A 57,671-nucleotide genomic window follows, 5' to 3' on the forward strand; every position below is an offset into this window, starting at 1 on the left:
TAACAACGCCAAATTTAGGCTTAATCCTCCATCGGATGCTTCATCCAAACATTGGGTTCACGGTATATTCCGCAATCATTCGCTTTGTCGACATCAATGGTGGTTAGTGCACCGGGTACCACATATTGCCCGGAATGAGGGAAAATCATGCGGGTCCATTTCGCCCACTGAGCCAGAGTCCCTTTCACCGTTAACGTGCAATTGGCGATATGGATGGCTTTTGCGCCCAATTTTTGATGTACACGTAACCATGGATCATAATAGAAACCATCGTGACTCAACCAACTGGCGTAACTTTGAATTGATTGGATTGGGTATTTTGACTTATAGATAGGACGGACCGGAACGACTAACGATGTTAAACCACGTCGTTTTGCTAACGCTTTTATTTCTAATAATAATTTAGAACTTAAACCTTTGCCCTGAACACTCGGGTCCACCAGCGCAGCAATTGGGATTAAAGTATTGGCAGGCGCGCCACGGCGGTGTAACGCTAAGCCTTGTGCCACGACGTCCGCGATGCTTTCAGGTAAACTCGTGATACCGCCACTCCATTTCACAGGAACGGCAAAGACAACGCCAATCACTTTCTCGCCAGAAAGCAACATCAGCGTCCAGTCACTCAACTCAGTGTAGAGGTGGTGCCAATTTTCAGTGTCGCTGTGTTGTAAAAATTCAGGCCACGAGTGATTGTCTAGACTCGCGACGTCATCCACTAAATCGGGTCTATCACTTAACGTACATACTTCATATTCCATACCGTAGCATTCCACATTATTGACGATGTACCACATCACACACCGTCAAATTATCATGCGTAAGTAACTGATGAAATTGGTTTTTTAAAATTTTGCGACATTACTTGAAAACTTATCAATAAGATCTAGATATAAAAAAAGCAGCGAATTCGCTGCCTTTTTCTATATTTTGAATCGATGTATCACTTGGTTTGAACTGCCTCGCCATTCTAAGTTCAAATCTTTCTTTTCTTGCTCAAATTTCCCATCCACCATCACGTCGATCAATTCAACGACCGCTCGCTGCTCAACACTCAATTCCGCCAATGTATAACCGCTCCAAAGCCAAATATCCTTTCCAGGACATTCACTACGTACGCGCTGCACTAACTTAAGTACCGATGGCACATTCGCAGGGTGCAGAGGATCACCACCGGAAAGCGATAAGCCTTTTCGCTTGATACGGGTATCATTCAAATCTGCGATGATTTGATCTTCCAGCGCTTGCGTGAACTCGTGACCGCTATCTAGGCGCAACGTTGATTGGTTATAGCACCCTTTGCATTGATGAACACAGCCAGAAACGAACAGAGTACATCGTGTGCCAGGGCCATTAATAACGTCGATTGGGTAGTATTGATGATAGTTCATAGTCATTCAGCAAAAAAAACAGCTCGCCAAAACGAGCTGATATCAATTTAAATAGTAAGCAGTGCTTCTTTCTTATAGATGCTTAACGCGGCGTTTAACTTCTTCTTGTTTACCAAAGTTAAACGGACGTGCATCTGGGCTACCAAGATAACCACATACGCGACGCGTTACCGACACTTTGCTTGAATCGTGGTTACCACAACTCGGACAAGTAAAGCCTTTACTGGTACATTCAAATTCACCGGTATAGCCACACTCGTAACACTCATCAATTGGGGTGTTCGTTCCGTAGTAAGGCACACGGCTGTAACTGTAATCCCACACGTTTTCCAATGCTTCGATGTTGCGTTGCATGTTCGGGAACTCGCCGTAACAAATGAATCCGCCCGTCGAGATATGCGGGTAAGGCATTTCAAAATCGATCTTGTCGTAAGGATTCACTGTCTTTTCAACATCCAAATGGAAGCTGTTCGTGTAGTAACCTTTGTGTGTTACACCTTCAACCACACCGAATTCTTTCGTGTCGATACGGCAGAATCGGCTGCACAAGTTCTCACTTGGCGTACCGTATAGGCTAAATGCATAACCGGTTTCTTCGGTCCATTGCTCCACGTTTTTCTTAAGATAGCTAACCAAGTCTAGTGCTTTTTGACGCAACTCTTCACTATCATAAACATGCTGTTCAGTACCGAACAATGCATTGATCGTTTCATGGATACCAATGTAACCCAGAGAAATCGAAGCACGACCGTTTTTGAAGATATCGGCAATCGAATCGTCAGCTTTCAAACGAACGCCACAAGCACCTTCCATATAAAGGATTGGCGCAACACGTGCTTTTACGTTTTCTAAACGAGAAATACGAGTCTCAAGTGCACGACGAGCGATATCCAGCTTTTCATCAAGCAATTGGTAGAACGCTTTTTCATCACCATTTGAACGCAACGCGATGCGAGGTAAGTTCAAGCTCACCACACCTAGGTTGTTACGGCCTTCGTGAATCAGTTCACCGTTTTCTTCGTATGGGTTTAAGAAACTACGGCAACCCATTGGGGTTTTAAATGATCCAGTCACTTCTACGATCTTGTCGTAGTTAAGAATATCTGGGTACATGCGTTTTGACGCACACTCAAGCGCAAGTTGCTTGATGTCGTAGCTTGGATCTTCCGCTTTGTGGTTTAGGCCATCTTTAATGGCAAACACTAGCTTAGGGAATACCGCTGTTTTACGGTTCTTACCCAAACCCGCAATGCGGTTTTTAAGAATCGATTGTTGAATTAAACGCGATTCCCAACTGGTACCCAAACCAAAACCGAAAGTAACAAATGGCGTTTGGCCATTCGCGGTATGCAGGGTGTTGACTTCATACTCTAATGATTGGAATGCGTCATAACACTCTTTCTCTGTGCGTGAGATAGCAAAAGCTTCTGGCGTGTGAATATCCCACTCTTTTGCAGTAAGAAGGTGTTTTTCGTAACTTGCCATCACATAAGGTGCCAGCACTTCATCAATACGGTTGATGGTCGTGCCACCGTAAATGTGGCTGGCTACTTGCGCAATGATTTGAGCGGTCACTGCCGTCGCGGTAGAAATTGACTTTGGTGTATCAATCTCAGCATTACCCATTTTAAAGCCATGTGTTAGCATGCCCTTTAAATCGATAAGCATACAGTTGAACATTGGGAAAAATGGTGCGTAGTCGAGATCGTGGTAGTGAATGTCGCCTTCTTCGTGAGCTTGAACGATATCACGCGGCAAAATGTGTGTTTTTGCGTAGTGCTTAGCCACAATACCAGCCAGTAAATCACGTTGAGTTGGGATTACTTTGCCGTCTTTGTTCGCATTCTCGTTAATAAGATCAACGTTACTTTCTTCGATCAAACCTTCGATTTCACGTGTGAGGGTGCTTTGCTTTTCACGAGCAATATCACGATCGTGGCGATACTCGATATAAGAACGAGCCAAAGACTTAAATGGTCCTTGCATTAATTCGTTCTCAACTAGGGTCTGGATTTCAGTGATATGAACTTCATCGTGATCTTTAAGCTGCAGTTCAACCGCTAATGCTACATTTAAAGCATGGATGGCGATTTCGTTATCAACCTGATCAGCTGCAGCTTCTACGGCAGCTTGGATACGATCTCGGCTAAACGGCGCTCTAGAGCCGTCACGCTTGATTACGATTGGTTTCACTTTATCTCCTTACCCAATATACTCACAGAGTTATCCACAAATACACTATATAGGGCTAATTATTATTCGACTGACACTACATGTTGTGGCGTATTAGACTCAAACCACGACTTAAAAGTATTGATTTAGATCAATAAAACTGAGGTGAAGAACAAGAACAAATCGATCTTAACGATAGAGATCTCAGATGCAAAGAAAACAGTGAAAATTGCATTTTTTCGGTAATTAAACTTGATTTTTTGCGAAGACTTATCTGACAACGGTTTGGCTAAACTCAATAAGGAGATTGTGATGAAATGCGCCTTAAAAGGTCTCATTTTTCTATATGTAGTGGTTTTGTATACGCCAACAACACTAGCACAACAAGAGAACAAAATTTCGACATGGAACATGGAATGGTTGGATCTCAAGGGAAATAGACAATTCAAACCATCATTGCGATCAAATGCTGATTTTTACAAAATGTCTGAATATTTCGCTAAAATTGAGGCGCCGATACTCGCCTTTCAAGAAGTCGCGAGTGCAGCCGCCATCCAAAGCGTCGTTGGAGGGGAATACGAGATATTTTTGTCCGATAGAAGCCTACCGTCTCATCACGCATTACAGTTCTCTGATATCAATCAATATACGGGTTTTGCCGTTAAGAAAGGATTGAAGGTCACTGACCCGAGTGATTTTTCTTTATTGCAGACTAAGAACAAACTGCGTTTCGCCAGCTACATCATTCTCGAAGACTGGCAAAATGAACCGGTTCACCTGTTAAGTATTCATTTAAAAGCTCGCTGCAGTGGCCAATACCGTTCAAACAACGCATGCAAAACGTTAAAGCAACAAGCCCACGGATTAAATGCGTGGATTAAGGCGCGCGAGGAACAAGGCGAAGCCTATATCATCGCCGGTGACTTTAATCATAACCTCGCCTACCCCAACGATTGGCTATGGCATGACTTATCCTCACAATCACATGCCGTACTTTCCACTCGCAAGGTCAGTGCTGATTGCGTGGTACGCAACCGGAATAATGCCAAGAAAACCCATCAATTTCGTTCATTGATTGATCATATCGTTGTCAGTCAGCATTTTGTTATCGATGAAGCCACGCAAGATGTCTTTACCTCAAGCGATGTCTTAAACTATCAGCTCAGTGATCACTGCCCGTTATCCATAACCATCGGCTCAATGACACCTTGAAACCGCGTGGGCTAACGGCTCACCATTCTACGACCTAATAAGACGATAAACGGATGGTGAGTTAACATTGATAAACGTTTCATCGGCCGCGAATCAACCGTTTTGCCCCCAATGCGCCAATGACCATCGTGGTTATGAATACAGGCATCGCAAGCGAACCGTAAAACAGACTCGTCACGGCAGGGCCTGGGCATAATCCCCCTATCCCCCAGCCAAGTCCAAATATAGCCGCTCCGATAATAAGTCTGCGGTCGATCACTTGCTTAACCGGTAAGCAGTAAGGCTCGTTATTCAAAGCATGCGTTCTTGGCTTTATAAGAAAGAAGTAACTCGGCAAAAACACCAACAGTGCGCCACCCATAACAAACGCTAAACTCGGATCCCAATCTCCTGCGACATCGAGAAACGCGATAATCTTAGCGGGGTCAATCATGCCTGATATCGCCATTCCAAGACCAAATACGAGACCGCTGATTAACGCAGCCAATAATGAGAGATGCTGATTCATATCACCCTCGCTAAAGAATATGCAGACGAATAAAAACCGTGATACCTGCAATAGCCATAAATATCACCGTTGCGACGATTGAACGTTTTGATAAACGACCAATACCACAGATGCCATGGCCACTTGTGCAACCATTACCGAGATAAGCCCCCAGCCCAACCAACAATCCTGCGATCGCGTAAACCCAGAGATTCGTCGAATTTATTGTGAGGCTGTCTGCGGGGTTATCAATGCCTAAGTAGGCAATCGCGACCAACCCACCGATCATCATTCCGACCAAAAAGACTACTCGCCAGAGGGTTTCTCCGGATTTTGGCATCACGACACCATTAATAATGCCGCTGATCCCCGCTATCTTTCCTGTAAACAGCAGTAATAAAACCGCCGCTACGCCAAGTAGCATGCCGCCAAACAATGATGACCAAGGTATCAACTGATCCATATTCTCTCCTTATGGCGATAACGAACGCGCATGCGATTGAGGGTGCCAGTCAACACCACTGCAACTCCAAGTTGGACGGGTATAAAGCCATGAAACCCAAATTATGGTCCCGTTAATTGTGGCATTGGCCACATTAGGCACATTAGGCACATTAGGCTCGAACATTGACCTCGTTAGTGACAAAGCATAGACCTGCAACTTATATTAAGTCAAATCTAATTTAGACAATGCTAATGTAAAGTATCCTAAGTCAGCATAGAGAAACAAAAAATAGCAGCGGATTAACGCGTACCTGACCCTACTTTTTTTTAGACAATATCAAATCGTAGGTGTCATTAATGATTTGGTCGCCATTCGTATCCGCGCTAATATCTGGTGAAAGGCCTTTATTATCTATTGGACCATACTGATACCAAACTCGCTTCTGACTCGGTACAAAAACATGATAGTCATCGTCGCCCAATGAATGTGTGACGACTTCTCCATAGTCTAATGAACCACGAGTGCGGGCACCGACGACGGTTACCATATCATTCGTTTTCGCCGCAATAACAAATTCCTCTGCCGCATTGGCGACAGCATTGTCGGTAAGAATATAGATAGATTTTAAATCGGGTAACGCGTTATCTGGATGAGCGATGGGCCAACGATATTCCACCCAAGTATTTGGGTATGCCTCCATTTTCGCGACTAAATTAGAGTACATGCTTTCAAGCTCGGGCTTATTGTCATATTGAAATCGCTGGAGTAAGCGTTTGTAGTAGGAACGATTCGCTTTAGAAGCCAACACATGCCATCGAGATTGATAATTGTTAGTTTCAATTAAACGGAATAATTCCATCATCACGATAAAGCTTTGCCCTTGATTACCTCTTATATCCACAATCAGACCTTCCATCTTTTTCAGAGGTTCGGCATGACGTTGAATCAATGATAAAAGCGTCGAACGGTTCGAAAGTTCAAAATTGGGAATCGCGAGATAGGCTACCGTCTCAGACAGCCATCGAATATTGGGTTGAGAAGCGGAAATAGACAACCGACCGTTGTCCATATTCGGATCTTTCACTTGCGTAATGGTTAGGTGAGGATCTTTGAAAATGGTTAACCAATCTGAAAGGAGTGAATAGCAATCGGATGTTGGTTCGTACTCAATCCTCTCCGATATCTTCCTTTCTTCCGCCGTAATCCACGCACGACCATGATCAGCATAACCCGCATAATTGGTTTCAATCACACGACTCAGTTGTTTAAAGTGCTGGTGGCAGGAAAGCGGCTTTGCTTGAAGGTTATCCGATAGCAACCCGACCGTTGTAAGTAACGTGACACCCAATAACTTGCTGCACATGGATCCATCCATATTCAAATATTCATCTTTAAAACGGCATGGCAGCAAGCATACTGAATCAATTGCATAATTGTGCGTTATGCAACCAGATTTGCAATCCACTCTACATATATTGAATCATTCGAAACCTTGAATATTGACGTGAAAACACCCAAGCCTTATTAACTCACCCATCAATAAGGCTGAAAGTGGTCTTCTCTTGAACTCTCGCAAGTTTAAGCAAAGGCTACTGCCCTTGCTTAACAAAAATAAGCGCATCAGAATCAAAACCTAATTCTTTAACTTGTTGGCGGAATTGTTTTTTTAAACTTTCAGGGACAACCGGGGTGCGAGACAAAAACCACAAATAATCGTAGTTTGGACCGCTAACGAAAGCGTACTGATAACCTTCTTTATCCAACTCGAATATGACATAAGAGCCGTAAAAAGGACCGAAAAATGAGACTTGCAAATAGCCCTGGTCCTGCTGATTAACGAAAAAAGCTTTACCGTTCGCTTCAACCCATTCATTTTCTTCAGGGTCAAAACCTTTATTCGTCACACTTATGCCACCTTCAGGGAATTTGGCATACTCGGCATACACCTGCTCTAACCCTGCCTCGAAGGAATGATCGAGCCGGGCGATTTCATACCACTTGCCTAAATAGCGATTGATATCGAAATCATCAACTGGCTTAACCGTCTCTGGCATCCCTAAGCAGCCTGAAAGTAAGACTGGACTCAGTAGAATGCCAACCCACCGACAAACGCCTCTAAATCGTAAAAGCTGATGAAACCTTGAGAAGCGGTTTTCAATCGCGCCCCTTTTTTTAAAACAAACGACATCCTTTAAACAAACCAAGCGAAATAACTCCTTTATTACACTGAGCTTTCTATTCCTAGACAATCTGGTGATAGCTCATGGTTCGATATAGACAGGTACTATTAAGCGATAACTAAAACAAAGCTACTATTCGCTGCCGAATATGCGCTCTAAAACAATGAAATGTGAAAAATTGAACAATTTCAGCACAGCGAATCGCGATAATGGGCAATCATCAGCGGCCATATAGAATCGGTTTGGAGGCACAATGCCAATCAGAATAAGCGAGTCGTCGCGAATTTTTGCGAGAAAAATCGCTAAGGTTTCTAATAACAAAAAAAAGAGACCTAGGTCTCTTTTCTCTTTTCATCGAAATGTCGAGTCATGAACGCACGATCACGCCATTTCCTCTTGCTTGACTGGCAAAACCTGCTTTACATACAGACCAGGCGCTTTTTCTATAATAGGAAATTGTTCGTTTCCTTGAGTATACGGTTCAATTTTTTCTTCTGGATTAAAACCCAGTAGCCATTGATGCCAATGATTCCACCATGACCCTTCATGGTGATGCGCATTCTCCAACCACTCATCTGCGCTTTCATCAAGGTTGTCATTCGTCCAGAAGCCATATTTGTTTTTTGCCGGATGATTGACGATACCCGCAATATGACCAGACTCTCCAAGAACGAAGGTTTTATTGCCGCCCACCGCCAACGCGCCACGATAAGTCCCTTGCCACAGGGCAATATGATCTTCCTTCGCGGAGATGAAGTAACTCGGCACTTTGATCTTATCTAAATCAATCCAAACCCCGCCGATCTTCACACCTTTTTCTTCAACCAGTTTATTTTCTAGGTAGAGCTCTCGAAGCATAAAGTTATGCGTAGGTGCAGCAATGTTAGTGCTATCACTGTTCCAATAGAGCAAATCGAAATCGACTGGGCTGACGCCTTTCAAATAATTATCAACGTAGTAATTCCAGTAAAGGCTGTTTTCACGCAATAGACTGAATGTGACACTTAACGAGCGTCCATCCATATAGCCTTTAGCGTTGTTTTGCATCTCTATCGCATTGATCACAGGTTCGTTGATATACGCACCAACTTCACCGGGCTGCGAGAAATCAAGAATGGTCGTGAAGAAGCTCGCACTCTTAATGCGTTTCTTCATTCGCTTAGCCGCGTAATAAGCAATGGTTGACGCAAGCACGGTTCCACCAATGCAATAACCTGCGGCATTAATCTGATGTTGCCCTGTAATGTCTTCAATCGCCGTCACCGCTTTGGCCACGCCGTCTGTCACATAGTCACCAAACTCAACCGCGCGTTGGCTCTCGCTTGGATTGCGCCAAGAGATCATAAAGACACAATGGCCTTGCTCTAGCAACCAGCGAACCATCGAGTTTTTCTCGCGCAAGTCGAGAATGTAGTATTTATTAACAAACGGCGGAACAATCAAAAGCGGCGTCGCGTTCACTCGCTCGGTCAATGGTTTATATTGAATCAGTTCAAAAAGATCATTTCGATAAACAATATCGCCCTGCGTATTCGCGACATCATGACCAATACGGAATGCATTATTGTTTGTCATTCTTATTTTAAGAATGTCGGCACTTGATTCCATGTCACTCTTGAACTGGTCTAACCCTGCGAGTAAATTCTCACCGTTTTTCTCAATGGTCAGTTTAAATAGCTCAGGGTTAGTCGCAATGTAATTGCTCGGTGAAAGAGCATTGAGCGCTTGTCTGGAGAAGAAAGTTAGGCGTTCTTTCGCCTTTTCATCAAGACCTTCAACACTTTCAATGGTTTCTAGATAGGTCTTACTAAAGAGCAGATACGATTGCTTAATGAAATTGAAGACAATTTCATCACGCCACGCGTCCCCACTAAATCGCTTATCGCCTTTTTCCGCTTCGATAACCGCCTGCGGACTATCCGTTAAGGCGACGTTTTGCCAAATTTCTAATTGCTGCATCCACCACTTAGTTTGAATTTCTAACATTGCAGTAGGTTGATTCGCCGCACTTTCAAATAACTTCGTTGTATCTTCTAAATTGAGTTCTTGCATCGCTTTATTCAGCGGTGTATTGACAGACGCCCTGTTGAGTTCGAGATCTTCCCACCATTTTTGATTGGATTCTTGGAGCTTTACAAGGTAGTCCGAAAAGAAGTGTTGAAACATATTGCAACTCCTATGAACGGAAAAAAGCCGCCTAAAATAAGGCGGCAAGTAGGCAGTGCTTAAGCTGGTGTCACTGTCTTTAAGTTTTCCGATGTAAGTTGCTCAACATCATCTTTAAATTCTTGTGCAATTGATTGGAGCTTGTTGCTATCGTTTGTCATTTGCTGAGAGAGCTTTGAAAGAACATTCAGCTGTTGGCTATTAAATACCGTCAGTGATGTGACATCTTTTACATCACCGACCGCTTTCATTTGCGTAAGACCCATCTCGCTATAAGTACGGATAGCATTTAGCTGCAGTTCGGTAAGCACTTCAACATTCTTGGTGACAAGCTTATTGAACTTCACATACGGTTCTAGAGTTTTTTCTGTTTGATCGCTAAAGCTCTTAAAAAAATCTGTATACATGACTAACACTCCGGATTGATTAAAATTAATTCCATTTGATTGATTTTACGATGACAGCGGTACCCATACCTCCGCCAACACATAAAGACGCAACGCCATACTGGCCGCCACTTCGATTTAACTCATGAACCAGTGACACGAGAATACGATTACCAGAAGCCCCAAGCGGGTGGCCAAGGGCGATAGCTCCCCCATTTGGGTTCGCTTTATCAAGGATGCTGTTAACAGGCACATTGTGATCTTCTGCTAAGCGATGAATGACACCGAGCGCCTGCGCCGCAAACGCTTCATTCAATTCGTAGCAATCAATATCACTCACGGTTAACTGCGCTTTGCTCAATGCTTTCGTTACCGCCGGTACTGGGCCTAGCCCCATAATCTTCGGGTCAATGCCTGCTTGGGCATGACTCACAATTTCAGCAATCGGCGTTAAGTTGTATTTTTTAACGGCGGTTTCACTTGCGACAATAATCGCGCTTGCACCGTCATTGAGACCGGAAGCATTGCCGGCTGTTACCGAGCCTTCTCTATCAAACGCTGGTCGTAACTTTTCTAGGCTCTCTAGCGTTGCCGTTGCCTTAGGGTATTCATCAGTATCAAATTGCCAGGTTTCTCGGCGCGTTTTCACTTCGACTGGCGTTATCTCTGCCGTAAAACGACCGCCTTCAATCGCCGAAACGGCTTTCATTTGACTGCCCAGAGCATATTGATCTTGTTGCTCGCGCGTGATACCAACTTCCTTGGCAACATTCTCCGCTGTCACACCCATATGGTATTGATTAAAGACATCGGTCAAACCATCATTAATCAGCAAATCCGTGAGTGCCATGTTGCCCATTTTGTGGCCATCACGAACTTGACTCGGCACTGCAAAAGGAATTTGAGACATCACTTCCACACCCGCCGCGACGATAATATCGCCATCGCCCGAACGAATATGACTCACGGCATCCATCACCGTTTTCATACCGCTGCCGCAGACCATATTGAGCGTATAAGCGGGCGTCGTTTCAGGGATACCGGCAAACAAAGCCGCCTGGCGACCAACACTCATACCTTGTCCTGCGCCAATCACATTACCAACGATAACTTCGTCAACCCACTGACCGTCTACCTTGCTGTCTTCCAATACCGCTTTAATCGCTACAGCTGCAAGATTTCCAGCTGTCACATTTTTGAGTGCGCCGCCAAATGAACCAATAGCAGTACGCTTGGCCGCGACAATAAATACTTTTTCCATTGCTCTACCCTCGTTACTGCATGTGCAGGCCGCCGTTGACCGACAGTGTTTCGCCGGTGATATAAGCACCCGCATCGCTAACAAGGAAACCCACGGCTTGCGCAATTTCTTCAGGTTCAGCTAAACGGTTCATCGGGATTTGATTCTTGATGAATTCGAGCGCCTCTGGCTTCATCATTTCCACCATCGGGGTCAATGTGTATCCAGGAGCAACCACATTAACCGTCACGCCACTGCGAGCTCCTTCTGCCGCTAATGCTTTGCTAAAACCAATCATGCCCGCTTTAGCCGCACTGTAGTTTGTTTGGCCAAATTGACCTTTAATGCCATTCACTGATGAGATATTAATGACACGCCCGCCTCCTTTCTCGCACATCGCAGCGAACAGAGGTTGGGTGATGTTGAAAACACTGTTGAGGTTGGTATCAATCACTTCTTTCCATGCGTCAGCCGTCATTTTTTTAAACACGCCATCACGTGTTATGCCGGCATTGTTGATCACGACATCGATCGTCCCTTCTTCAACCAAAAGTTGGGCTAAACGTTCTGAACATTCAGCCGTATTGGTTACATCGAGTTCGAATAAGCGCACTTGCTCGTCGGTAAAGTGTTTTTCACTAAACCACTTTTGTGCACATTCCAACTTTCCAGTGTAATAGGTAGCGATCACACGGTAACCATCTGCAACCAGTTGAGAGGAAATAGCAGACCCAATTCCGCCTTTAGATCCTGTGATCAAAGCGATTTTTTTCATCAATAGACTCCATTCTTAGCAGCAAGGTAAATAGCAAAAACTATTTATTAAAATTTGACCAATCATTTAGCCAAATGGGTAAGTCGTTAATTCAGTCAATATCTATGTATCAACTTGTTCTATAAGTTAAAGTTAATCTGGAATTATGACACTTCAAATAAACTAACGTTTAATTTGCGTAAAGTTGAGGAACATCTCATAAGGAATGAAATGTTACGAAGAAGTTAAATCAAAATAAGTCTTTGTTTTTATTAGATTAGTAATTTATACACCTTGTGACTCGAGAGGCAAATCATTGAATTGAAAGGATTTAAACTTAAAACATCAATTTGCACAAATTCACCACCACCTATAACAAAATGGCGAACAACGGACAAATCAATAATAAACACTACACAAGATAAAAAAGGAGCAATAAAATTAAAACCGAGAGGAATAAATATAAATATCAATCGATATAAATAACAAGAATATCATTATAAATACCCATAATTACGTCGTTAATATTTATAATGTTAATTACTTGCAATAGACTCGTCATATTCACGACATTCCACCATGTATAACCAAACAACTTGAAGATGCAGGTAGGCGACAAGCGAACAAAGCATCTGAGCATCTGAGCATCTGAGCATCTGAGCATCTGAGCATCAATACGCTATGCGATGAAGTTTGAGAGTGCCGTCAACACCGCAGCAAGTTCAAGTGGGACGGTTATACAAGTAAAAAAAACCCAGCAACAAAGGCTGGGTTGGCAAAAATCAAATCAACGATCTTGGCAGTGGATTGATTTGAATCATGATGGAGCACAATCACTCTGTGTGCTGTTGCTACATCCTGACGTTTTCACGTCGTTCATGCAGATTGCTGCATACCAAAAAATTAATAAAGTAAGCCTCTCATTTCAACATAAAGATGGATGCAATGATTGACGCTTTGTTCATGACATCCCAGCGCATTGGTAAACGCACGGGTCATGGCGAGGAAGCTTACTACACAATCGTGCAGTATATTTATTTTTATTATGAGATCAACGTTTATTTTCCAGCTGGTTAATAAACTAATATTGATGAAATGTTTGCTAAAATCTGGTAAAAGTACGCCGTAACTTAGGGTTGGTAAGAAGAAATGACCGAAAGAAAGCAAGGGCGTAGAAGTGCACAAGATGCTGAGAACACCAAAAGACAAATTCTTATGGTGGCAGCTGACATGTTTTGTACTTTGGGATATGAACGAGTGTCATTGCGTAATATCAGTGAACAAGCAGGCGTTTCTCATAGTCTGATCCGCCATCATTTTGGTAGCAAAGAAAAAATTTGGCATGCCATCAGTGACGAACTACACAAATTTATGGGCAACTACCTTCATATTATTATTGATAATTTGCCTGAAGATACGCCGCCGAATGAACGCCTCTATCTGTTTTCTGTTCGCCTCTTGGCTCATATGCTTCTATTCAAAAAACCTATTCAGCTTATCGCAGATGCCGTTCGTCAAGAAGACGCCCTATTCGACTATTTTATCGACCGTTCAGGGCAACTTGAGGCTCTCGTGAATAATATGGTTGAAGAGTATAACGATGAACATCCGGACACCCAGGTGAAGATGTGGGAACTCAAATGGCAAATGATCATGTATGCGCATGGCGCAGCCAGTTTGACCCCCTTCCTGACTGAAACTTGGTCTGATGAAACGGATGATATTAACCAATGCTTACTCAATCACTGGCAAATGTTCAACCAAATCATGGCCGCTCGCTTTCAAATCCCAGAATCGCAGAGACTGAATCCAGAAAATGTGTGTGACCTCATCTACCCCACAGAATGTTTCACACCTTCGTGTTAAGATGAACACCGCATTGACTCGTGCTTCTTTTCACCCGCGAGACCATGACGAAAAAAAACCAGCCTAAGCTGGTTTTTTTATCACTATTTAACGACGTTTACCGCGTCCTGAATGAACATTCAGTTTGGCTTTCAGTCTACGCTTCTCAGAAGAGCGACTGTTTCGGCGAGAAGGATGCTCCGGCTCCAAGTCTTCAATTAAACTTGGCTCATAGCCTTGCAGCCATTCTTGAGGCAATTTTTTATCTAATAAGCGTTCAATGGCTTCTAGCAAATAGATTTCATCACGGCTCATCAAAGAGACTGCTAGTCCTTTTTGCCCAGCACGCCCTGTACGCCCGATACGATGAATATAATCTTCTGCTTTGAATGGCATATCAAAGTTAATGACCTGCTCAAGCTGATGAATATCCAAACCACGAGCGGCCACATCGGTTGCAATTAGTGCACGTACGTTACCCGCTTTAAAATCATCTAGCGCTTTTTGACGTGCGCCTTGACTCTTATCACCGTTAATTGAAGCGGCTTTAATACCATCAAGTTTTAGTTCTTTTGCGAGCGCATCACTGCCCTGCTTAGTTTTCGTGAACACGAGCACTTGTTTCCAGTTACGAGAACCGATCAAGTAGGCCAACAGCTCCGCTTTACGTTTTTTATCAACCGGGTGAACCATCTGTTCAACCGTATCTGCCGTCGCATTTTGCGCAGCCACCTGTACTTCAGCAGGATTTCGCAGCATTTTGTACGCAATATCTTTGATCTTTTGATCAAACGTCGCCGAGAAGAATAACGTTTGGCGGTCAGAACTCATTCGAGACAATATGCGTTTCAAATCTGGCCAAAAACCCATATCTAGCATACGGTCGGCTTCATCAAGTACTAACGTTTGAGTGCGCTGCAACGTAATGTTTTTGCAATGCATGTGATCTAGCAATCGTCCCGGCGTCGCAATCAGAATGTCACATCCTTGATGCAAATTTTTGGTTTGAACATTCATGCTCGTTCCACCATAAGCCGTCACGATTTTTAATGGAGTCTCAGCAGCGTAAGCCGTCAGATTATCATGAACTTGTTGCGCTAATTCACGGGTTGGAACCAAAACTAATGCCAAAACGTCGTTACGCTGTGGGTCTCGCGAATAATCTTGTTGCTTCAATCTTTGAATGATCGGTAAGCCAAATGCCGCCGTCTTACCCGTACCCGTTTGAGCACCCGCAAGAACATCACGTCCTTCAAGGACGAATGGGATCGCTTGTTGTTGAACTTCCGTCGGAGTGTTAAAACCTAATTTAATAACGGTCTCAACAAGAGTGGGCTCAAGGCCTAAATTCGCAAAGGGTTGTGACATATTTTTCAGCTACTCTATCAATTAACGGCTGCGATTCTATACTCAAGCGCCCCATTGTTACTAGCTTTCCCCCGAGAAATCTTGGCTAGAACGCAATAATGCGGGGTAAAAGGCCGAAAAAATTTGCTGCAGCTCGTCGTAGTGACGCTCTAAATAAGGAAAACACGTTTTAATCGGGGCCATTGTGGCTCTGCGTTGCGACATTCGAGTCAATGCGATCTCGATGTTGTCTACATCCTGATAAGATTCTAACCAACGACCACGCCACATGTTGTCACTCACGAGAAGAAAGCGCTCTGGTAACTCACCCGAGGGCGTCTGCTTTATTGTCATTTCGCTTTGTAAACAAAAGTTAGCCAATGGCAGGTCGTGATAATCTGACCAGTGGGACGCTAGGCAGTGATCCCAAAAAACATCAAGCGCGATCCCTGAAAACCGACGAGGCCCTTGGGGAAACAATTGCTTTGCGCTCGTAATAATCTCTGCACTATCAGTATAGCTGTCGACAAAACGATGTAAGCGTATACCCCGTGTGAGTTCAGGTGAATAGACTTTGCTTGGGTCGCCTCTCACAAAGTCACCAAGCAGGTTACCTAATAGGCTGGAATCACAATGGTGGGCAATGTGGAGGTGAGCAAGAAAATTCATAAGCACGACTTTTATAAATAACTTCCTTTATAAAAGCACAAAGCCAGCGCATTTGCACTGGCTCAACCATCTTGACGATAATAAATAAGAATCTTCGGTTAGAGACCGATGAAGACTACTGTTCTGTCGACTCAGCAACGGTTTGTTGGTATTCCGAGAGTTCGATACCGATTTCAATCGCATCAAGCAATTCTAAACACTCTTCGTTATATGTTTGGTCAGTCATTTTGACCTCCTTTTGTTTGACGCTGAATCACGGGTGTCTTATCGCGTGCATTCAACGATTCCATATTTTCGGCGTACTTGCCGCACACCTACTTTATATCGTCATTAATAAAATGACAAAAGTGTTTTACTCAATAACTTTGGTTGCGAGCACACGAAAACGTTTTCTAACCAATAACAAAATCAACCGTAAACTCAGGTGTACACAGGTGGAATTTTAGCTATACAAAACACTTGACCAAAAGCCTAAGTGACTACAGAATGCAAATCTATAGGGTGTAATTCGCTATTTACACCATCGTGGACAGGTCGCACTCTGCCCAAAGCACACACCAACCGTAAAGAATTATATACAATGAGTAAATCAAAGGTTTTAGGTAGTACTTTGATTATTGCCGGTACTACTATTGGAGCAGGGATGTTAGCCTTGCCACTCGCCTCGGCAGGCATTGGTTTTTCAACCTCTTTAACCATCATGACGGTGTTGTGGGCGCTTATGGCTTACACTGCACTGATCATGGTTGAGCTTCATCAGCATGCTGACAGCGACGCCACGCTCCATACATTGGCGAAACAAATTTTGGGTAAAAAAGGCAAATACCTAGCAAGCTTTGCGATGCTTTTCTTATTCTATTCTCTCTGTGCTGCTTACATCGCGGGAGGCGGCTCTCAGTTTAATCAACGTTTAGACCAATGGTTTGGCCTGCAATTGTCCGCAGCCAGTGGCACCGTCATTTTCACGCTTTTTGTTGCGGCGATTGTTGTTGTGGGTACCGCAACAGTCGATAAAGTGAACCGCGTACTGTTCACGTTAAAACTGATCGCAATGGCCACGGTTTTGCTCTTTCTTGCGCCTAATGTGACACAGTCCTACCTGCTGAGTATGCCTATTCAACAAGGTCTTATTGTGGCTGCGATTCCGGTGATTTTTACCTCTTTTGGTTTTCACGGGAGTATTCCGGCGATCGTCCGTTACTTGGATGGTGATACACCAGCATTAAGAAAAGCGATCATCATCGGTTCGGCTATCCCACTTGTTATCTATATCTTTTGGCAGTTGGTGACGCTTGGCGTGGTAAGCCAGTCTGAGTTAGTCGATAACCAAGGTTTAGCCGCACTAATTTCAACGCTGTCAACAACGGTTCAGCAGAATAACATCAGCGCGATTATTGGATTATTTGCAGACCTCGCGTTACTTACTTCGTTTTTGGGCGTGAGCTTAGGCTTATTCGAATTTCTAGGTGACAGCATCAGTAAAGAAAAGAATTCGCGCTTAATCACCGGGTTGATAACCTTTACACCCCCAATGTGTTTTGCCCTTTTCTACCCACAAGGTTTCATCATGGCGCTGGGGTATGCGGCGATTGCGTTGGCGATTTTGGCGATATTTTTACCTGTCGTCATGATTCATAAAGTCAGACGCACAGTACACAATGATCCGCAACGAAATGTGTCTTACCGTGTCGGCGGAGGCAATGCCGGTTTGGTCTTTTGCGTCGGTGCCGGAGTGATGATCGTTTCTGCACAAATCTTAATTACACTAGGGGTCTTACCCGCTTTGGGTTAGTGGCTTTGGGTTAGTGGCATTATCTTTGTTCATTGTCCCATTCCTTTGGGTGTAAGCCTGTTGAAAGGAGCGTACTTCTCTACGCTCCTTTTTTAATTTCTATACGCTCCTTTTTATATTGGTCTATATCCGTTCTACTGACGTTGCAGCGGTGGTAACTGGCACTCTCAAACCTCATCGCATCGCGTATCTATTCTCTATTTTTGGGGGCCAAAAGGCCCTAGCTGAGCATTATCGCCGAGAATCATGTACCATTTAGAGACTATGCTCAGTGTTATCGGTGATTTAATGGAAGCGGAACTCCTTGAAATAAAGCATTTCTTATCGCAACACCCTCCTTTTGATGAACTCGAAGATGATGTACTAAACGACATCTGCCACCATGTCGAAATCGCCTATTACCGCGAAGACACCCCCATTATTCATTTTGGCGATCATATTCATGATCTCTATATGGTCCGGAGTGGTGTTGTTGAAGTCAATCGACGCAATGGCGAATTGTATAATCGCCTTGATGAAGGCGCGCTCTTCGGTCAAATGGGACTGCTCACCAACAACAAGGTTCGATTCCCCGCCAAGGCGGTGAAAGACTCGCTGATCTATTGTATTCCTGAAGTGATGTTTCAGACGCTCTACGACAACCACGAAGTCTTCGCGGATTTTGTCGAAGTCGAGCATAACAACCGTTTAAGACAAGCGGTCTCGTCTTCAAGCAATGATAATGATTTATCCACGTCAAAAGTACGCACACTGCTGACCAACGCTGCTCCTTCAGTCAGTACACATGAAACCATCCAAAATGCAGCTATTAAAATGGCGAACGAACACGTATCGTCGCTGCTAATTATCGATCCCAACATTGCTGATAACGATGATGACACATCGGGTTTAGTGGGCATCATTACCGATCGCGATTTATGCACCCGCGTGTTAGCGCAAGGTATTAACCCAAATGACCCTGTTTCATCGGTGATGACCACGGAAGTCATTTCTCTTGACCATAACGCCTATGTCTATGAAGCCATGCTCACGATGTTGCGTTACAACGTCCATCACCTGCCGGTGTTAAAAGATCGTCATCCGATTGGAATCATAGAAACGACGGACATTGTCCGTTATGAATCACAAAACTCCCTGTTACTTGTCAGCAGTATCTTCCAACAAACCAGCGTTGAAGACTTGGCGACACTCTCTGAACAAGTGAAAGACAGCTTTGTCCGTTTAGTCAATGAAGACGCGAACTCACACATGGTTGGCAGCGCCATGTCGGTGATTGGACGCAGCTTTAAACAACGTATTATCGAATTGTCAGAAGAGCAACTTGGGCCATCGCCGATCCCGTTTTGTTTTTTAGCGCTCGGTTCAATGGGGAGAGATGAGCAATTGCTCGTCACCGATCAAGACAACGCAATTATTCTCGACAACAGCTATGACGAAGCCTTGCACGGCGAGTATTTTTCTAGCATGGCAACCTTGGTGTGTGATGGTCTCGCTAAATGCGGCTATACCTATTGCACTGGTGATATTATGGCAACAAACCCTGACTGGCGAATGACACGCAATGAATGGGAAGAGTGCTTTGCTGACTGGATTGATAACCCGAACCCGAAAGCCTTATTGAATGCATCGATCTTTTTCGACCTTGATGGCGTTTATGGGCGCTTAAAGTGGGCGGAACAATTGAATGGGTTCATTATTCGTCGGGCGAGAAAGAACAATCGCTTCCTGGCCTGCCTTGCCCGCAATGCGCTTAATCGAACCCCTCCGTTGGGCTTTTTCAAAGACTTCGTGGTGGAAAAAGATGGCCAGCATAAAAATTCAATCAACCTTAAACGACGTGGGACCGCTCCCCTGGCCGATCTGGTTCGTGTTCATGCCTTAGCGGTTGGCTCTCGTGCACAAAATTCATTTGAGCGTTTGGATGATATTCACGATGCGGCCATTCTTCCCAAAGAAAAAGCCCATGCGCTGCGTGATGCTTTGGAGTTTATTTCGATGGTTCGCATCCGACATCAAGCCTTAGACGTAGAGAATGGCATTGAGCCGGACAACAATATCGAACCGGAAAACCTTTCTGAATTTGAGCGCCGAAACTTGAAAGATGCCTTTCAAGTCTTAAGTAATGCGCAAAATTTCTTAAAATTTCGTTATCAAGGCAACAGTGGATTAAAGTGACGCATAATGATCAAACGACTGACGCAATCGCCAGTGATTCATTGGCCTAATAAATATGCTCTCAAAACGCAACGCAGCCGAAGCGAGTCGCTGACCCATTTTTATCAGCAAGGTCTGCCGGAAGCTAACTGCCCGTTAGAAAATGTCCGATTTCTCGCGATGGATTTCGAGACCACAGGATTGAACCCGAATACAGACGACATTATAACGATTGGCACCGTGCCGTTTGATCTCAATCGAATTTACCTCAATCAAGCGCGCCATTGGACGGTTAAGCCCCGCAAACAGTTGGATGAGCATTCCGTCGTCATTCATGGCATCACTCACAGTGACTTAATTGATGCGCCTGATTTAAGTGAAATCTATCCAGAAGTGTTAGAGCAAATGGCGGGCAAGATCATGGTCGTGCACTACAAGCGCATCGAACGAGAATTTTTTGATCGCGCATTGCAAGAACGCATTCAAGAAGGCATTGAATTTCCGGTTGTTGATACGATGGCCATTGAAACTCGCATCCAACAACGCAACTATGGCGGGCTATGGAACAAATTACGGGGTATTACGCCTCAATCCGTTAGGTTGGGAAGAGCGCGAACACGCTATAACCTTCCCCCCTATACACCTCATCATGCCTTGACCGATGCGATCGCGACTGCGGAATTATTACAAGCGCAGATCGCTTACCATTATTCACCTAACAGCCCGATTGGGGCCATTTGGGAGTAAATATCGGTTTCTACTCACCGTTTACCGCCCTCTCTACTCCGTGTGTTTTATAATCAAAAAGGGACGCTTAACGTCCCTTTGTTTTCAGCACTCAGTGCCCTATTTGTAGATTGCCTTACAACGGCATTAATATTTTTCCGTTCGCATTCCCATCACTAAGCTGACGCACATCGCCAGCAGCACAAACGTGAATGGCAATGCTGTTGAAATTGCACCGGCTTGAAGTGCTTGAATCGCTTCTGTACCGCCAATCCACAATAACGCCACCGCGATTGCCCCTTCCATGAACGCCCAAAATACGCGTTGTAATACAGGGGCATCCACTTTACCACCCGCAGTAATACTATCGATAACTAAAGAGCCGGAGTCTGACGAGGTGATGAAAAAGACCAGCACGAGCACGATTGCAATAATCGAAAGCATGCCACTGTATGGCAGAGCATCAAACATTTCAAACATGGCGAGTGAAACGTCAGTGAGCCCTTTTGCTCCTAATGTGCCAACTTGGTTTGCCACTTGATCAATCGCCAATCCACCAAAGACCGACATCCACAGCATGGTTACCGCGGTTGGCACTAAAAGTACGGCGGTAATAAATTCACGAACCGTTCGGCCTCTCGATACGCGAGCAATAAACATCCCGACAAATGGCGACCATGAGATCCACCATGCCCAATAGAATACTGTCCAGCCTTGGAACCACGCTTCATCTTGACGACCATGCGGATTACTTAGCGGCAGTATATTCTCAACGTACGCCATAAAGGTCGTTGGGATATTACCGATCGCCACAGCCCAACCGACCAATGCGACCAAAATGAGTAAGACAAACGCCACAATCATATTGATGTTACTGATGACTTTCACACCGCCATCAATGCCTCTAATGACCGAGACCACCGCAAGTAATGTCACCACCGTAATCACAACAATTTGCAGCCCTAATCCCGCAGGTATACCAAATACATGATGGATACCGCTCGCCGCTTGCTGTGCCCCCAAACCAAGTGATGTCGCCAGGCCAAATAACGTTGCCAATACCGCCAGAATGTCAACGATATGACCAGCCCACCCCCACGCTCTATCGCCTAAAATAGGATAAAAAATTGAACGAATAGACAGTGGCAGCCCCTTGTTGTAAGCAAAAAAAGCTAAGGAGAGTGCAACAACGCCGTAGATGGCCCATGGGTGTAAACCCCAATGATACATGGTCGCCCCCATGGCCAAACGCGCGGCTTCTGGCGTATTAGCTTCAACGCCCAGCGGGGTTTCGTACCATCCGGTAAAATACGCGACTGGCTCAGCTACACTCCAAAACATCAAACCAATACCCATCCCGGCTGCAAATAGCATCGATAACCAAGATAGATATGAGTAATCCGCTGAAGCGTCAACGCCACCTAAGCGAATCCGGCCAAATGGGCTCACAATCAGCGCCAAACAGAAAACAACAAAAATGTTACCCGACCAAATAAATAGCCAGTCAAAACTGCCGATTATTTTCCACTTCAATCCATCCAACGCCGTTTTTGCCGTCTCAGCATCCATAATCAAAGCGGCGACTAAAAACAGCGCAATAAAACCAGCGCTAAAACCAAATACTGGGTTGTGTACATCAAAGCCCCATTTCTGGACGTTATCCTGACCAATGGTGTAATCCGTACTATCAATACTGTACTTATCGATTCCTTTTGTCATAGTTTCTCTCTAAGTGTTTATTCGAGACATTCCTTGCACCAATCATTTAGAGTTAAAATGATTATGAATCAGAATGAATCTTGACTAATCTCTCAATAGTGTACGCACATTAGTCAGATACGTCAGTAATGACGGCAAAATTAGTCATTATTTATTAAGATTCCATAGAAAATGATTCATTATCACCCGACGCTCAGAAGGACCGGATTATCATTCGACATCTAATTATAAAAGCGCATTTTTTGTCATAGAACGCTGGCTTATATTAGTTTCACTTCTATTTTTCATCCTTTTGAGTTATGTTCTTCAGCGGAAAAATTAGGTTTAAGGATTTATCTTGGAAAAGCACGAAGAAGTTCTTGTGTCATTAAGACAAATTATCCGCGCCATTGATTTACACTCAAAAAAACTAAGTAAAGAGTCAGGCTTAACAGCACCACAACTGATTTTGATGCGCTCTATCCGAGATTTAGGTGAAGTCACCATTAAACAACTCTCGACTCACACCAACATGAGTCAAGCTACCGCCACCATCATTCTCGATAGACTTCAGCGTAATGGGCTAATTGAACGCCGACGCAGTGAAACGGATAAACGAAAAGTCCACGCCGTGTTGACAGAACAAGGTAAAGAACGGTTAGAACAAGCCCCAATGCCGCTGCAACAAAGCTTCATTAATAAATACCACCAGCTAGACGAATGGGAACAAACTCTCCTACTTTCTTCGGTACAAAGACTGTCCATGATGATGAACGCTGAAGACATTGACGTAGCCCCAGTACTCGAGCTTGGTAGCATTACAAAGGCTGACTAGTACGGACGAGTCTTAGTGACTGCCTAGACAACGATCTACACTGGTGAGCAGCCAGCAATCACTGAACTAAGTATGCTCACCGGATTAAAACCTGTGGAAATTCTGAATGAAAAGCCCTTGCATCGCTGCGTGTAAAAATATTGATGGCATCTGTAGTGGATGCAAACGCACTATGGATGAAATCGCCAACTGGCGACACTATGATGACACAAAGAGACAAGCGATTATGGACCGCTTGAGTGGTAAAGCGACGACACATGATTGCTCTACCTGCTCACAACCTACACACTGCGATATCACGGCAGGCAAAACCGAATGCTGGTGCTTTGCTGTCGAAACTCGCGATCTCACCGAATCCTCAAAACATAACCAATGCCAATGCCGTGGTTGTTTAGCTAAACTCCCTGTTTCCTTATGATTTTCGCATTAGTTTTTCTAACGTAAATCATAGATTTTTATCTTGCTGAAATATAGACATTTCCATTGATAACAAGTCAGTCTCGCTCTAATATCTCGCCGCTGTTAACCCCCTTATTTAATTTTAATAAGCTGTGCTATTTGCTCAGCTTTAGGTTGTTGTTCTTTTTTAAGGTCTCTCGCGGATGTTTTCTGTTTCTCCAATCTTCAAATTTACATTTCTTGTTGCTATTTTGACCGCTGTTGGTCAAATGACGCAAACAATGTATGTGCCTTCTATTGGCCAAATGGCCCACGAGTTTCTAGTTACCCCTGCGAGCTTGCAAGCTGTAATGGCCTGCTATTTGATTCCCTATGGATTATCTCAGTTTGTCTATGGCCCGCTGTCTGATCGTATCGGCCGCAAGCCAATCATACTGGGCGGTCTCGCGATTTATATCGTCGGTACTGTGGGCGCATTGTTTGCGCACAGCTTTGAGTGGTTTCTTTTCGGCAGCTTCATTCAAGGTTTAGGCATTGGTTGCGGTGGTGCGATGTCACGCACCCTCACTCGCGACTGTTATTCAGGCGCTGAGCTACATAAAGTCAACAGCCTGATCAGCATGTGCGTTATTTTCTCTCCGCTGATGGCCCCAGTACTTGGCGGCGTGTTTACAGAGATGTTTGGCTGGCGTTCGAGTTACTTATTCTTAGCGCTGTTTGGCATCGCCGTTGTGATCACGATGGCCACCAGCTTCAAAGAAACCTTACCGGTTGAAAATCGCCGTCACGAAAAAGTGATCAATAGCTATAAATATGTCTTATCGAACAAACGTTTCCAAGGCTATTTAATCTGTCTAGTCGCAACATTTTCAGGCGTAGCGATTTTTGAAGCCGCTGCAGGTGTTTTGCTAGCCGGTGTTTTAGGATTACCGGCGACCACTGTGAGCCTTTTGTTTGTAATGCCAATCCCGGGCTACCTTGTTGGTGCTGGCCTATCAAGCGTGATTGCCGCGCGTCGATCGGAACGTGCCGCACTGTCCTTCGGTTTGTTTGCCATTACCCTTGGTTCACTTATCGTAATGATTCCAGGACTTATGGGCCACACAACCGCGTTAACGCTGGTTGGTGGAGCGACGGTGTATTTCCTAGGTTCCGGTATTTTGTTCCCAGCCGCAACAACGGGAGCGCTGTCTCCACTGCCTTACCACGCTGGTACAGGTGGTGCAGTCTTGGGGGGAATGCAAAACCTTGGTGCCGGTATTGCCACACTCTGCGCAGCGTTAATTCCTGCGCCAAATCAGTTACCTCTTGGGGCGTTAATGCTCGTCATGTCGATTTTTGTGATGATTGGCTTGGCTCGAGTGTACAAGCGCCAGGATCCATCCAACGAGATGCCGTTGGCGGTTTAGTTCTCGTTTTATACTGAGTGACACGCATAAAAAAGGAGCCTAAGGCTCCTTTTTGTGTTTGTTGACGCGACGAGTTAACTAGCTCAACGCAGCACCTTCAAATTTAATGCCCGACCAGCCGTGAGCAATGAAATTACGAATATTTTGGTGGTCTTCCCCATCAGGATTGCCCAGTACGTCATGACGATAATAACCACCAAATAGCGCAAGAGTTTGCGCTTCAGAAAGTTGGTGTTTTTTCGCAAATGAAAAGATTTTGCACGAACCATTATTTTCGCCCGCAGGGTTACGCGCGGTGCCGTTACTAAACGACGTTGGCGTAAATTGATAGTTGCCATCAATGACTGCTATGGTTTGCTCAAATTCAATCGTAGTTGGGTTTGCTTTCAGCAACTCTAAAAAGTTATTCAATTCCATATGATCACATCTAATTGTTATGTTTTATTTAAACGCCAAGTCTACGGGAAACGAGCAGAACACGCTATATCAGCACCCATTACGATAATGACTCTCCTCGATTTCTGCGATATTGCCTCGGAGTTTGATCACTCCACACTTTAAATCTTGCACTAAAATTGGCTAAAATTGGATAACCTACCAGTTCACCAATATGTTGCACCGCCCAGTCCGTCGACAATAGCAATCGTGAAGCATACTCCATGCGCCTTCTCATCAAATAGTTCATCGGGCTATGACCAAAATACTGCTGACATAAGCGGTGAAAATGCGGTGGCGAACAGGGAAAAAGTGCCGCTAACTGCTCAACATCCCACTCTTTGTGCAGTTGACGCTGCGCTTCATCAAACACGCGCTTCAAGCGCAGTTGCTTACTACTCAACGGATGATCCAATGACGCTTTCACTAAAATCGCCAATTGAGCACTGGTGGCTTCAACGATGTCCCCACTGATGTCGATTGGCGTCATTCTCGCGCGTAGCAGCAACAATATCGCCGCATAAATGGCTTCGGTGACAGAGCTTAAATGGCATTCTATTTGTTGATGAACCAAACCTTGCCAACTCTTCTCTGGGTCAAGGAACACCCAAGCGATGCGCCACTCCTCTTCTTCAATACCAAATGTATTCTGTATTCCCGCAGGGACAATTGTTAGTGAACCGGGTTCTAGTTGATATCTCTGCCCATCACTCTCAAGCCAACCTTTGCCTTTTACAGTGTAAAGCAGCATATGTTTATGCATATTTGTACGAGCGATAGTGAACAACTCCCAGCAATGAGCAATACCGCATTGGATGAATCCATAACGTTCTAGCTCAAGCACATGGTGATAATCAATAAACTCATGTTCCGTTTTCGCAGAAATTGACGCACACTCTTGCATATTGTTCATGTTGATAGTTCCGCATAACAAATAGATACTTAAAGAAAATACGTAATTCATCGTTACAGATACACTAAATCCCTCAGTTAGCCGAGGGTAATGCGATGATCGCCACAACTCCAGATAGAACCTTCTTTCAAAACCTAATCAAAATCGGCTTGCCGGTCTCTTTACAATCAATGCTGTTTTCATTGTTGGGGGTGACTGACATCCTAATGGTAAGCCAGTTGGGTGAAGCCGCAACCGCGGCGGTTGGTGTAGGCAATCGTATCTTCTTCTTCAATCTGATCGTGGTTTGTGGCGTGAGTGGCGCGGTGAGTGTGCTAGCCTCACAATATTTTGGTGCGAAGAATATGGACGGCGTAAGAATCACTCTATTCCAATCCATTTTCGTTGCTATTTTAGTTACTGCGCCCTTTTCGCTTTGGTATATCTTCGATTCAGACCAAGTTGTGTCGATCGTATCTGATAATAGTGAGTACATATTTCTCGCCAGTGACTACCTATGGATCACCGCCAGCACGCTGATCTGCACCGCGATTTGTGTTCCACTCGAAGGCGCTCTAAGAGCGATTGGCCATGCCAAGTTGCCGACCCAGGTCAGTATCTATGCCATTTTGCTCAATTTGCTGCTTAATACGCTGCTGATCTTTGGCTTATTTGGGTTTCCAGAACTTGGCGTGGTCGGCGCGGCGATCGGCACCAGCGTTTCCCGCTTATTCCAAACGCTGTTACTCAGCTATATCGTTGTTAAGCGCTTTCCGTGCCTTATCGCCTCAAAGGAGAATATTTTACAGGCAAAAACCTCGCTCCATCGCCGCCGCTATATGAAAATTGGCCTACCGTTGATCATTCATGACAGTGCTTGGGCGGGTGGCATTTTGTTCTACAACGTTTTGATTGGTCAACTTGGTGTGACTGAGCTTGCGATATTCTCATTACTGGCGCCCATCGAAAGCGTGATATTTTCAGCGTTCCTCGGTTTCGCCGTGGCAGCTTCGGTGATCCTCGCCAATGAGATTGGCGCAAATCAATATCAACGTGTTGAACAGACCGCTTGGTGGTATGTATTTATCAGCACGTTGGCAGCATTTACAATTGCTTTCATCTGCTTTGCAGCAAAGCCTCTTTTACTTAGTGCGATCTCTCTGACTCCGATTTCGGATCCCATTATGGCCACCAATACCTTTATTATTATGCTGTTTGGTATGGGTTTTCGCGTTTTCAATATGGTGGCCATTGGCGGTGTACTTAAGAGTGGTGGCGATATTAATTACTCCATATTCATCGACCTCTTTGGACAATGGGCAATCGGCATTCCTCTTGCCTACTTTACCGGTATCGTCTTGGGGTGGTCATTAGAGTGGGTCATTGCGATTGTGATACTTGAAGAAATTGCCAAAATTTTCTTATCAACCCAACGTATACGTTCTAAAAAATGGATCAATAACTTAGTACAAGACGAACCGATTGTCGCGTCAAATACTACGGCCTAAAAAAAAGCCCCGCATCTTCTGCGGGGCTTGTGCTTATCGATTTTGAACAACGGACTTATTCGTCATCCAAATCCACCAACTTAGTGCTGCCGCCATGAACTTTCTCGCGCTGACGTTGCACCATGGCATAGAAGCCCGGGATAAGTAACGTACCCGCGAGAAGTACGCAGAGCAAGCCACCAATCAATGAAACACCTAGCGAGTTTTGACTGATATGCCCAGCCCCAGAAGCGAAGATCAGTGGGAAGATACCCAAGATAAACGACCATGATGTCATGTTCACCGCGCGAAAACGTAGCGTACCGCCCTTCACCGCGGCCTCATCAATTGATGCTTCGTTGTCTTCACGCTCTACCTTGGCAAATTCCACAATCAAAATCGCGTTTTTTGCCGCCAATGCGATGAGCAAGACTAACCCTATCTGAGCGTAGAGATTCAATGGCGTCCCGGTTAAATTCAACGCTAAGAAAGAGCCAAACGTCGCCACCGGAACCACAAGAATAATCGCCAGAGGAATACTCCAACTTTCATATTGCGCCACCATAAAGAGGTAAATGAAGATCAACGCTAGGGCAAAAGCAAAAATCGCTTGGTTACCGGCCAGTACTTCTTGGTAAGCCATCCCTGTCCATTCATATTGATACCCTTGTGGGAGCATTTCAGCCGCTACACGTTCCATTGCCGCGATAGCGTCACCACTCGAGTAACCTGGCGCGGGTTGGCCTTGAATCACAGCGCTGCGATACATATTGTAACGCCACGCAACATCCGGCTCGAAGATTTGCTCGTAACTGACCAGCGTACTCAACGGAACCATCTGGCCTGTCGCGGAGCGAACATGGAAGCGTTCAAGATCATCCATTCCACTGCGGTGTTCCGCATCAGCCTGCATAGTCACGCGGAAATTCTTACCGAACATGGTGAAGTCATTCACATACAAGGAACCTAAGTTACCCTGTAGCGTTTGAAAAACACTGGATAATGGCACTCCAAGTTGCTGCGCTTTTTCGCGATCAATATCGACATAGTAATGCGGCACGTTGGCTCGGAATGTTGAAAAGGCAAAACCAATTTCAGGTTGCTTTTTCGCTTCGTCAATCAAATCATTCATCAAGATCGACAAGTCGGTACGGCTGCGTCCTAACGTATCTTCCAGAACAAACTCAAAACCGGAAGCTGCGCCCATTCCTGGGACCGCCGGAGGCCCCATCGCAAAAACAACAGCTTGTGGAAGTTGCATTGCGGCGCGGCCATTAATGCGCTGAGCGATAGCCATTGATGAATGATCACCGTCCAAGCCATTACGCATATCCCAATCGTGCAACTTGATGAAGAGCGAAGCTCCATTCGATGCCGCCGCCCCTGTCATAAAAGCGAAGCCATTCGCGACAGTGACGCCATCAACGCCCGGTTCTTGCTCGACCATGTCGATCAGTTCTTCCGTCACTTCCTCGGTTCGAGACAAGGACGCAGAATCAGGAAGTTGAACGTTAACCAGCAAAATACCCTTATCTTCTTGAGGCACAAAAGCGGTCGATGTTGTTTTTGCAAAGAACGTTACCGCTACGATTGCAACGACAAAGAAACCCGCCAAGAGAATGGTTTTCTTGACCAAAAACCCTGCGATTTGACCATAACGAGTGGTAATCGCCGCAAGTCCATTATTGAACGCTTGGAACCAACGGGCCGTGTTTCCCCCACCCTGCTTGAGAACCAAAGAACAAATAGCAGGTGATAACGTCAGCGCATTGATTGAAGAGATAACCACCGAGATACAGATGGTTAAAGCAAACTGTCGATACATGATCCCTGTAATCCCAGGCAACATTGCCACGGGTAAGAATACCGCTAACAAGACGAGCGTAGAGGTCACAATCGGCCCCGTCACTTCTTTCATGGCAAGCAAGGTTGCTTTACGAGGAGAGATTGTTGGATCCTTTGCCATCGTCGTGTCGACGTTTTCAATCACAAGAATGGCATCATCGACCACAATACCAATGGCGAGGATCAAACCAAATAACGTCACGGTGTTGATCGTAAAGCCGGTCATTTGCATCACTGCAAACGTACCAATCAGTGAAACCGGAATCGCCACAACTGGTATTAATGTCGCGCGCGCACTGCCTAAAAATAGATAAGTAACCGCTATGACGAGTAAAATCGCTTCAATCAGTGTTTTAACTACCCCTTTAATCGATTCTGCGACAAAGACGGTGGTGTCATAACTGGTCTCATATGCCATACCATCAGGGAAGTTAACACTCAGTTTCTCCAATAAGGCCATGACGGCCTGGCCACTTTCTAGTGCATTCGCATCCGATTGTAATGAAAGCGCTACGATTGAAGCATCCTGCCCACGAAACTTACCACTACCATCGTAAAACTTTTTACCTAACTCAACGCGTGCGACATCTTTCAGATAGACCGTAGACCCATCATTATTGGCACGCAGCACAACATGCTCAAACTCTTCGACAGATTCTAAGCGCCCTTTCGTGACCAAGTTAAACTGCACTTCCTGAGCATTATTGTAAGGCGCTGCACCCACTCGGCCTGCGGCTACTTGCACGTTCTGCTCTTTCAGTGCAGCATTCACATCCGTGGTGGTGACTTTTAGATTGGCCATTTTTTCAGGGTCAAGCCAAACACGCATCGCGTACTCACCGCCACCAATCACATTCACTTCACTGATGCCGGTAACACGCGCCAACTGATCTTTCACATTCAAGTTGATGTAGTTAATCAGAAATTGGTCATCATAATGGCCATCAGGATCGTAAAAGTTCAGCACCATCAGTAGATCGGGTGAACGTTTTTTCACCGTAATGCCCGCCATGCGAACTTCTTGTGGCAACTTAGATTCAATTTGAGAAACACGGTTTTGCACGTTGACCTGTGCCATGTCAGGATCGGTGCCCACATCAAACGTGACGTTTAAGCTGTATGAACCGTCATTGGCACTTTTAGAAGACATATAAATCATATCTTCTACGCCATTAACGGCCGATTCTAATGGGTCCGCAATTGCCTGTTCGACAACTTCCGCACTCGCCCCCGTATAGTAGGCCGATACACTGACCGATGGCGGGCTGATTTTTGGATATTCTGCAATCGGCAATATGGCCAGCGCGATCGCCCCAGCCAATGTGAGAATGATTGAGATAACCAGCGCAAATTTAGGGCGCTGGATAAAGAAACGACTTAGCATCGAGCCCCCGATTATTTATCCGTCTGTGATTCAACACGCACTGGGGCGCCATTGCGAATACGCTGTAAACCTTGAGTGATCACGATATCGTCGGCTTTTAAACCGTTGGTAATCACGATGCCTTGGTCCAATTGGCGTCCAAGTTCAACATTGCGACGCTCAGCCGTATCACCATTAACCACCAGCATAACAAAATGACCTTCAAGGTCAGTTTGCACTGCGCGACGCGCGACAACTAACACATCTGTCGGGGATTTTTCACGCAATTCAACACGAATATGCTGGCCCGGCAATAAGCGAAAATCAGGGTTAGGGACAATGGCACGCATGGCCAATGTGCCGGTAGCAAGATCAATACGGTTACCGAGGTAGTCTAACGATCCAAGGTGATCAAATACTTGGCCATTTTCAAGCATGACTTGCACTTCCACTCCATTGGAATTTTCACTGCCATCCATTTTTACGCGATCCATCCCCATTTCTAGGCGTTCGCGCTCACTGACATTAAAGGTTGTGTGCACAGGATCCAAGCTCACCAAGGTGGTAAGGATACCCGATTGTGGCGAGACCAAGTCACCGGTACTGACTTTGCTTGAACTGATTCTTCCAGCAAAAGGGGCTTTAATTTGGGTATAAGAGAGATTCACTTCCGCCAGTTTAAGCTGCGCTTTTGAAGACTCAACGAGTGCTTCCGCGCCAAGCAATTGGGCGGTTAAGTTATCAAATTCAGATTGGGAGATACTGCCTTTCGGCAAAAGGTTTTTACCACGATTAAAATCTAGCTGTGCTTTCTTAAGATTGGCGTTCGCTTGCGCAACACTGGCTTTGGCTGCGGCTAACTGGGCCTCAAACGAAGAGGGTTCAATTGAGTAAAGTAGCTGCCCAGCTTCGACCATTTGTCCTTCGTCGAAATGGCGCTCTTTCAGATACCCTGAAACTTGGGCGGTAATATTCGTATCTTCAACCGCTTGAACGCGACCGATATAAGACTTACTTTGCTGATGAGAAGTACTGAGAACAGGCTCAGCACTGACTAAAGACGCAGGAAGTTGCTTCGAGGCCGTTTCTGATTCACCGCATCCAACTAACACCAGCGAGGAGAGCAGTGCGGAGGCCAGGATCGTTTTTTTCATGTCAATACCGTTCGATAAGTGGCTGTATACTCAGTAACTTACCTAACGGTACCTGGTTTAATGTCCGAGAAACATCAAGATAACGCGTTGAAGTTGTTTCAATCTATTTCTGCGGTCGAGATCGAACTATCCGATAGAATTTTCAATAACGCACTGGCTGACGGCCAAGTATAAACCAATTCTGGAACCTGGTTTCCACATGGTGCATCCCAAAGGCGCTCAAGAGAATGCTCTCCGCCGAGATGCTCATAAAAGTCGATAGCTTGATTGTTCTTAGCCATCACTTCCAAATAAACACCTGTGTCGGCAAAATACTGCTCTATCCACTTGGCCATCTCAATAAACAAGGCCGCTCCAACACCTTGGCCTCGATAGCGAGAGTCCACATGTAAGGCGTCAATAATAGTGCCTTTTTCGTAGTCGTGATTACCAAACGCACAAATAAAACCGCACAACTGGCCATCATCTTCGGCAATCAAAACATGTTGGTTAAACGGGGGGTTAATCAGACGTGTTTGCCAAATAACCAAGCGATCATCAATCACTTCATTTTCAAGGTAATCGGCTCCTAATATCCCTTGATAGTAGGTTTTCCAACTCTGCGCGTGCAAATGCGCAATACGTTCGTAGTCTTTATATTCAGCTACTTTTATTTCCATTGCTAGTTCCTATTACTTCCTGTAGGCGTCCATTCCTTTTCCATACTATGCGTTAACCACAGAAATGCAAAACATTCTAAAACTATTTCCCTTCACAAATTGCAACAACATCGATTTGACTTACATGTGTACGCTGATATTCTAGCGCACAATTGTTCGCTAAAAGGATTATTGAATGCGTCCCTCTGTCAAACCACCCATAATTTGGCTTAATGTACTTCTCTTTCTGACTACATTTATGGCCGCAATCGTCGCTGTGCCTTGGTATGGCATCGTCAATGGCTATCAAACTGCTCATTGGGTATTGCTTTTGATTGCTTTTTCATTTTGTAACTTATCCATTACGGCTGGCTATCATCGTCTCTGGTCGCACAAAACGTATCAAGCTCACCCCGCATTACGAGCCATTTTTGCGATTGGTGGTGCATTTGCCCTCCAGAACAGCGCGCTGCACTGGAGTTCTGATCACCGCGTTCATCACAAACATGTTGATAAAAATGACATCGACCCATATTCAGCTAAGCGTGGACTTTGGTTCTCACACATTGGTTGGATGCTACGACATTACAACAAGGAAACGTACGACGACTACGCTAACTGCCGCGACTTGCATAAAGATCCCATCGTTATGTGGCAGCATAAGTACTATCTCTTACTTGCTCTGCTGACAAACTTAGGCATTCCGCTCGCCCTCGGGCTTATCTATGGCGATGTCCTTGGCATGCTGCTTATTGTGGGCGTATTACGTTTGGTTTTAAGCCACCACACCACATTCTTTATTAACTCATTGGCGCATGTATGGGGATCACAACCTTATACCGATAAGAACACCGCGCGTGATAACGGTATTCTGGCGATCTTCACTTTTGGTGAGGGTTACCATAATTTCCACCATATCTTCGAGAATGACTATCGTAACGGTATTTATTGGTGGCAGTATGATCCCACTAAATGGTTCATTAAAAGCTCTCACTGGCTAGGACTTGCAGACAAGCTGCGTACGACACCAAAGATAAAAATTGAACAAGCCAAAGCAAAACAAGCGCTTAAGTTAGCTTTAGACAAACTTGAAGACCGACCAGATATGGCGCACCTAAAACAAGCGCTGAATGACGAATTTGATCTATTGATGAGAAAACTCAAAGATTTCTATGAGTTAAAACGCCAATTACTTGAGCAGAAGCATCACGGTTTAGTCGAAAAATATGAGCACTCTTTACTGCTCATCCGCTATCGCCAGCTAAAAGACGAATGCAAAGCACAGCAAAAAAATTGGAATGCCATGCTTACGCATTGCTAACATCCACTTTGTCGTACCATTAAGGGAGCATTTTGCTCCCTTTTATTTTCTTCCCTTTTTGATACCACTCATTTCTTTCCCAAAACGCACTTTATTGTTATTCATCTCAGTTAACTTCAAGTCTGTGCGCCCTCTCTCTACCTTATGTTATTAAAATGTGACATAACTAGATCGTAACATCGTACTGGTTGAGTAATGACAAGGATGGACATGAATAAGCACGATTTAATTGCAGAATTTATCAAGATTGTTGGTGAAGAACATGTGTTAACTCAGGAGAAGAAAACCGAGTATTACCGCTCGGGATTTCGCTCAGGCAGCGGCAAAGCACTTGCGGTTCTATTTCCCTCCTCTCTAGTTGAACAATGGCAGTTATTGCAAGCCGCCGTACGAGCGAATTGCATCATCATTATGCAAGCCGCAAAAACTGGCTTAACCGAAGGGTCTGCGCCAAGCGGTGAAGATTACGATCGAGAAGTGGTGGTCATTAATATAATGCGAATCAACGCATTGCACCTGATTAATGACGGAAAACAGATCGTAAGCCTACCCGGCGTCAGCTTACATCAACTTGATAAGCGTTTAAAAACGATCAACCGTGCACCTCACTCAGTGATTGGTTCGTCTTCGATTGGTGCAACCGTTGTGGGTGGGATAGCCAATAACTCCGGCGGAGCTTTGGTTAAACGAGGCCCCGCTTACTCCGAACTTGCGCTGTTTGCCCGAGTGACAAAAGAAGGGGAATTAGAATTAGTTAACCACCTTGGCATTCGTGATCTCGGTGAAACACCGGAGCAGATCCTCACTAATGTTGAACAAGGCAACTTCACCTCGAGTTCAGTCGACAATAGCAACGCCATGGCATCCGATCACGAATATGAACAGCGTGTTCGCGACATTGATGCCGATACACCCTCACGCTTTAATGCCGATGCACGACGCTTATTTGAAGCCAGTGGCTGTGCAGGGAAATTAGCCGTATTCGCCGTACGCGTCGATACCTACCCTGTCCCAGAAAAAGAACAGCTTTTTTATATCGGTTGTAATGACCCTGACCAACTCACTATGCTGCGTCGCGATATGCTCGACCAATTTGAGCATCTACCCGAAATGGGTGAATACATGCACCGTGATATTTTCGATCTTGCGGCTGAGTATGGTAAAGATGTCTTTCTTTCAATCCATCACTTGGGCACTGACAATTGACCCAAATTCTTTGCTCTGAAAGCCAAAGTGGAATCCTTTCTCAAGCGAGTGCCGTTTCTTTCGGACCAATTACCCGATATCAGTCTCTACTATCTGAGTAAGCTCTTTCCTCAACACTTACCACGACGCATGGTGCAATATCGCGACAAATTTGAACATCATCTCATCCTTAAAATGAGTGATGGTGGTATTGAAGAAGCCAAGCAATACCTTGATCAAGTGTGGTCCATTCATGGGGAATGCGAGTATTTTGAATGCACTGAAGAAGAAGGGAAAAAAGCGCTCCTACACCGATTCGCGGCGGCAGGCGCGGCCATTCGCTACGAAACGATACATGCGAAAGAAGTAGAAGAAATCTTGGCGTTGGATATTGCCTTACGCCGGAACGACATTGATTGGGTTGAGCAGTTACCGAAAGAGATCACCAAAGATTTGGTTGTCGGTCTCTATTATGGCCACTTTATGTGTCATGTATTCCACCAAGACTACATTTTCAGAAAAGGAACAGACACGAAAAAGATGAAAGCCTTAATGCTGAAATTGCTCACAGAAAAAGGGGCTAAATACCCTGCGGAACATAATGTGGGGCATCTCTACGAAGCGGAACAACAACTTCAAGCGTTTTATCACTCACTCGATCCGACCAACACGTTCAATCCAGGCATTGGCAAAATGAGTAAGTTCAAACGCAACTGTAACTGTTGTCATTAACGCTCGGTGCTAAACCTCTCCGTTATTGAGCCAAATAACGTCTAGTCGATGGGAATAGCAAGTAGAGAGTCGCGATTGAAAGCAAAACGGCCTCTCACATGAGAAGCCGTTTTATTTTATTCATGATCACGACACCAAACCGGTGTCGTGTTAATTACTTCATGATACGCGCTTTAAACGCTTTACCTTTGATCTTACCATTTTGCAGTTGTTTTAGAGCGCGGTTCGCGACTGATTTATCGACTGCTACGTAAGAAACCATCGCAAGAATATTGATCTTACCGATTAGCTTACCGTCAATGCCTGCTTCTTTGGTCAGTGAACCAAGAATATCACCCGCACGCACTTTCAACTTCTTACCACCAAGAATTTGGATGGTCGTCATTGCAGCGTCAAATGGTTCACCCACTGGACGATGAGGCAGCGCTGATGGCTTAATTTCAATGTCCATGTACTCTTCGATCAAAGCGGTACGGTAGCCATCTTTATCGCTAAAGAAGCTGAATGCTTGGCCTTTTGAACCTGCACGACCTGTACGACCAATACGGTGTACGTGAACTTCTGGATCGCGTGACAATTCAAAGTTGAATACCGCATCTAGGTTATCAACATCCAAACCGCGCGCTGCAACATCCGTTGCAACAAGAATTGAGATACTCTTGTTTGCAAACATGGTTAACGCTTGATCGCGTTCACGCTGCTCTAGGTCACCATGCAATTCAATCACGCTGAAACCACGGTTATGCAGCTCATCGGCAACCGCCATCACTTCTTTCTTCGTGTTACAGAAGATAACGGATGACTCAGGGCGATGTGCCATAAGCAACGTTTCTAGCGCTTCATCACGATCTTCCGTTGAATTGATCTTGTAGAAGTGCTGCTCAATCGTTGATGTTTGGTGCGTCGATTCCACTTTCACCAATTGAGGCGCTTTCATGATGCGAGAAGCAATCGCTTCAATTTCTTTCGGGAAAGTCGCACTGAATAGCAACGTTTGGCGTTCTGTCGGCATTTGGTCGATGATCGCATCAAGTGCGTCTTGGAAACCCATGTCTAACATGCGGTCTGCTTCATCCAATACCAACGTATTTAACTCTGACAAGTCGATACGGTCACGGCTAAGGTGATCAAGAATGCGACCCGGAGTACCGACTAAGATATGCGCGCCATGCTCTAGTGAACCGATTTGCGGTCCCATAGGCATACCACCACACAAAGTAAGCACTTTAATGTTGTGAATGCCGCGCGCTAGCGTACGGATTTCTTTTGCCACTTGGTCTGCCAATTCACGAGTTGGACACAGAACCAAAGATTGAACGCGAAAACGTTTTACTTTTAGGTTTGATAGCAAACCCAACGCAAACGTTGCCGTTTTACCTGAACCCGTTTTGCCTTGGCCAATAACATCTTTGCCGTCTAGTACGATCGGTAAGCTTTGTGCTTGGATAGGTGTCATTTGGGTGTAACCCAAAGAATCAAGTGTCGTTAGAAGCTCAGGCTGTAATGGTAAAGATTTAAATGAATCGGTCAAAACTTATACTCGTCGTTTGTCACTCTATGCAATGAGCATAGAAGAAAATAGCAAAATAAAAAAACCGCCTCTCAAGAAGCGGTTCTTACAAAAATTCGTGTACCCGAAGGCTAACGTAACCCGTGCAAAAACTCTGCCCGCGTCGCTGGGATGGATTTAAATATCCCACCAAGTGCGGTTGTCGTCGTTTGGCTGGTTGCATCCATAACGCCACGAGATTTCACACAATAATGCGTGGCATCAATGGTCACTGCGACATCATCAGATTCTAATAATGTCTGCAACGCAACTAGGATTTGCTGCGTCAATCGCTCTTGTACTTGAGGACGCTGAGCAAAGAAACGCACAATACGGTTGATCTTCGAAAGACCAATGATTTTCCCGCGTGGGATATAAGCCACCGCCGCTTTACCATCAATTGTCACTAAGTGATGCTCACACGTGCTGGTTAAGGTGATGTCTTTTACGCGAACCATCTCGCTGACATTCATCTTATTCTCAATCACGGTAATTTTCGGAAAGTTTTGGTAGTCAAGACCAGAAAAAATTTCATCCACATACATTTTCGCAATGCGGTGCGGTGTTTCTTCTAAACTGTCGTCAGTAAGGTCAAGATCAAGCAGAGACAGAATTTCTCTCATATGATGTTGGATCTTTTCCTTTTTTTCTTCACGACTAAATTGGCTAGGCACCATCGGTGTCTCCAATCCACGGCTTTCAAGTGCATCTTTTACTAACAATGCGGACTCGCTCAGACCTGACATTCCACTTCCTCATATTACTCCTTGCGGATGGCTGACAAGGATACTCGGATTTTTTAATAATTACACCCATATTTTAACTACGGGCGTTATTCTGCGGACGATTCAACGCCACGGTACGCTTAGTGTCGCGTGGAATTTATGGTAAAGTGAGTCAAAACTATAAATAGAATAGGAATGACACCATGGGTTGCTGTGACGCTCCTGGCTTAATGCCAATTGAAGACGCGATGGAAAAAATGCTATCGCGCATTGAACCACTTCAAACTACCCTCGATTTACCACTTGCTGAGGCGCTGGGGTTTGTTCTTGCACAAGACATTCTTTCGCCGATATTTGTCCCGCCATTCGACAATTCTGCTATGGATGGATACGCCGTACGCATCGCGGATTTAGCGCAGTCGAACACACTACCGATGGCAGGCAAATCGTTCGCAGGTCAACCTTTTGATGGTGAGTGGCCAGCCAATACTTGTATTCGCATTATGACCGGAGCACAGATCCCTGCCGGTTGTGACGCCGTGATCATGCAAGAAAACACCGAAGTCACTGACGCTGGTATCGTGTTTAACGAGTCCAACATCAGACCACAAAATAATATCCGCCCGACTGGCGATGATATCAAACAAGGCGATGTGGTTTTAGCCAAAGGCGCGCGTTTAACGCCGCGTGATATTCCAATGATTGCGTCGCTGGGCGTGAGTCATATAACCGTGATTCGTAAGCCCAAAGTGGCCTTTTTCTCAACCGGCGATGAATTAAAACCGCTGGGGGAACCTCTCGAAGCCGGTCAAATCTACGACAGCAACCGTTACGGCATTAAACCCCTGATTGAAAATTTCGGCTGTGAAGCCATTGATCTCGGCATTATTCCTGACTGCCCACAAACGTTAAAAGAAACGTTTGAGCAAGCACAATCGGTCGCGGATGTTGTGGTCACCTCCGGCGGCGTAAGTGTTGGTGAAGCTGACTATACTAAAGACATTCTTGAAGAGCTTGGCGAGATTGGTTTTTGGAAACTCGCCATCAAGCCGGGCAAACCTTTTGCATTTGGCGCGCTTTCCCAAGCATGGTTCTGCGGCCTACCCGGTAATCCCGTTTCTGCCGTACTGACAATGTATGTATTAGTGCAACCTATGCTAGCCAAACTGTCAGGACATACTGAGTGGAAAGCGCCTGTGTCGATTCCTGCCATAACGAAAAGTGGTTTTAAAAAAGCCCCTGGTCGCACCGATTATCAGCGCGGTATCTACTCGCTTGAGAACGGGCAATTTGTGGTCGAAACGACAGGTAACCAAAGCTCTGGCGCATTCCGTTCGATGAGCTTGGCCAATTGCTTTGTTGTACTGGAACGTGAACGTGGCCGCGTCGAAGCGGGCGAAACGGTACAAATTCAGCTGTTTAACTCAACGTTATACTAGAGGTCGCTGTGGAGATCTTATCCGATCAAGAGATGCTGCGTTACAATCGCCAAATTGTATTAAACCAATTTGATTTTGATGGCCAAGAAGCCCTCAAGCAAGCATCGATTTTAATCCTTGGCGCCGGTGGTTTGGGTTGCGCCTCAAGTCAGTACTTAGCGACTGCAGGCGTTGGCAAACTCACCCTTATCGATGATGACATTGTCGAATTGTCGAACCTGCAGCGCCAAGTTCTGCATCACGATGCTGATATTGGTAAAAAGAAAGTCGAATCAGCTGCACAATCTTTGGCACTTTTGAATCCGCACATCGAGATCGCCACAATTGATCAGCGATTAAGCGATGAAGCGCTTTCCGATTTAATTGCAACGCATACGTTAGTGCTGGACGCTTCTGACAATGTGGATACACGCAACCAGCTAAACCGCTTGTGTTACCAGCATAAGACACCGTTGATTTCTGGTGCAGCCATTCGTATGGAAGGCCAAATAAGCGTCTTTACTTACCAAGATGAGCAAGCGCCTTGCTATCAGTGTTTGAGCAGTTTATTTGGTAATGGGGCTTTGAGTTGTGTTGAAGCCGGTGTCATGGCGCCTGTCGTAGGTATTATTGGCGCAATGCAGGCGATGGAGGCGATTAAAGTCATTGCAAACTATGGCACGCCAAAACAAGGCAAAATTTTGATTCTGGATGCGATGACAATGTCATGGCGAGAGATGAATTTGATGAAAATGCCAACATGCTCTGTGTGTGCTCAAAAATAGGCTATCAGGATAGGACACTTCGGTTATGGATAACCCTAAATACTATGTTGCCGCCCTACTCGCCGCTTTGATGCTGCTGCTTGCGCTATTGTTGTTGAGATCCAACAACAATAGCCAAGTCACTCATGTTCCGATTATCGAATCCACGCTCACTCAATCTCTTGATGGGCAACGTCGATTTTTGACTCTCGATATGGGCAAAGGGCAAACCCACGTCTTATCCGCGCCAACAAGCGCTCAATGCAGTCCAAGAAGTCAGGCTCAGATCGAACAAACCACCGATTTATTCGGTCGTACCCGCTACCACTTTATCTCTTGCCAATAGGAGGCAATGTGACTTTACCTGTGACCACTCCCCTTGTATCCGCAGAATGGCTTTACCAACAAAGCGATAATCCAAACCTAATGATCTTGGACGCGAGTATCGATTTTCAAATTCCTTCTGAATCTCCAAAAGATAAAGAAAACCTAATCCCGCAGTCGATTCGCTTCGATTACGATACGCATTTTTGCGATCCTGAGGCTTCACTGCCCCACATGATGCCAAACGAAGCACGATTTAATCAACTTGCTCAACAAATTGGTTTGAATAACGAGTCGGTTATCGTGGTGTATGACAACAGCGGCACGTTCGCCGCTCCACGTGCTTGGTGGATGTTAAAAGCGATGGGGCACCAAAACGTATTCGTGCTTGATGGTGGTCTAACGGAATGGAAGCGTTGTGAATATCCGACGACCACGCATTACCGCAATGCGCCTGCTGGCAACTTCAATGGCACGTTAGAGACCAATTACTTTGTCGATGCTCAATATGTGAAGCAGAAGATTGACGATAACACCAGCTTAACGGTGGATGCACGTGGGAAGGCGCGTTTTCTTGGTCAAACGCCTGAACCTCGAGCCGGAATTCGCAGTGGCCACATTCCAAATTCGGTTTGCTTGCCTTTTGCCGAACTAATCGATGGTCATAAACTCAAAACCGTTGAACAGCTGACACCTATCGTGCAGCAAGTTCTTACCACTGGAAAACAAGAGTACTTGTTTAGTTGCGGCTCAGGGGTCACTGCTTGCATCGTATTATTGGCCGCCTCACTGATTGGCTATGATGTAAAACAGCTAAAGGTCTATGACGGCTCATGGACAGAATGGGGCAGCAACCCACAATTACCGATTCAATAATCGAGAAATACTGCCATTATTCTAAATTAGAGAGTCCCCGATGCTTCGGGGATTTTCTTACTTAATTCCGTCTTTCATGGCCTCGACAAGTTCACCGGTAGGATCTCCCGAAAGCTCCCAAGTAAAAATTCCCCCCAGTTTTGCCTTCTTAGCCCAAGCAGCCTTGGCTTTGATCGAACGCTCATCTTCAAATGAAATAAAAACCTTACTTTCAGGGTTCCAGAGATAAGGGGCCTGGGCCTGCTCATCGTATTTGTATTGATAGCCTTGCTTAGCACCATAGTTTTTGACGATATCCCAGAACATAAAATAACCATTCTCGCCCGTTCCAAATTGAGCGCCCTGATCTGATTGCAAATCGCCTTTGGGTAAACCACCGGCATAGCCTTGGGTACCTTGCCAGCCTCGCCCATAGAAAGCCGCGCCAATCACAAGCTTCTCACTTGGAATACCTTGTTCAATCATCTGGTCAATAAAGACATCCGCCCCCATCCCCCACCAACTGCGCTCTGTCGCGTGCAAATTGGTCATGTGGCCCGTCTGGGTTCCCCACCCACCAAGAAAATCATATGTCATCGCAAACATATTGGTTAAATATGGGCTGGCAGCCGACCAATCAATTTGCGCGGCTTTTGCGCCAACCCCCACGGCGGTGGAAAGCTCGTAATCGCGCTGAGTTTGTTGGCTAAGCCGATCTAAATCGGCTCTAAGGACTTTGACCAACTGAGTAAACGCGTCTCGCTCTAACGCCTTTTGCTCGTCAGTCAGCTTGGTTTCTGGATTCCATGGTGACGTGGTTAAGCCTCCGCCTCCTGGGTATTCCCAATCAAGATCGACACCATCGAAAAAATCATATTTTGCAATGAGTTCAACGGCAGTTTTTGAAAAGTGTTCTATCGCTTTAGGGTCTTTAACCATGGCATGAAAGGGTTCAGACATGGTCCAACCGCCAAAAGAAGGCAGGATCTTAATGGTAGGATGTTCATTTTTTAGCTGCGCTAATTGCGCAAAATGACCTTGGTAATTAACCTCAACGTCAACCGCGCCAAAATCTTCTTCAAGTGCTGCTTTTTTATCGACTATGATTGCCGTGTACGGTGCTTTTCCTTCACATTGTTCGGCCACTTGTTGTTGAACTTTTTCACTGGCACCGGCGTGAGGGCCGCACATACTCAAAAATGCATAAATAATATGGGTGAGGTTTTCTGCCGGTATGTCTTTTACTTGATAAGGATTATCAGCATTGGCATATTGCCAATCGGCGAAGTAGCCAGCAACGACGCTTTCTTGCGCATTGATATTAAACGCTAAAGTGCTGGAAAAAACGGCAGCGATCATTGTTTTCTTCATCATTACTCTCCTTGCATGGTTAACAATCAATTAACCAAAAAAGAATAATTTTGACGCCAAAACAAAATAAAGATGCGACTAAGTATTAAACGATCGCATCTTCATTGCAAAAGTTACATTATTGTAAAAGTTACATTCGTTGTTATTCGCCTTTGTGCTGCGTTTTATCCGCAATTTGTTCGTCAAGATTGAGAACGGTTAATGCGTTACTTACGCTAGTGGCAATCACATCAATTGCGCCCGTTCGCAATGCGCCAAGCAATGCCAAGGGTTTGCTATTTTCTGCGGCGATAGCGATAACTTCTGAAATCGTACGAAACTCATCAATCCCCAAACCAATGACTCGATCACTCATGACCGTTTTGGCAGCAACACCATGAATGTCAAAAAAGTCGTGCCCAGCAAAGTCACCGACGACACCTTGATGCAAACGAGATTGCACCACCTCATCAGGCGTAAACCAACCCAAATCAACCATGTAGCTGTTTTCACTCATATCACCAATACCAATCAAGGCGACATCGGATTTACGTGCCAAATCAAGAGTTTGCTTAACCGTTGCATTTTGCATAAAGGCTAATTTTTGTTCTCGGTTTTCAGCATAAGCGGGAGCATAAAGCGTCTCAGAGGTACCACCGTAGCTTTTCGCGAATTGTCGGCAAATATGGTCGGCGTTAAACATGCCTCCGCGAGGGTGGATGCCGCCAATGCCACAGACAAACTTCACTTCTTTTTGAGGAATGACACCAATATGATGTGCAACCGCCGAGACATTACGTCCTTGCCCAATAGTGACAACGGTGCCGTTTTGTAAAGTACTGGCCATATATTTCGACACAAGCCCCGCGACTTGCAAACGTTGTCGCTCTTCATTAGGTTGGTCCAATGCAACGAGTGCTCGTTTGACACCAAAGCGTTCGATTAATCGTTGTTCAATTTTCGCGCTGAAAACTGGGTGATACTTTACCGTGATTTCAACAATCCCTTCATCACGGGCTTGCTTGAGTAATCGACCGACTTTCGCTCGCGAGATCGCGAATTTTTTTGAAATTTCTTCCTGAGTCGCACCATCTTGATAATACGATACGGAAATCTCGGTCAGTAAATCGGCACTGTCTATAAACTTATCTGTTGTTGTCACTGACGTTATCCATCTAAATGAAGAAAACAACCAAGCAGTATATCTAAACTGTTCATATACTCATGGCAGTCATATTGTCCATTCCTCTATTTTACCCTGCACATTTGCGCGCGCGCAATACAAATGCGCAACTATCATTTGAGTTTTCTGCCATCGTCAATCGTATTCCAAAATCACAAGCAAACGTTTACTCAGATTTCACCTGCCATTCACATCAAAACAATGTTGATTCAGCTCACTTAATTACGCACTCGCTAATTGACATTGGCGCCCAATAGGATAAATATGAACTCATCATTTACTCATCGTTAGAACAAATGCTCAGAACAATTGAACTAACGAACAAAAGTTTTCTTTTAATGGGCTGGAACGGTCTAAATTTAGACAAGTACTCTCCATTAACTCGCTTGCAAATGTATACGCTACTGTTCCCTGTTAGCGTGTACTGAAAATTAGGATGATCAATTATGAGCAATAAATTAGAGCAACTTCGCAAACTAACAACGGTTGTAGCAGACACTGGTGAAATTGAAGCAATCAAAAAATACCAACCAGAAGATGCCACCACTAACCCATCTCTAATTCTTAAAGCGGCTCAAATTGAAGAGTACGCACCACTGATTGACCAAGCGATCGAATACGCAAAAGCACAAAGCAACGATAAAACTCAGCAAGTACAAGACACTTGCGACATGCTTGCGGTTAACATCGGTAAAGAAATCCTAACGACCATCCCAGGTCGCATCTCGACAGAAGTAGATGCCCGTCTTTCTTACGATATGGAAGGCAGCGTAACGAAAGCGCGCCAGCTAGTGAAAATGTACAACGATGCCGGTATCACGAACGACCGCATCTTGATCAAACTCGCTTCAACATGGGAAGGCATTCGCGCAGCTGAGATCCTAGAAAAAGAAGGCATCAACTGTAACCTAACGCTTCTTTTCTCTTTTGCTCAAGCTCGTGCTTGTGCTGAAGCAGGCGTATTCCTAATTTCTCCTTTCGTTGGTCGCATCATGGACTGGTACAAAGCGAAAGAAGGCCGTGATTTCGAACCTTCAGAAGATCCAGGCGTTATCTCTGTTTCAGACATCTACACCTATTACAAAGACCACGGCTACGAAACGGTTGTTATGGGCGCAAGCTTCCGTAACATCGGCGAGATCCTTGAACTTGCAGGCTGTGACCGTCTAACAATCGCACCTCAATTGCTTGCAGACCTAGAAGCAGCGGAAGGCGAAGTAGTCGAAAAACTTATCGATTCTAACGGTACTAAAGAGCGCCCTGCCGCGATGACTCACGCTGAATTCCTATGGGATCACAACCAAGACCCAATGGCGGTTGAGAAACTAGCAGAAGGCATCCGCAACTTCGCTGTTGACCAAGGCAAACTTGAAGAAATGATTGCCGCTAAACTTTAATTGCTTACTGAAAGCGAGTAGCCCAGCTACTCGCTTTTATTATCCACTTTCATAATAATTTCTATTTGAGCTTATTTAATAAGTTCTCTTTAATTCCAAATTTATCGAGAAGTAACCACTATGGATCGTAAACATTTAGCAAATGCAATCCGTGCTCTAAGCATGGACGCCGTTCAACAAGCAAATTCAGGCCACCCTGGCGCACCAATGGGTATGGCTGATATCGCTGAAGTTCTTTGGCGCTCTCACTTAAATCACAACCCAGTGAACCCTGAGTGGGCTGATCGTGACCGTTTTATTCTTTCTAACGGCCACGGTTCAATGCTGATTTACTCTCTACTACACCTAAGTGGTTACGAGCTGTCTATCGACGACCTTAAGAACTTCCGTCAACTGCACTCTAAAACGCCAGGTCACCCTGAATACGGTTACGCACCAGGCATCGAAACGACAACCGGTCCTCTAGGTCAAGGCATCACCAACGCAGTGGGTATGGCGATGGCTGAAAAGTCTTTGGCTGCTCAGTTCAATAAAGAAGGCCATGACATCGTTGACCACCACACTTATGTTTTCATGGGTGATGGTTGTTTGATGGAAGGCATCTCGCACGAAGCTTGTTCTCTTGCGGGTACGCTTGGTCTAGGCAAACTGATTGCATTTTGGGATGACAACGGCATCTCAATTGACGGTCACGTGGAAGGTTGGTTCTCTGACGATACGCCTAAGCGTTTTGAAGCGTACGGCTGGCATGTTATCCCTGCGGTTGATGGTCACGATGCTGACGCAATCAATGCGGCAATTGAAGCGGCAAAAGCGGATCCTCGCCCGACGCTAATCTGTACTAAAACCATCATCGGTTTTGGTTCGCCAAACAAATCAGGCTCTCATGATTGTCACGGCGCACCACTGGGTGCAGAAGAAATCGCCGCGGCGCGTGAATTCCTAGGTTGGGAACACCCAGCATTTGAAATTCCAGCGGATGTTTACTCTGAGTGGGATGCAAAAGCAGCCGGCGCAGATAAAGAAGTGGCTTGGGATGCGAAATTCGCCGCTTACGCAGCCGCTTACCCAGCAGAAGCGGCTGAATTTAAGCGTCGTGTAAACGGTGAACTACCAGCGCAGTGGGAAGAGAAGACTCAGCAAATCATTGCGGATCTACAAGCAAACCCAGCTAACATTGCATCACGTAAAGCGTCTCAAAACGCACTAGAAGCGTTTGGTGCGATGCTACCTGAATTCATGGGTGGCTCAGCTGACCTAGCGCCTTCTAACCTGACCATGTGGTCTGGCTCTAAGTCGTTAACCGCAGAAGACTTCTCTGGTAACTACATCCACTACGGTGTGCGTGAATTCGGCATGACGGCGATCATGAACGGTATCGCTCTGCATGGTGGTTTCGTGCCTTACGGTGCGACTTTCCTTATGTTTATGGAATACGCACGTAACGCGATGCGCATGGCTGCTCTGATGAAGATTCAGAACATCCAAGTGTACACCCATGACTCTATCGGTCTGGGCGAAGATGGCCCGACTCACCAACCGGTTGAGCAAATTGCTTCTCTACGCCTAACACCAAACATGAGCACATGGCGTCCATGTGACCAAGTTGAGTCTGCAGTGGCATGGAAACTGGCGATTGAACGTAAAGATGGCCCATCAGCGCTTATCTTCTCGCGTCAAAACCTAGCGCAACAACCTCGTGATGCAGAGCAAGTGGCGAACATCGCGCGCGGCGGCTACATCCTTAAAGATTGCGCAGGCAAGCCTGAGCTAATCCTTATCGCAACGGGTTCTGAAGTTGAACTAGCGGTGAAAGCGGCAGAAGAACTAACGGCGCAAGGCAAAGCGGTACGTATCGTATCAATGCCAGCAACCGATGCGTTTGATAAGCAAGATGCGGCTTACCGTGAATCAGTATTGCCATCAGATGTGACAGCGCGTATAGCGATTGAAGCCGGCATTGCTGACTTCTGGTACAAGTACGTAGGTTTTGATGGTCGTATCATCGGTATGACTACATTCGGTGAATCAGCACCAGCTGAGCAACTGTTTGAAATGTTCGGCTTCACGGTTGAAAACGTCGTGAATACCGCACAAGAGCTGCTTGACTAACAACAAGTATCACTCATAAAAAAACCGAGCAATTTAGCTCGGTTTTTTTGTCTCTCATCATCTAATTCATCATACTAAGAGCAGAGCGACAGAATCTGAGATCCCTAAAAGGATTGACGGATCAAGCCTGTTCGTCAGGGTAGCCTTGTGGGTTGTGTGACTGCCAACGCCATGTATCTTGCGTCATCTCATCAACCGTGCGTGTCGCCTTCCAACCTAAGTCATGCTCGGCTTTGCTTGAATCCGCCCAACATTCCGCAATATCGCCTGCACGACGCGGGGCAAATTGATACGCAATTGGGTTACCGCTTGCTTTTTCAAATGCTTGAACCATTTCAAGTACGCTATAACCTTTACCTGCGCCTAAATTGTATGTGTGCAACCCGGCTTTCGCACCCACACCATTTAACGCCGCTATATGACCGTCGGCCAAATCCATCACGTGAATGTAATCACGTACACCCGTACCATCGATTGTCGGGTAATCGTTACCAAAAATCGATAGATGTTCACGACGACCTACAGCGACTTGAGCAATAAACGGCATCAAGTTATTTGGGATCCCTTGCGGATCTTCACCCAACTTACCCGACGGATGAGAACCGACTGGATTAAAGTAACGTAATAGCGTGATGCTCCAATCAGGATTAGCATGTTGGAAATCAGTTAAGCATTCTTCAACAATCAACTTACTTCGGCCATAAGGATTCGTCGCGCTAGTCGGAAAATCTTCTTTGATTGGCACCGAGGCAGGATCACCATACACAGTAGCAGACGAGCTAAAAATCAAGCTTGAAACGCCCGCCTCTCGCATTGCATCGACTAAAACAAGCGTACCATGAACGTTGTTATCGTAGTATTCAAGTGGTTTCTCGACTGACTCACCCACCGCTTTTAAACCTGCGAAATGAATGACTGACTGAATGTCATTTGCTTTAAGAACTTTCGTCAAGAAGGCTTTATCACGGATGTCACCTTCAATAAACTGAACATCAACACCCGTGACTTCTTTGATTCGCCCCAACACCGATGGCTTGCTGTTATACAGGTTATCAATAATGATTGGCGTCATGCCTGCCGCTAACATTTGAATACATGTATGGCTACCGATATAACCCATACCACCTGTCACTAATACCTTCATTCCATTCGCCTTGTTGTTGATAACCTCTTAATTATACAACGCTTGTCAATTAAAGCTCAAAGTGAAATTGTGACATCAACAATATTCATTCGCACTCATAGCCAAAATTTTTGCCAACTGATTCAATCGATGGCCCTTTGATTATACTTGGCCGCCAATCACAACAATACTCCACGTTCTTTAACCCGCAAATTTTTTATCATACCGCCAGCATCACAGACCCTAGTTCTCATTTTGGGTTATGGTTTTAAACAGATGGCTTTAATCAGTATTAACATCAATTACAGAAAATCGAAGAAAACAACATTTCGGGGTGACTTTAGTTTGGGTCAAATTTAAATGGGTGATACGAAGGAATAGATCATGAGGAAGCAACAAATCACACTGAATTGTGATATGGGTGAAAGCTACGGCCCATGGAAAATGGGGGATGATGAAAAAATCATGCCTTTGATCGATATGGCGAACATTGCTTGCGGTTTTCATGCCTCTGACCCTAAAACGATGGCTGACACCATACAGCTTGCAATTCAGCACAACGTAAAAATAGGCGCTCATCCTAGCTACCCCGACATCGTGGGATTTGGTCGCCGCTCTCTGGCAATGTCTTCCGATGAAATAACCTACTCTGTCATCTATCAAGTTGGCGCGTTAAAAGCGATGTGCGAAAGCTTTCATTCTGAGCTGAGTTACATTAAGCCTCATGGCGCCTTGTACAACGATATGATAAAAGATTTGACGATTTTTGAAGCCGTGGTTGATGCCGTATCTTGCTTTAACCTACCCTTAATGATGTTAAGCATGCCCAATATCCAAACGCTTTTAGATATCGCCGACCGTTATGAAGTTCCGATCTTATTTGAAGCCTTTGCAGACAGAGCGTATTTAAGCGATGGTTCGCTTGCCCCACGAACGGTGGCTGGAGCGATCCTCGACGACCAAGACGTCATTATTGAGCAAATCAAAAAAATCGTTGCTGGCGGGAATATACGTACGCTAGATGGTCAGAGTTTGACTATTGAAGCCGATACTATTTGCGTTCATGGTGATAATCCACAAGCTCTTAGAATTCTTAGGGCAACGAGAGACGCGCTTGGAGGCCAAAGATGAACAACCTTGTTTCTTTTCATCCGGTATCTGAATGTGCCTTGCTTATCGAGTTCAATTTACCGGATAGCACCGAGCTGTCAGTATTTATCGGCCAGGTAACTCAACAAGTTTACCATCAACTTGAACACTCGGTCATGAATGTAACGCCCTCCTACACCACGATCTTAATTGATTATTTACCTCACCGAATGTCGCAAACTCAACTGATTGCAAAGCTGGACCTAGTCATCGAACAGGTCGATTCTGCCCCAATTAAAACCTTTGCAAACTCGATGATTGAGCTCCCAGTGTATTACCACCCCGAGGTCGCCCCAGACTTGGAGCGATTTCAGGCTATGGGTATCGACATTGATGCCTTTATAGAGTTTCACACCACCGCTATTTACACCGTGCAGGCAACAGGGTTTGCACCGGGCTTTGCCTTTATGGGTGACGTTGTCACTGATATTCAACTCCCTCGCCATGACACGCCAAGGTTAAAAGTACCAAGAGGCAGCGTGGCTATCGCCGAAAATAAAACCGCCGTCTACCCCTGTGAATCACCTGGTGGGTGGAACATCATTGGAAATTGCCCCATAGACCTTTATCACCCCGAAAACTCGCCTATGATTCCTTTCATCATTGGCGGACAAGTGCGCTTTGTCGCGATAAATCGAGAACGTTTCATTCAACTGGGTGGGCAATTTTCTGAGGCCGAATCATGAGAGAGTATGGATTGAAGGTACTAAAACCGGGGGCCCTCAGCCTTATTCAAGATTTGGGGCGATTTGGCCAGGCGCAAATAGGCATCACACAAGGTGGGCCATTAGATGAATATGCCTACAGTTGGGCAAATTACTTGCTTGATAACCCCGTCAATTGTCCCTGCATAGAGATTACATTAGGCCAAGCTGAATTTTTGATTGAGCATGATGGGTTCTTTGCGATTTGTGGCGGAGATTTAAAAGCAACACTTGACGATATTCCGCTGAAAAACTGGAGCACATTTCAAGCTCATTCCGGTCAAACCCTTGCCTTCGCTCTGCCGAAAAACGGTTTGCGCTGCTATCTCGCCGTCAAAGGAGGATTTACCCTTCCCACTCAATTAGGCAGCTGCGCGAGCGTTGAACGAGACCAACTTGGTGGGCTACATTCAGGTCATCCCTTGCAAGAAGATGACATTCTTACCTTTCGCGCCTTCGCCCTGTCGAATCGCTCACTGATCCGTCAACTCAGCTTTCGTTTTCAGCCCGATTACGACCTCCCAATCACATTACGTGTAATTGAAGGTTACCAGAGAGATAAGTTTACGCCGCAGGCAATGGAACAATTCTATCTCCAAGAGTTTACCGTCTCAGCTCATATCAATCGCATGGGATATCGCTTAAGTGGTGCCTCCATTGAAGTACCTGAAATCAAAATGTTGAGTGAAGGCATTGCATTAGGCGCGATTCAAATTCCACCCGATGGGGAGCCGATCGTGCTATTTAACGATCGACAAACACTCGGGGGCTACCCCAAAATCGGCTGTGTTTCTCGTATTGACTTACCGCGGTTGGCTCAAGCGAAGCCGGGACAAAAGGTACGGTTTATGAAAGGGAATCTTGCAGAGTTACAAGCAGATTGGATTCGATGGGCGCATTATTTTGGCTATTAGTCCGTAACGCGCACTGCGATAGAATGATGACCAGTGAATATCGGGCAATTCAACGATTTTATTCATTTGATTGCCCGTCTATCACGTTTAACTGATTCTGTAGATGAGCGGTTTACTTCCCATAAACTTGCGCAAGTTCGATGGGATAGCCTCGCTCAACCGCAAGTTGTTGTGCTTTCTCGACAACCTGTTGCTCGCTTAGCGCACAACTAATTGGATGGATAGCTTCGATTGATCGATTCGCCCCTGCAGCTGTGCCCGCTTCCTCTGCAACGCTCTGAACCAGCTGCCATTGTGACACAATTTTTTTCGCCGCTTCTAACGCTGATGACCCCTTCACGACTTCAATTCTGGCGTAGTTTTTTTCTGAAAACGACACATCCGCAGCGCGAAGCGTGTCATCAGATCCTGGGATCTGCTGCGCACCATACAACGGTGTGCCAAATTCAATCGCGCTCGCATAATCGGGCACGAAACGACTCATGTGCTCAATGGCACGATTGCTGCGCGCTACTCTGACGGATTCACACCAACCTTGTGCAATCTTATCAACCAAACGGGATGGCAATTGAGGTTGAGACGTCAACGAATTCGATGCCACCAAACCGCCATCAAACAAGGTGATGTCCTTAGTCATTCCATGCAGTTGGAAGATCGAGTTACTGTAGGGCGTCAGCTGAGCCATACCATTGGGCGTGCCCCTAGGGCCATGGAAGATAACCTCAGGCCACCACTGCTGATTTTGAGCCCATTGAGTAACGTAGGCCGCTTTGAATTCCACCATTCTTTGGCGAGGCGCATCCGCTAAATCATCCACAATGCCGGTTTCAAACCCACACGCATTGATGACGTAATCATAATCGTGCTGCATCGTGGTATTTGACGGCTGATGGTGCAGCGTTAATTGCCACTGATCATTCACTCGAGTCATGTCGACGAGTTTTGTTGACACCATCACGCGACTGGTCGGCAGTTTTTCTAACGCCAGCATTGCCGATGCCGCAATGCGGAAGACGCTCCACCCAAACTCATTCACCGCCACAACCGGGTACTTAATGCCTTCAAGGTCAGCAAATTGGGCAAATGGGATAAGCCATTGGTCGTAATCTTGAGGGCAATCAACTTGCTCAGCGGATTTGAGCTTTTCAAGATCATCACGTGAATACAGCTTAAAATAATCAAGAGGGTTACCCAGCACTTGATTCGCTTCATCTTTCGCAACGAGTTCCTGATAAACGGTGCGAATTTGCTCTAACCTTGACAGTAACGCCATCGGGTCACCACCATCGCTGTGTGGTACCACAATCAGTGTTGGGCGCTTATTTAATGTGTGAGGATACAAGCGAACAGAATCGATAGACTGCTCTAGCAATTCAATACACTGCTCAACCGAGATTTCTCGGTAAAGATTCCCACCAGCATGAAGATGGCAAATCGGTGGACCACAAACAAGACTGTCATTTTTTTCAATCAGGTCAATGTGAATCCCCTGTTCAGCAAGGTGCAATGCCGTTGTCGCACCGGCGATACCACCGCCAATAACGGCAACTTTTTTCTGGGCTATTTGATCGATATTTAATGTCATTGAGATCGGTAATTCATTCTTTCTGATAATATTTTACTGACTTTATACAGTTATGAAAATCACATTTTTTACAAGGTGTTTATCAGCAAATTTCATTAAAAAAGTAGCAAAAAAAGCTTGACGCATTTTCCATTAATTTGAGGAAATAGCGTTTTGTGAATAATTAAAATCCGCTACACGTGAGTTTTATTGGCTTAGCGCGATTAAAGCAGTTATCAACACCTGAAGTTATCCCTAACTTTATCCACAACTTCTGTGGGTAACTGCTCTAATCTTGACAACCGATGTTAGCTAAACGCCTTATTTATAGGGATTAACAGACGTTTTATCAAGCTGTTCACAACAACACCAAGTGTGCAAAAAGCCAATAGTGGAAGTGCAATCCAAAGTGAGTAATGCAGTTGAATTTCAAGGTCAAAACCCCATTTCATGATGGCTGCAACAATCAATTCAGCCCCTGCCACTGCGATAATACCTGCAACCATCCCCATCACGCCATACTCAGCCCAAATGGTTCTCACGACGCGTTTCTTACTCGCCCCTAAAGTACGGTAGAGTTGAATTTCATTTTGTCGTTGACCAAGGCTCAAGCGCAGAAGCGTGAAAATTAACAATGCGCCCGCGATGACACTGAGTCCTGCCAGTAAGGTAATGGCCCAAACAATTTGACTGACGAGCTCTTGAATTTTGGCGCCCATCACTCGAATATCCATCAAACTCACGGTCGGGTGTTGGCGCGACAAATCATTAAGTAAGGCGTCGTCTTGCTCCTGCACCCTGAAGCTCACAAGGTATGTCGCGGGTATTTGCTCAAGCACATCCGGCGTAAAAATGAAGTAAAAGTTCGGCTTCATATCTCGCCACTCGACATGGCGTATGGAGTCCACACGGGCCGTAACGGGTTGGCTGTTGATCATAAAACCAAGCTGGTCACCCAATTCCAACCCAAGTTCTTTTGCCACTTGGGCTTCTACGGAAACGCCGCCCAACGGTTGCCAATCGCCTTCCAGCAATGTGTTATAACTCGGAATAGCGTCGGAAAATGTGAAGTTAATTTCCCGGCTCAATGCATCACTGTCGATTTCACCGCCAACATATTCTTTTGCGTCAATTTGATTGATCGTCGCAACCCGACCGCGAATAATCGGATACGCATCTGACCGTTCAATACTGTTTTCATCCAAGATATTGAGATAGGCGTCTTTTTCATAAGGCGCGATATTCAGCGCAAATGCATTGGGCGCATCATCTGGTAACGTTCGTTGCCAATCCGATAGCAAATCGGTTCTCACCAGCCACATAACGGCCAGTAACATCAATGATAAGGCTAGCGCACCAAACTGAATGCCAGAACTCAATGACGAGCGATTGATGCGGCTTAATGCCAATTTAAACTCCGCATTGAGAGGCAGCCTAGCCATAACGCGAGTCATTGCCACACTAATCAACGCTAACACCGCGAATAACACCATCATGCCACCGAGGACAAGCCAGACTAAAAGATTGTCTCGAAACATCACCAAGAGTGCCGTAATCGGTACAAGCACTAAGAAGAAGCGCTTGTAATTCCCAACCACTTGCTGCGGTTGCATCGCATTGACCGCGCTTACGTTGATTAAATTACTTAGAGGAATGCCCAGTGCCGGAATCGCAATCAATACACTGGTGGATATCGCAAGTAAAGCAGGGGTAACGCCATAAGGCGGCAAAGGATTTGGCAGTAAATCAGCAAGAGGAAGTCGCAGTAAATACTCCAACCCAATCCCTAGAAGACAACCAAGCACAGACGCTGCCAATAATAAGATCCCGGCCTGAATCAACAACCAACGAATAATCCAACCTTTACTGGCCCCAAGACTCTTTAACATCGCAATGGTCTTCAATCGCGTAGACACATAATGCTGGCAAGTTAATACAAGCGTTGTCGCCGCCATAATTACCACAATAGCGACGGTCAAAGATAAGTATTGCTCTGTACGCTGGAAAACTTCATTCGTTCGACTTTCGCTATTTTGATCACGCCACGAGTCGCTCGGCGTTAACGTCACCGCCTCTTTAATCGATTCAAGTTGTGCGTCACTTCCGGTGAGAAAGTAACTATAGCGAACGCGACTACCCAGTTGTATCGCGCCCGTTTTTTCTAAGTCAGATTGGTGAATGTAAGCCGATGGCATTTGCTGAAACGGATTAAAACTCAAACCAGGCTCTTCAACCACGCGACCGCTGATAATAAAGTCGGCGTCACCCAGCGTTATCGTATCGCCCTCTTCCACCTCAAGTTGATTAAACAATCGTTCATCCAGCCACAATTGATTACCCGCGACACGAGAAACCATCTTGCCCGCCTGTGAGAGCTTGAGCTCACCAAGCAGCGGGTATCGTTCATCGACCGACTTCACCGAGACAAGCTTCATCGCATTATCGCTAAACGCCATCGTGGAAAATCTCACCATACTCGAGTGGTCAAGTTGCAGAGTTTCTGTCGCTTGTATCAGCTCAATCGGGATGGGATTTGACGATCGATAAACACTGTCGGCCGTTAACGCTTCTTTTCCTTGTTTTACGATCACTTGCTCCATACGCTCGGCTAACGCGCTTAACGCAAAAATCGCGGCGATGATCAATGTTAATGCCACAGAAACAGGCCAAAGCTGCCCCTGTCGTATTTCTTTCACACTCCATTGGAACAAATGCTTATTGAGCTGCTTTTTATTCAATGTCGTCATCAGCTCACCTCCAAACGCCCGGCATCAATTCGAAAGATCCGGTCACATTGGGCGGCCAACGCCATATCATGGGTCACCAATACTAATGTCGTCCCATGATGCCGATTCAATTCAAACAACAACTCAACGACTTTTTCGGCGGTATGTTGATCGAGGTTTCCCGTCGGTTCATCGGCAAACAAAATTTGAGGCTCAATCATAAAGGCACGCGCCAAAGCCACACGCTGTTGCTCTCCACCCGAGAGCTGAGCAGGAGAATGATGAGTTCGATGGCCTAAGCCGACTGACTCCAACAACGCAATCGCGCGTTGATTATCTGCCTGTTCCCCTTTAAGTAAGCAGGGTAACGTGACATTTTCAATTGCCGTTAAACTTGGGATCAAAAGAAAGCTCTGAAAAACAAAGCCAACTGACTCACTACGAATCGCGGCACGCTCTTCATCATCCAGTGTTGACAGAGGTTTACCAAGCACTTCTACTTCACCATGCGTTGGGGTATCTAGCCCCGCGAGCAACGTCATTAAGGTCGACTTACCCGCGCCTGACGTGCCAACAATGGCCACACTTTCCCCCGCTTTGATCTCTAAGTTAATATCCTCAAGGATTGTCAATTGTTCTTGATTGGTAGACACTGTCTTACCCAGAGAGATGGCTTTAATTACGGATGTTTGCATGATACGACTTCTTTCCTTGTTACTCGCGATAATGGCGATCACCCCAGCAGGGGCGACAACGCTACTCGTTCTTGGAGACAGCTTAAGCGCAGGCTATCAGATGCCTATTGAAAAAGCTTGGCCTAGTTTATTACCAAATGTGATGAAGCAAAATGACCAACCCCTCACTATTGTCAATGGCAGTGTTTCCGGCGATACCACCGGCAATGGTTTAGCCCGTTTGCCAGAGCTACTCAGCCAACACCAACCAACGTATGTATTGATTGAACTCGGCGCCAATGATGGTTTGCGCGGTTTTCCCCCGGCATTAGTCGCGAGTAACCTCACAACGATGATTGACACCATCAAAGCAGCGCAAGCAACACCCATTTTGATGCAAATCCATGTACTGCCTAATTATGGAAAACGTTACACACAAGCCTTTTCAGACGTATACCCAAAGGTGGCCTCAGAGCATAACGTGCCGCTAGTGCCTTTCTTCCTCGAATCAATCCTGCGCGACAACCCACAATGGATAATGAACGATGGACTTCATCCAAAAGAGGAAGCGCAACCTTGGATCGCAGAATTTGTTTCTGAACAGTTAATAAATCATCTCTAATTGCCATAGCTCAAGAAAATCGCCCCCTCTTTGCGCTAGATTGATAGCTTAAGCTGTTGGTTTTGGAGAACAACATGATAATTAAGCCAGAAATAACCGGAGTTGTGGCGCGCAGTGCTCATCCACTAGGCTGTGAACAAGCGATTATTAAACAAATTGAAT

At 45.4% G+C, this 57,671-nt stretch carries 49 protein-coding genes and 1 pseudogene (1 of these 50 only partly in view); 23 read left to right on the top strand and 27 right to left on the bottom strand.

Annotated elements, in window-relative coordinates:
• Nucleotides 1-20: 20 nt before the first annotated feature.
• The 3 genes from OJ16_RS13950 to nrdD all read right to left on the bottom strand — a co-directional run bounded on the left by OJ16_RS13950 (nt 21) and on the right by nrdD (nt 3,581).
• On the bottom strand, nt 21-794 hold the full coding sequence (locus OJ16_RS13950) for a GNAT family N-acetyltransferase (RefSeq protein WP_236688423.1): 774 nt from the start codon (nt 792-794) through the stop codon (nt 21-23).
• A 126-nt stretch (nt 795-920) separates the two neighbouring features.
• Nucleotides 921-1,388 (bottom strand): anaerobic ribonucleoside-triphosphate reductase-activating protein, encoded by a 468-nt coding sequence (gene nrdG, locus OJ16_RS13955; protein ID WP_040991872.1) that lies wholly within the window; start codon nt 1,386-1,388, stop codon nt 921-923.
• A gap of 72 nt (nt 1,389-1,460) precedes the next feature.
• Entirely contained in the window at nt 1,461-3,581 is a 2,121-nt protein-coding gene (gene nrdD / locus OJ16_RS13960) for an anaerobic ribonucleoside-triphosphate reductase (protein ID WP_040991873.1), read from the bottom strand.
• A 291-nt stretch (nt 3,582-3,872) separates the two neighbouring features.
• On the opposite strand from nrdD, the gene OJ16_RS13965 reads away from it, so the two are divergent.
• A complete protein-coding gene (locus OJ16_RS13965; protein WP_040991874.1) occupies nt 3,873-4,772 on the top strand; it encodes an endonuclease/exonuclease/phosphatase family protein in 900 nt (299 codons plus the stop codon).
• A 79-nt stretch (nt 4,773-4,851) separates the two neighbouring features.
• Here the strand turns inward: OJ16_RS13965 and OJ16_RS13970 are convergent, their stop codons facing one another.
• The 8 genes from OJ16_RS13970 to OJ16_RS14010 all read right to left on the bottom strand — a co-directional run bounded on the left by OJ16_RS13970 (nt 4,852) and on the right by OJ16_RS14010 (nt 12,451).
• Nucleotides 4,852-5,280, bottom strand: coding sequence for a YeeE/YedE family protein (locus OJ16_RS13970; RefSeq protein ID WP_040991875.1), 429 nt, complete (start codon nt 5,278-5,280; stop codon nt 4,852-4,854).
• Between the two features lie 10 nt (nt 5,281-5,290).
• The gene (locus OJ16_RS13975) at nt 5,291-5,722 is read right to left on the bottom strand and encodes a YeeE/YedE family protein (protein ID WP_040991876.1); all 432 of its coding nucleotides are present in this window, start codon (nt 5,720-5,722) and stop codon (nt 5,291-5,293) included.
• 298 nt (nt 5,723-6,020) lie between these two features.
• Nucleotides 6,021-7,067, bottom strand: coding sequence for a S41 family peptidase (locus tag OJ16_RS13980; protein ID WP_040991877.1), 1,047 nt, complete (start codon nt 7,065-7,067; stop codon nt 6,021-6,023).
• Nucleotides 7,068-7,293: 226 nt separating this feature from the next.
• The gene (locus tag OJ16_RS13985) at nt 7,294-7,758 is read right to left on the bottom strand and encodes a lipocalin family protein (protein WP_052810336.1); all 465 of its coding nucleotides are present in this window, start codon (nt 7,756-7,758) and stop codon (nt 7,294-7,296) included.
• Nucleotides 7,759-8,265: 507 nt separating this feature from the next.
• On the bottom strand, nt 8,266-10,050 hold the full coding sequence (phaC, locus tag OJ16_RS13995; protein ID WP_040991879.1) for a class I poly(R)-hydroxyalkanoic acid synthase: 1,785 nt from the start codon (nt 10,048-10,050) through the stop codon (nt 8,266-8,268).
• A gap of 59 nt (nt 10,051-10,109) precedes the next feature.
• Nucleotides 10,110-10,457 (bottom strand): phasin family protein, encoded by a 348-nt coding sequence (locus OJ16_RS14000; protein ID WP_040991880.1) that lies wholly within the window; start codon nt 10,455-10,457, stop codon nt 10,110-10,112.
• A gap of 25 nt (nt 10,458-10,482) precedes the next feature.
• A complete protein-coding gene (locus tag OJ16_RS14005) occupies nt 10,483-11,697 on the bottom strand; it encodes an acetyl-CoA C-acetyltransferase (protein WP_040991881.1) in 1,215 nt (404 codons plus the stop codon).
• Nucleotides 11,698-11,710: 13 nt separating this feature from the next.
• On the bottom strand, nt 11,711-12,451 hold the full coding sequence (locus OJ16_RS14010; protein WP_040991882.1) for an SDR family oxidoreductase: 741 nt from the start codon (nt 12,449-12,451) through the stop codon (nt 11,711-11,713).
• Nucleotides 12,452-13,116: 665 nt separating this feature from the next.
• Between OJ16_RS14010 and OJ16_RS20060 the strand changes: the two genes are divergently transcribed.
• Together OJ16_RS20060 and OJ16_RS14020 are read left to right on the top strand one after the other, a co-directional pair.
• Nucleotides 13,117-13,383 carry a hypothetical protein gene (locus OJ16_RS20060; RefSeq protein ID WP_040991883.1) on the top strand — a complete coding sequence of 89 codons (267 nt, stop codon included), beginning with the start codon at nt 13,117-13,119 and terminating at the stop codon, nt 13,381-13,383.
• Between the two features lie 196 nt (nt 13,384-13,579).
• The gene (locus OJ16_RS14020) at nt 13,580-14,296 is read left to right on the top strand and encodes a TetR/AcrR family transcriptional regulator (RefSeq protein WP_040991884.1); all 717 of its coding nucleotides are present in this window, start codon (nt 13,580-13,582) and stop codon (nt 14,294-14,296) included.
• An 87-nt stretch (nt 14,297-14,383) separates the two neighbouring features.
• Here the strand turns inward: OJ16_RS14020 and OJ16_RS14025 are convergent, their stop codons facing one another.
• The gene (locus OJ16_RS14025) at nt 14,384-15,643 is read right to left on the bottom strand and encodes a DEAD/DEAH box helicase (RefSeq protein ID WP_040991885.1); all 1,260 of its coding nucleotides are present in this window, start codon (nt 15,641-15,643) and stop codon (nt 14,384-14,386) included.
• Nucleotides 15,644-15,703: 60 nt separating this feature from the next.
• On the bottom strand, nt 15,704-16,291 hold the full coding sequence (locus tag OJ16_RS14030) for an acyl carrier protein phosphodiesterase (protein WP_040991886.1): 588 nt from the start codon (nt 16,289-16,291) through the stop codon (nt 15,704-15,706).
• A 580-nt stretch (nt 16,292-16,871) separates the two neighbouring features.
• Between OJ16_RS14030 and OJ16_RS14035 the strand changes: the two genes are divergently transcribed.
• The 3 genes from OJ16_RS14035 to OJ16_RS14045 all read left to right on the top strand — a co-directional run bounded on the left by OJ16_RS14035 (nt 16,872) and on the right by OJ16_RS14045 (nt 20,984).
• Nucleotides 16,872-18,083, top strand: a complete 1,212-nt coding sequence (locus OJ16_RS14035) for an aromatic amino acid transport family protein (RefSeq protein WP_040991887.1) — start codon at nt 16,872-16,874, stop codon at nt 18,081-18,083.
• A gap of 288 nt (nt 18,084-18,371) precedes the next feature.
• Nucleotides 18,372-20,258, top strand: coding sequence for a putative nucleotidyltransferase substrate binding domain-containing protein (locus OJ16_RS14040; RefSeq protein ID WP_040992701.1), 1,887 nt, complete (start codon nt 18,372-18,374; stop codon nt 20,256-20,258).
• Nucleotides 20,259-20,264: 6 nt separating this feature from the next.
• The gene (locus OJ16_RS14045; protein WP_040991888.1) at nt 20,265-20,984 is read left to right on the top strand and encodes a 3'-5' exonuclease; all 720 of its coding nucleotides are present in this window, start codon (nt 20,265-20,267) and stop codon (nt 20,982-20,984) included.
• A gap of 126 nt (nt 20,985-21,110) precedes the next feature.
• Here the strand turns inward: OJ16_RS14045 and OJ16_RS14050 are convergent, their stop codons facing one another.
• Nucleotides 21,111-22,682: a BCCT family transporter gene (locus OJ16_RS14050; protein WP_040991889.1), complete on the bottom strand. Its 1,572-nt coding sequence runs from the start codon at nt 22,680-22,682 to the stop codon at nt 21,111-21,113.
• A gap of 337 nt (nt 22,683-23,019) precedes the next feature.
• Between OJ16_RS14050 and OJ16_RS14055 the strand changes: the two genes are divergently transcribed.
• The 3 genes from OJ16_RS14055 (at nt 23,020) to emrD (ending at nt 25,304) form a co-directional block, all read left to right on the top strand.
• Entirely contained in the window at nt 23,020-23,496 is a 477-nt protein-coding gene (locus OJ16_RS14055; RefSeq protein WP_040991890.1) for a MarR family winged helix-turn-helix transcriptional regulator, read from the top strand.
• Nucleotides 23,497-23,602: 106 nt separating this feature from the next.
• Entirely contained in the window at nt 23,603-23,914 is a 312-nt protein-coding gene (locus OJ16_RS19800; protein WP_082030248.1) for a DUF1289 domain-containing protein, read from the top strand.
• A 184-nt stretch (nt 23,915-24,098) separates the two neighbouring features.
• On the top strand, nt 24,099-25,304 hold the full coding sequence (emrD, locus tag OJ16_RS14060) for a multidrug efflux MFS transporter EmrD (protein WP_040991891.1): 1,206 nt from the start codon (nt 24,099-24,101) through the stop codon (nt 25,302-25,304).
• Between the two features lie 78 nt (nt 25,305-25,382).
• On the opposite strand, the gene OJ16_RS14065 is transcribed toward emrD, so the two are convergent.
• Together OJ16_RS14065 and OJ16_RS14070 are read right to left on the bottom strand one after the other, a co-directional pair.
• On the bottom strand, nt 25,383-25,721 hold the full coding sequence (locus OJ16_RS14065) for a HopJ type III effector protein (RefSeq protein WP_040991892.1): 339 nt from the start codon (nt 25,719-25,721) through the stop codon (nt 25,383-25,385).
• Between the two features lie 79 nt (nt 25,722-25,800).
• Complete coding sequence (locus tag OJ16_RS14070; RefSeq protein WP_040991893.1) at nt 25,801-26,652, bottom strand: AraC family transcriptional regulator; 852 nt, start codon at nt 26,650-26,652, stop codon at nt 25,801-25,803.
• A gap of 95 nt (nt 26,653-26,747) precedes the next feature.
• Between OJ16_RS14070 and OJ16_RS14075 the strand changes: the two genes are divergently transcribed.
• A complete protein-coding gene (locus tag OJ16_RS14075) occupies nt 26,748-28,139 on the top strand; it encodes an MATE family efflux transporter (protein WP_040991894.1) in 1,392 nt (463 codons plus the stop codon).
• Between the two features lie 55 nt (nt 28,140-28,194).
• On the opposite strand, the gene OJ16_RS14080 is transcribed toward OJ16_RS14075, so the two are convergent.
• The 3 genes from OJ16_RS14080 to OJ16_RS14090 all read right to left on the bottom strand — a co-directional run bounded on the left by OJ16_RS14080 (nt 28,195) and on the right by OJ16_RS14090 (nt 33,139).
• On the bottom strand, nt 28,195-31,347 hold the full coding sequence (locus tag OJ16_RS14080) for an efflux RND transporter permease subunit (protein WP_040991895.1): 3,153 nt from the start codon (nt 31,345-31,347) through the stop codon (nt 28,195-28,197).
• Nucleotides 31,348-31,358: 11 nt separating this feature from the next.
• Entirely contained in the window at nt 31,359-32,480 is a 1,122-nt protein-coding gene (locus tag OJ16_RS14085; protein WP_040991896.1) for an efflux RND transporter periplasmic adaptor subunit, read from the bottom strand.
• Between the two features lie 98 nt (nt 32,481-32,578).
• Nucleotides 32,579-33,139: a GNAT family N-acetyltransferase gene (locus tag OJ16_RS14090; protein WP_040991897.1), complete on the bottom strand. Its 561-nt coding sequence runs from the start codon at nt 33,137-33,139 to the stop codon at nt 32,579-32,581.
• 175 nt (nt 33,140-33,314) lie between these two features.
• Here OJ16_RS14090 and OJ16_RS14095 point away from each other — a divergent pair, with 175 nt between their 5' ends.
• Together OJ16_RS14095 and dld are read left to right on the top strand one after the other, a co-directional pair.
• Nucleotides 33,315-34,439, top strand: a complete 1,125-nt coding sequence (locus OJ16_RS14095; RefSeq protein ID WP_040991898.1) for an acyl-CoA desaturase — start codon at nt 33,315-33,317, stop codon at nt 34,437-34,439.
• 210 nt (nt 34,440-34,649) lie between these two features.
• Nucleotides 34,650-36,356: pseudogene (dld, locus tag OJ16_RS14100) on the top strand (D-lactate dehydrogenase).
• A 154-nt stretch (nt 36,357-36,510) separates the two neighbouring features.
• On the opposite strand, the gene dbpA reads toward dld, so the two are convergent.
• Both dbpA and folE read right to left on the bottom strand, forming a co-directional pair.
• The gene (dbpA, locus tag OJ16_RS14105) at nt 36,511-37,887 is read right to left on the bottom strand and encodes an ATP-dependent RNA helicase DbpA (protein WP_040991899.1); all 1,377 of its coding nucleotides are present in this window, start codon (nt 37,885-37,887) and stop codon (nt 36,511-36,513) included.
• A 110-nt stretch (nt 37,888-37,997) separates the two neighbouring features.
• Nucleotides 37,998-38,651, bottom strand: coding sequence for a GTP cyclohydrolase I FolE (folE, locus tag OJ16_RS14110; RefSeq protein WP_005599495.1), 654 nt, complete (start codon nt 38,649-38,651; stop codon nt 37,998-38,000).
• Between the two features lie 182 nt (nt 38,652-38,833).
• On the opposite strand from folE, the gene moeA reads away from it, so the two are divergent.
• From moeA to OJ16_RS14130, 4 genes are read left to right on the top strand one after another with little or no spacing between them, the layout of a single operon-like run.
• Nucleotides 38,834-40,069, top strand: a complete 1,236-nt coding sequence (gene moeA, locus OJ16_RS14115; protein WP_040991900.1) for a molybdopterin molybdotransferase MoeA — start codon at nt 38,834-38,836, stop codon at nt 40,067-40,069.
• Nucleotides 40,070-40,077: 8 nt separating this feature from the next.
• Nucleotides 40,078-40,833 carry a molybdopterin-synthase adenylyltransferase MoeB gene (gene moeB / locus OJ16_RS14120; protein WP_040991901.1) on the top strand — a complete coding sequence of 252 codons (756 nt, stop codon included), beginning with the start codon at nt 40,078-40,080 and terminating at the stop codon, nt 40,831-40,833.
• 25 nt (nt 40,834-40,858) lie between these two features.
• Entirely contained in the window at nt 40,859-41,158 is a 300-nt protein-coding gene (locus tag OJ16_RS14125) for a hypothetical protein (protein WP_040991902.1), read from the top strand.
• An 8-nt stretch (nt 41,159-41,166) separates the two neighbouring features.
• Entirely contained in the window at nt 41,167-42,012 is an 846-nt protein-coding gene (locus tag OJ16_RS14130) for a sulfurtransferase (RefSeq protein WP_408063505.1), read from the top strand.
• A 57-nt stretch (nt 42,013-42,069) separates the two neighbouring features.
• Here OJ16_RS14130 and OJ16_RS14135 read toward each other — a convergent pair whose 3' ends face one another.
• Together OJ16_RS14135 and OJ16_RS14140 are read right to left on the bottom strand one after the other, a co-directional pair.
• Nucleotides 42,070-43,362: a glycoside hydrolase family 18 protein gene (locus OJ16_RS14135; RefSeq protein WP_040991903.1), complete on the bottom strand. Its 1,293-nt coding sequence runs from the start codon at nt 43,360-43,362 to the stop codon at nt 42,070-42,072.
• Between the two features lie 142 nt (nt 43,363-43,504).
• A complete protein-coding gene (locus OJ16_RS14140) occupies nt 43,505-44,503 on the bottom strand; it encodes a sugar-binding transcriptional regulator (RefSeq protein ID WP_040991904.1) in 999 nt (332 codons plus the stop codon).
• A 467-nt stretch (nt 44,504-44,970) separates the two neighbouring features.
• Here OJ16_RS14140 and tal point away from each other — a divergent pair, with 467 nt between their 5' ends.
• Entirely contained in the window at nt 44,971-45,921 is a 951-nt protein-coding gene (gene tal, locus OJ16_RS14150) for a transaldolase (protein ID WP_040991906.1), read from the top strand.
• Between the two features lie 120 nt (nt 45,922-46,041).
• Nucleotides 46,042-48,033, top strand: a complete 1,992-nt coding sequence (tkt, locus tag OJ16_RS14155; RefSeq protein WP_040991907.1) for a transketolase — start codon at nt 46,042-46,044, stop codon at nt 48,031-48,033.
• A 121-nt stretch (nt 48,034-48,154) separates the two neighbouring features.
• Here tkt and galE read toward each other — a convergent pair whose 3' ends face one another.
• Complete coding sequence (gene galE / locus OJ16_RS14160) at nt 48,155-49,177, bottom strand: UDP-glucose 4-epimerase GalE (RefSeq protein ID WP_040991908.1); 1,023 nt, start codon at nt 49,175-49,177, stop codon at nt 48,155-48,157.
• Nucleotides 49,178-49,540: 363 nt separating this feature from the next.
• Between galE and OJ16_RS14165 the strand changes: the two genes are divergently transcribed.
• Genes OJ16_RS14165 through OJ16_RS14175 form a run of 3 tightly spaced genes read left to right on the top strand, consistent with a single transcriptional unit; the run spans nt 49,541 to nt 51,923 of the window.
• Nucleotides 49,541-50,287, top strand: coding sequence for a 5-oxoprolinase subunit PxpA (locus tag OJ16_RS14165; RefSeq protein ID WP_040991909.1), 747 nt, complete (start codon nt 49,541-49,543; stop codon nt 50,285-50,287).
• The gene (locus OJ16_RS14170) at nt 50,284-50,991 is read left to right on the top strand and encodes a 5-oxoprolinase subunit B family protein (protein ID WP_040991910.1); all 708 of its coding nucleotides are present in this window, start codon (nt 50,284-50,286) and stop codon (nt 50,989-50,991) included. Before OJ16_RS14165 ends, OJ16_RS14170 begins: the two co-directional genes overlap by 4 nt.
• Entirely contained in the window at nt 50,988-51,923 is a 936-nt protein-coding gene (locus OJ16_RS14175) for a 5-oxoprolinase subunit C family protein (protein WP_040991911.1), read from the top strand. The genes OJ16_RS14170 and OJ16_RS14175 overlap by 4 nt, the downstream gene beginning before the upstream one ends.
• Before the next feature lie 112 nt (nt 51,924-52,035).
• Here the strand turns inward: OJ16_RS14175 and OJ16_RS14180 are convergent, their stop codons facing one another.
• From OJ16_RS14180 to OJ16_RS14190, 3 genes are all read right to left on the bottom strand, one after another.
• Nucleotides 52,036-53,508 (bottom strand): FAD-dependent oxidoreductase, encoded by a 1,473-nt coding sequence (locus OJ16_RS14180; RefSeq protein ID WP_040991912.1) that lies wholly within the window; start codon nt 53,506-53,508, stop codon nt 52,036-52,038.
• Between the two features lie 287 nt (nt 53,509-53,795).
• Nucleotides 53,796-56,234, bottom strand: coding sequence for an ABC transporter permease (locus OJ16_RS14185; RefSeq protein WP_040991913.1), 2,439 nt, complete (start codon nt 56,232-56,234; stop codon nt 53,796-53,798).
• Nucleotides 56,234-56,908 (bottom strand): ABC transporter ATP-binding protein, encoded by a 675-nt coding sequence (locus OJ16_RS14190; protein WP_040991914.1) that lies wholly within the window; start codon nt 56,906-56,908, stop codon nt 56,234-56,236. The genes OJ16_RS14185 and OJ16_RS14190 overlap by 1 nt, the downstream gene beginning before the upstream one ends.
• Here OJ16_RS14190 and OJ16_RS14195 point away from each other — a divergent pair.
• Both OJ16_RS14195 and fabV read left to right on the top strand, forming a co-directional pair.
• Nucleotides 56,907-57,509 carry an arylesterase gene (locus OJ16_RS14195; RefSeq protein WP_040991915.1) on the top strand — a complete coding sequence of 201 codons (603 nt, stop codon included), beginning with the start codon at nt 56,907-56,909 and terminating at the stop codon, nt 57,507-57,509. The genes OJ16_RS14190 and OJ16_RS14195 overlap by 2 nt on opposite strands.
• Nucleotides 57,510-57,583: 74 nt before the next feature.
• Nucleotides 57,584-57,671: the 5' portion of an enoyl-ACP reductase FabV gene (fabV, locus tag OJ16_RS14200; protein WP_040991916.1), read on the top strand. It continues 1,148 nt past the right edge of the window; the window shows 88 of its 1,236 coding nt (coding positions 1-88); it begins with the start codon at nt 57,584-57,586; its stop codon lies beyond the right edge, outside the window.

Source organism: Vibrio renipiscarius, assembly GCF_000827885.1.
Taxonomy (GTDB): domain Bacteria; phylum Pseudomonadota; class Gammaproteobacteria; order Enterobacterales; family Vibrionaceae; genus Vibrio; species Vibrio renipiscarius.

Coding starts and splice junctions, on each gene's coding strand:
- OJ16_RS13950 (WP_236688423.1), bottom strand. CDS start 794: ATGTGGTACATCGTCAATAATGTGGAATGCTACGGTATGGAATATGAA.
- nrdG (WP_040991872.1), bottom strand. CDS start 1,388: ATGAACTATCATCAATACTACCCAATCGACGTTATTAATGGCCCTGGC.
- OJ16_RS13965 (WP_040991874.1), top strand. CDS start 3,873: ATGAAATGCGCCTTAAAAGGTCTCATTTTTCTATATGTAGTGGTTTTG.
- OJ16_RS13970 (WP_040991875.1), bottom strand. CDS start 5,280: ATGAATCAGCATCTCTCATTATTGGCTGCGTTAATCAGCGGTCTCGTA.
- OJ16_RS13975 (WP_040991876.1), bottom strand. CDS start 5,722: ATGGATCAGTTGATACCTTGGTCATCATTGTTTGGCGGCATGCTACTT.
- OJ16_RS13980 (WP_040991877.1), bottom strand. CDS start 7,067: ATGTGCAGCAAGTTATTGGGTGTCACGTTACTTACAACGGTCGGGTTG.
- OJ16_RS13985 (WP_052810336.1), bottom strand. CDS start 7,758: ATGCCAGAGACGGTTAAGCCAGTTGATGATTTCGATATCAATCGCTAT.
- phaC (WP_040991879.1), bottom strand. CDS start 10,050: ATGTTTCAACACTTCTTTTCGGACTACCTTGTAAAGCTCCAAGAATCC.
- OJ16_RS14000 (WP_040991880.1), bottom strand. CDS start 10,457: ATGTATACAGATTTTTTTAAGAGCTTTAGCGATCAAACAGAAAAAACT.
- OJ16_RS14005 (WP_040991881.1), bottom strand. CDS start 11,697: ATGGAAAAAGTATTTATTGTCGCGGCCAAGCGTACTGCTATTGGTTCA.
- OJ16_RS14010 (WP_040991882.1), bottom strand. CDS start 12,451: ATGAAAAAAATCGCTTTGATCACAGGATCTAAAGGCGGAATTGGGTCT.
- OJ16_RS20060 (WP_040991883.1), top strand. CDS start 13,117: ATGAAGTTTGAGAGTGCCGTCAACACCGCAGCAAGTTCAAGTGGGACG.
- OJ16_RS14020 (WP_040991884.1), top strand. CDS start 13,580: ATGACCGAAAGAAAGCAAGGGCGTAGAAGTGCACAAGATGCTGAGAAC.
- OJ16_RS14025 (WP_040991885.1), bottom strand. CDS start 15,643: ATGTCACAACCCTTTGCGAATTTAGGCCTTGAGCCCACTCTTGTTGAG.
- OJ16_RS14030 (WP_040991886.1), bottom strand. CDS start 16,291: ATGAATTTTCTTGCTCACCTCCACATTGCCCACCATTGTGATTCCAGC.
- OJ16_RS14035 (WP_040991887.1), top strand. CDS start 16,872: ATGAGTAAATCAAAGGTTTTAGGTAGTACTTTGATTATTGCCGGTACT.
- OJ16_RS14040 (WP_040992701.1), top strand. CDS start 18,372: ATGGAAGCGGAACTCCTTGAAATAAAGCATTTCTTATCGCAACACCCT.
- OJ16_RS14045 (WP_040991888.1), top strand. CDS start 20,265: ATGATCAAACGACTGACGCAATCGCCAGTGATTCATTGGCCTAATAAA.
- OJ16_RS14050 (WP_040991889.1), bottom strand. CDS start 22,682: ATGACAAAAGGAATCGATAAGTACAGTATTGATAGTACGGATTACACC.
- OJ16_RS19800 (WP_082030248.1), top strand. CDS start 23,603: ATGAAAAGCCCTTGCATCGCTGCGTGTAAAAATATTGATGGCATCTGT.
- emrD (WP_040991891.1), top strand. CDS start 24,099: ATGTTTTCTGTTTCTCCAATCTTCAAATTTACATTTCTTGTTGCTATT.
- OJ16_RS14065 (WP_040991892.1), bottom strand. CDS start 25,721: ATGGAATTGAATAACTTTTTAGAGTTGCTGAAAGCAAACCCAACTACG.
- OJ16_RS14070 (WP_040991893.1), bottom strand. CDS start 26,652: ATGAACAATATGCAAGAGTGTGCGTCAATTTCTGCGAAAACGGAACAT.
- OJ16_RS14075 (WP_040991894.1), top strand. CDS start 26,748: ATGATCGCCACAACTCCAGATAGAACCTTCTTTCAAAACCTAATCAAA.
- OJ16_RS14080 (WP_040991895.1), bottom strand. CDS start 31,347: ATGCTAAGTCGTTTCTTTATCCAGCGCCCTAAATTTGCGCTGGTTATC.
- OJ16_RS14085 (WP_040991896.1), bottom strand. CDS start 32,480: ATGAAAAAAACGATCCTGGCCTCCGCACTGCTCTCCTCGCTGGTGTTA.
- OJ16_RS14090 (WP_040991897.1), bottom strand. CDS start 33,139: ATGGAAATAAAAGTAGCTGAATATAAAGACTACGAACGTATTGCGCAT.
- OJ16_RS14095 (WP_040991898.1), top strand. CDS start 33,315: ATGCGTCCCTCTGTCAAACCACCCATAATTTGGCTTAATGTACTTCTC.
- folE (WP_005599495.1), bottom strand. CDS start 38,651: ATGTCAGGTCTGAGCGAGTCCGCATTGTTAGTAAAAGATGCACTTGAA.
- moeA (WP_040991900.1), top strand. CDS start 38,834: ATGGGTTGCTGTGACGCTCCTGGCTTAATGCCAATTGAAGACGCGATG.
- OJ16_RS14125 (WP_040991902.1), top strand. CDS start 40,859: ATGGATAACCCTAAATACTATGTTGCCGCCCTACTCGCCGCTTTGATG.
- OJ16_RS14135 (WP_040991903.1), bottom strand. CDS start 43,362: ATGAAGAAAACAATGATCGCTGCCGTTTTTTCCAGCACTTTAGCGTTT.
- tal (WP_040991906.1), top strand. CDS start 44,971: ATGAGCAATAAATTAGAGCAACTTCGCAAACTAACAACGGTTGTAGCA.
- tkt (WP_040991907.1), top strand. CDS start 46,042: ATGGATCGTAAACATTTAGCAAATGCAATCCGTGCTCTAAGCATGGAC.
- galE (WP_040991908.1), bottom strand. CDS start 49,177: ATGAAGGTATTAGTGACAGGTGGTATGGGTTATATCGGTAGCCATACA.
- OJ16_RS14165 (WP_040991909.1), top strand. CDS start 49,541: ATGAGGAAGCAACAAATCACACTGAATTGTGATATGGGTGAAAGCTAC.
- OJ16_RS14170 (WP_040991910.1), top strand. CDS start 50,284: ATGAACAACCTTGTTTCTTTTCATCCGGTATCTGAATGTGCCTTGCTT.
- OJ16_RS14175 (WP_040991911.1), top strand. CDS start 50,988: ATGAGAGAGTATGGATTGAAGGTACTAAAACCGGGGGCCCTCAGCCTT.
- OJ16_RS14180 (WP_040991912.1), bottom strand. CDS start 53,508: ATGACATTAAATATCGATCAAATAGCCCAGAAAAAAGTTGCCGTTATT.
- OJ16_RS14185 (WP_040991913.1), bottom strand. CDS start 56,234: ATGACGACATTGAATAAAAAGCAGCTCAATAAGCATTTGTTCCAATGG.
- OJ16_RS14195 (WP_040991915.1), top strand. CDS start 56,907: ATGATACGACTTCTTTCCTTGTTACTCGCGATAATGGCGATCACCCCA.
- OJ16_RS14190 (WP_040991914.1), bottom strand. CDS start 56,908: ATGCAAACATCCGTAATTAAAGCCATCTCTCTGGGTAAGACAGTGTCT.